Origin of the sequence: Eubacterium sp. MSJ-13, assembly GCF_018918235.1 — a bacterium.
In the GTDB taxonomy this organism is placed as follows: Bacteria; Bacillota; Clostridia; order Lachnospirales; family Lachnospiraceae; genus Butyribacter.
This window is the reverse complement of record NZ_JAHLQE010000106.1, coordinates 1-57671: the sequence shown is the minus strand read 5'-3', so window position 1 is coordinate 57671 and position 57671 is coordinate 1. Positions and strand designations below refer to the sequence as shown.

General features: G+C 36.6%; 47 protein-coding genes and 1 tRNA gene (1 of these 48 running past the window's edge). 47 read left to right on the top strand and 1 reads right to left on the bottom strand.

Annotated features, from left to right (window positions below):
* The 41 genes from rsmH to KQI69_RS06800 form a co-directional block, all read left to right on the top strand.
* Positions 1-560, top strand: the 3' portion of a protein-coding gene (gene rsmH / locus KQI69_RS07000; protein WP_216564636.1) for a 16S rRNA (cytosine(1402)-N(4))-methyltransferase RsmH. Its footprint begins 376 nt before the window's first position; the window shows 560 of its 936 coding nt (coding positions 377-936); the start codon falls outside the window, past its left edge; it ends in the stop codon at positions 558-560.
* A 21-nt stretch (positions 561-581) separates the two neighbouring features.
* A complete protein-coding gene (locus KQI69_RS06995; protein ID WP_216564628.1) occupies positions 582-1112 on the top strand; it encodes a hypothetical protein in 531 nt (176 codons plus the stop codon).
* A gap of 24 nt (positions 1113-1136) precedes the next feature.
* Positions 1137-3125: a penicillin-binding protein 2 gene (locus KQI69_RS06990; RefSeq protein WP_216564627.1), complete on the top strand. Its 1989-nt coding sequence runs from the start codon at positions 1137-1139 to the stop codon at positions 3123-3125.
* Between the two features lie 69 nt (positions 3126-3194).
* Positions 3195-4907 carry a penicillin-binding protein 2 gene (locus KQI69_RS06985; RefSeq protein WP_216564626.1) on the top strand — a complete coding sequence of 571 codons (1713 nt, stop codon included), beginning with the start codon at positions 3195-3197 and terminating at the stop codon, positions 4905-4907.
* Between the two features lie 39 nt (positions 4908-4946).
* Positions 4947-5924 carry a phospho-N-acetylmuramoyl-pentapeptide-transferase gene (gene mraY, locus KQI69_RS06980; RefSeq protein WP_216564625.1) on the top strand — a complete coding sequence of 326 codons (978 nt, stop codon included), beginning with the start codon at positions 4947-4949 and terminating at the stop codon, positions 5922-5924.
* 43 nt (positions 5925-5967) lie between these two features.
* Positions 5968-7326 carry a UDP-N-acetylmuramoyl-L-alanine--D-glutamate ligase gene (gene murD, locus KQI69_RS06975; RefSeq protein WP_216564624.1) on the top strand — a complete coding sequence of 453 codons (1359 nt, stop codon included), beginning with the start codon at positions 5968-5970 and terminating at the stop codon, positions 7324-7326.
* Positions 7307-8470 carry an FtsW/RodA/SpoVE family cell cycle protein gene (locus tag KQI69_RS06970; RefSeq protein ID WP_216564623.1) on the top strand — a complete coding sequence of 388 codons (1164 nt, stop codon included), beginning with the start codon at positions 7307-7309 and terminating at the stop codon, positions 8468-8470. Before murD ends, KQI69_RS06970 begins: the two co-directional genes overlap by 20 nt.
* The gene (locus tag KQI69_RS06965) at positions 8467-9174 is read left to right on the top strand and encodes a cell division protein FtsQ/DivIB (RefSeq protein WP_216564622.1); all 708 of its coding nucleotides are present in this window, start codon (positions 8467-8469) and stop codon (positions 9172-9174) included. Before KQI69_RS06970 ends, KQI69_RS06965 begins: the two co-directional genes overlap by 4 nt.
* Before the next feature lie 108 nt (positions 9175-9282).
* Entirely contained in the window at positions 9283-10503 is a 1221-nt protein-coding gene (gene ftsZ, locus KQI69_RS06960; protein ID WP_216564621.1) for a cell division protein FtsZ, read from the top strand.
* Positions 10504-10758: 255 nt separating this feature from the next.
* On the top strand, positions 10759-11613 hold the full coding sequence (locus tag KQI69_RS06955) for a CPBP family intramembrane glutamic endopeptidase (RefSeq protein WP_216564620.1): 855 nt from the start codon (positions 10759-10761) through the stop codon (positions 11611-11613).
* A gap of 53 nt (positions 11614-11666) precedes the next feature.
* Positions 11667-13025 (top strand): alpha-amylase family glycosyl hydrolase, encoded by a 1359-nt coding sequence (locus KQI69_RS06950; protein ID WP_216564619.1) that lies wholly within the window; start codon positions 11667-11669, stop codon positions 13023-13025.
* Positions 13026-13077: 52 nt separating this feature from the next.
* Entirely contained in the window at positions 13078-14544 is a 1467-nt protein-coding gene (gene miaB, locus KQI69_RS06945; protein ID WP_216564618.1) for a tRNA (N6-isopentenyl adenosine(37)-C2)-methylthiotransferase MiaB, read from the top strand.
* 161 nt (positions 14545-14705) lie between these two features.
* Complete coding sequence (gene dnaG / locus KQI69_RS06940; RefSeq protein WP_216564617.1) at positions 14706-16487, top strand: DNA primase; 1782 nt, start codon at positions 14706-14708, stop codon at positions 16485-16487.
* Between the two features lie 107 nt (positions 16488-16594).
* On the top strand, positions 16595-17797 hold the full coding sequence (gene rpoD / locus KQI69_RS06935; RefSeq protein WP_216564616.1) for an RNA polymerase sigma factor RpoD: 1203 nt from the start codon (positions 16595-16597) through the stop codon (positions 17795-17797).
* The gene (locus tag KQI69_RS06930; protein ID WP_216564615.1) at positions 17790-18563 is read left to right on the top strand and encodes a class I SAM-dependent methyltransferase; all 774 of its coding nucleotides are present in this window, start codon (positions 17790-17792) and stop codon (positions 18561-18563) included. The genes rpoD and KQI69_RS06930 overlap by 8 nt, the downstream gene beginning before the upstream one ends.
* Before the next feature lie 31 nt (positions 18564-18594).
* Positions 18595-20247 (top strand): nucleoside kinase, encoded by a 1653-nt coding sequence (locus KQI69_RS06925; protein WP_216564614.1) that lies wholly within the window; start codon positions 18595-18597, stop codon positions 20245-20247.
* An 84-nt stretch (positions 20248-20331) separates the two neighbouring features.
* Complete coding sequence (gene folD, locus KQI69_RS06920) at positions 20332-21171, top strand: bifunctional methylenetetrahydrofolate dehydrogenase/methenyltetrahydrofolate cyclohydrolase FolD (protein WP_216564613.1); 840 nt, start codon at positions 20332-20334, stop codon at positions 21169-21171.
* 20 nt (positions 21172-21191) lie between these two features.
* Complete coding sequence (rimO, locus tag KQI69_RS06915) at positions 21192-22517, top strand: 30S ribosomal protein S12 methylthiotransferase RimO (RefSeq protein ID WP_216564612.1); 1326 nt, start codon at positions 21192-21194, stop codon at positions 22515-22517.
* Between the two features lie 14 nt (positions 22518-22531).
* A complete protein-coding gene (gene pgsA, locus KQI69_RS06910; RefSeq protein WP_216564611.1) occupies positions 22532-23080 on the top strand; it encodes a CDP-diacylglycerol--glycerol-3-phosphate 3-phosphatidyltransferase in 549 nt (182 codons plus the stop codon).
* A 20-nt stretch (positions 23081-23100) separates the two neighbouring features.
* Positions 23101-24327, top strand: coding sequence for an NAD(P)/FAD-dependent oxidoreductase (locus KQI69_RS06905; RefSeq protein ID WP_216564610.1), 1227 nt, complete (start codon positions 23101-23103; stop codon positions 24325-24327).
* A gap of 30 nt (positions 24328-24357) precedes the next feature.
* On the top strand, positions 24358-25020 hold the full coding sequence (cmk, locus tag KQI69_RS06900; RefSeq protein ID WP_216564609.1) for a (d)CMP kinase: 663 nt from the start codon (positions 24358-24360) through the stop codon (positions 25018-25020).
* 51 nt (positions 25021-25071) lie between these two features.
* Entirely contained in the window at positions 25072-25920 is an 849-nt protein-coding gene (ispH, locus tag KQI69_RS06895) for a 4-hydroxy-3-methylbut-2-enyl diphosphate reductase (RefSeq protein WP_216564608.1), read from the top strand.
* Positions 25904-26998: a 30S ribosomal protein S1 gene (rpsA, locus tag KQI69_RS06890; protein ID WP_216564607.1), complete on the top strand. Its 1095-nt coding sequence runs from the start codon at positions 25904-25906 to the stop codon at positions 26996-26998. Before ispH ends, rpsA begins: the two co-directional genes overlap by 17 nt.
* 84 nt (positions 26999-27082) lie before the next feature.
* Positions 27083-27865, top strand: coding sequence for a protein-glutamate O-methyltransferase CheR (locus KQI69_RS06885; protein WP_216564606.1), 783 nt, complete (start codon positions 27083-27085; stop codon positions 27863-27865).
* Between the two features lie 132 nt (positions 27866-27997).
* A complete protein-coding gene (gene plsX, locus KQI69_RS06880) occupies positions 27998-29005 on the top strand; it encodes a phosphate acyltransferase PlsX (protein ID WP_216564605.1) in 1008 nt (335 codons plus the stop codon).
* Positions 29006-29015: 10 nt separating this feature from the next.
* Positions 29016-29234, top strand: a complete 219-nt coding sequence (locus tag KQI69_RS06875) for an acyl carrier protein (protein WP_216564604.1) — start codon at positions 29016-29018, stop codon at positions 29232-29234.
* Between the two features lie 47 nt (positions 29235-29281).
* Entirely contained in the window at positions 29282-29965 is a 684-nt protein-coding gene (gene rnc / locus KQI69_RS06870) for a ribonuclease III (protein ID WP_216564603.1), read from the top strand.
* A 19-nt stretch (positions 29966-29984) separates the two neighbouring features.
* Positions 29985-33548 carry a chromosome segregation protein SMC gene (gene smc / locus KQI69_RS06865; RefSeq protein WP_216564602.1) on the top strand — a complete coding sequence of 1188 codons (3564 nt, stop codon included), beginning with the start codon at positions 29985-29987 and terminating at the stop codon, positions 33546-33548.
* A 534-nt stretch (positions 33549-34082) separates the two neighbouring features.
* Entirely contained in the window at positions 34083-35027 is a 945-nt protein-coding gene (gene ftsY / locus KQI69_RS10475) for a signal recognition particle-docking protein FtsY (RefSeq protein WP_371818768.1), read from the top strand.
* A gap of 151 nt (positions 35028-35178) precedes the next feature.
* Positions 35179-36399, top strand: a complete 1221-nt coding sequence (gene ilvA / locus KQI69_RS06855; protein ID WP_216564600.1) for a threonine ammonia-lyase — start codon at positions 35179-35181, stop codon at positions 36397-36399.
* A gap of 173 nt (positions 36400-36572) precedes the next feature.
* A complete protein-coding gene (hisZ, locus tag KQI69_RS06850) occupies positions 36573-37823 on the top strand; it encodes an ATP phosphoribosyltransferase regulatory subunit (RefSeq protein ID WP_216564599.1) in 1251 nt (416 codons plus the stop codon).
* Between the two features lie 10 nt (positions 37824-37833).
* Positions 37834-38478, top strand: coding sequence for an ATP phosphoribosyltransferase (hisG, locus tag KQI69_RS06845; RefSeq protein WP_055943344.1), 645 nt, complete (start codon positions 37834-37836; stop codon positions 38476-38478).
* 14 nt (positions 38479-38492) lie between these two features.
* The gene (hisD, locus tag KQI69_RS06840; protein WP_216564598.1) at positions 38493-39782 is read left to right on the top strand and encodes a histidinol dehydrogenase; all 1290 of its coding nucleotides are present in this window, start codon (positions 38493-38495) and stop codon (positions 39780-39782) included.
* Between the two features lie 169 nt (positions 39783-39951).
* The gene (hisB, locus tag KQI69_RS06835; RefSeq protein WP_216564597.1) at positions 39952-40560 is read left to right on the top strand and encodes an imidazoleglycerol-phosphate dehydratase HisB; all 609 of its coding nucleotides are present in this window, start codon (positions 39952-39954) and stop codon (positions 40558-40560) included.
* A gap of 3 nt (positions 40561-40563) precedes the next feature.
* Positions 40564-41835 carry a bifunctional phosphoribosyl-AMP cyclohydrolase/phosphoribosyl-ATP diphosphatase HisIE gene (gene hisIE / locus KQI69_RS10600; RefSeq protein ID WP_216564596.1) on the top strand — a complete coding sequence of 424 codons (1272 nt, stop codon included), beginning with the start codon at positions 40564-40566 and terminating at the stop codon, positions 41833-41835.
* Between the two features lie 17 nt (positions 41836-41852).
* Complete coding sequence (locus tag KQI69_RS06825) at positions 41853-42029, top strand: hypothetical protein (RefSeq protein ID WP_216564595.1); 177 nt, start codon at positions 41853-41855, stop codon at positions 42027-42029.
* A 100-nt stretch (positions 42030-42129) separates the two neighbouring features.
* Positions 42130-42621, top strand: coding sequence for a CYTH domain-containing protein (locus KQI69_RS06820; protein WP_216564594.1), 492 nt, complete (start codon positions 42130-42132; stop codon positions 42619-42621).
* Positions 42622-42648: 27 nt separating this feature from the next.
* Entirely contained in the window at positions 42649-43530 is an 882-nt protein-coding gene (locus KQI69_RS06815) for a sulfide/dihydroorotate dehydrogenase-like FAD/NAD-binding protein (RefSeq protein ID WP_216564593.1), read from the top strand.
* A gap of 123 nt (positions 43531-43653) precedes the next feature.
* Positions 43654-45042 carry an NADPH-dependent glutamate synthase gene (gltA, locus tag KQI69_RS06810; protein WP_216564635.1) on the top strand — a complete coding sequence of 463 codons (1389 nt, stop codon included), beginning with the start codon at positions 43654-43656 and terminating at the stop codon, positions 45040-45042.
* A gap of 726 nt (positions 45043-45768) precedes the next feature.
* Complete coding sequence (locus tag KQI69_RS06805) at positions 45769-46677, top strand: DUF5688 family protein (RefSeq protein WP_216564592.1); 909 nt, start codon at positions 45769-45771, stop codon at positions 46675-46677.
* A 20-nt stretch (positions 46678-46697) separates the two neighbouring features.
* A complete protein-coding gene (locus KQI69_RS06800; protein WP_216564591.1) occupies positions 46698-51329 on the top strand; it encodes a leucine-rich repeat protein in 4632 nt (1543 codons plus the stop codon).
* An 18-nt stretch (positions 51330-51347) separates the two neighbouring features.
* On the opposite strand, the gene KQI69_RS06795 is transcribed toward KQI69_RS06800, so the two are convergent.
* Positions 51348-51420: transfer RNA gene (locus KQI69_RS06795), tRNA-Arg, on the bottom strand.
* 205 nt (positions 51421-51625) lie between these two features.
* Between KQI69_RS06795 and KQI69_RS06790 the strand changes: the two genes are divergently transcribed.
* The 6 genes from KQI69_RS06790 to KQI69_RS06765 all read left to right on the top strand — a co-directional run bounded on the left by KQI69_RS06790 (position 51626) and on the right by KQI69_RS06765 (position 57411).
* Positions 51626-52264 carry a hypothetical protein gene (locus KQI69_RS06790; protein WP_216564590.1) on the top strand — a complete coding sequence of 213 codons (639 nt, stop codon included), beginning with the start codon at positions 51626-51628 and terminating at the stop codon, positions 52262-52264.
* 85 nt (positions 52265-52349) lie between these two features.
* Positions 52350-53063 carry a pseudouridine synthase gene (locus KQI69_RS06785; RefSeq protein ID WP_216564589.1) on the top strand — a complete coding sequence of 238 codons (714 nt, stop codon included), beginning with the start codon at positions 52350-52352 and terminating at the stop codon, positions 53061-53063.
* Between the two features lie 32 nt (positions 53064-53095).
* The gene (ligA, locus tag KQI69_RS06780) at positions 53096-55051 is read left to right on the top strand and encodes an NAD-dependent DNA ligase LigA (RefSeq protein ID WP_216564588.1); all 1956 of its coding nucleotides are present in this window, start codon (positions 53096-53098) and stop codon (positions 55049-55051) included.
* A gap of 301 nt (positions 55052-55352) precedes the next feature.
* Positions 55353-56261 carry a homoserine O-succinyltransferase gene (metA, locus tag KQI69_RS06775; RefSeq protein WP_216564587.1) on the top strand — a complete coding sequence of 303 codons (909 nt, stop codon included), beginning with the start codon at positions 55353-55355 and terminating at the stop codon, positions 56259-56261.
* 448 nt (positions 56262-56709) lie between these two features.
* Positions 56710-57024, top strand: coding sequence for a cold-shock protein (locus tag KQI69_RS06770; RefSeq protein WP_216564586.1), 315 nt, complete (start codon positions 56710-56712; stop codon positions 57022-57024).
* Between the two features lie 114 nt (positions 57025-57138).
* Positions 57139-57411 carry a helix-turn-helix domain-containing protein gene (locus KQI69_RS06765; protein ID WP_253289041.1) on the top strand — a complete coding sequence of 91 codons (273 nt, stop codon included), beginning with the start codon at positions 57139-57141 and terminating at the stop codon, positions 57409-57411.
* Positions 57412-57671 lie beyond the last annotated feature (260 nt).

Sequence of the window (57671 nt, the reverse complement as noted above, 5' to 3'; positions counted from 1 at the left end):
TGCGCATGGATAACAGGCAGTCATTGTCAGCCGAAAATGTTGTAAACGAATATTCAGAAAATCAACTTTTTCATATTATTAAAAATTATGGCGAGGATAAATTTGCAAAAAATATAGCAAAACATATCGTTATTGAAAGACAAAAGAGTCCTATACTAACTACTAAAAGGCTGGCAGAGATAGTGGATCATGCTATCCCTATGAAGATGAAAAAACAGGGTGGACATCCTGCTAAGAGGACATTTCAGGCTATAAGGATAGAAGTGAATCATGAACTGGATGTTCTTGAAAAAAATCTAAATGATATGATAGATTTGCTGAATTCTGGTGGAAGATTTTGTATAATTACTTTTCATTCTCTTGAAGACAGGATTGTGAAGAATGCATTTAGAACAGCACAGAATCCATGTATTTGTCCGTCAGATTTTCCGGTTTGTGTATGTGGGAGAAAATCTAAAGGAAGAATAATTACGAGAAAACCTATACTTCCGACGGAAGAAGAAATGGAAGTTAATTCGCGTTCAAAAAGCGCAAAACTGAGAATATTTGAGCACAATTAATTTAGGAGCAGGAGGAGTATTATGTCAGTGGAGTCTAAAAATAATTATTCGTACGAAAGATATCAGAAAAGACATATTCCAAATTATAGAAAAAATACATTTGTAGATGGAAATACTGTCAGACAACTCAATGCCGTACCGAATAGGAGAGAAGAGGAACGGATTGAGCGTGAGAAGCGTAGAAAAAAGCAATTGGACCCAGGAAATATTGCTGTGCCTGGAGTTTCAATTGGAAATATAATTTTTATTGCATGTGTTTCAGTTATTCTTATTGCGGTAGCTGCATCATTTATCAGTACACAGAATAAGAGTGTTGCGTTGAAAAAACAAGTCGTTTCACTTCAGACTGAGATACAGGAACAGAAAACTTTAAATAATGAAAAGTATGAGGAAATATTAAATGGTGTAGATCTTGCACAGATATATAAAAGAGCTACAAGAAAACTTAATATGGTAAGGGCCGAAAATAATCAGGTATATAAATATAAGAATAAAAAAAGCGATATGGTAAAACAATATGCTGACATACCTGAGGTATCAAAAAATAAATAGAGTTTTTTATAGAGGTTCGACAGGATGGACAAGACATCAAAAAGAAATACAAAAAAAAATATTAGAAAGCAAAATATACGAAAGATAAGGCGACAATCAAGGTGGAGATTATATGCTGCCATGTTTATCGTCTTTATTCTTATTATATGTGCATCAGCAAGAATAATATATTTAAATGTCAGCAAGGGTACAGAGTATAAAAAAGAAGTTTTGTCACAGCAAAGTTATGTTAATAAAGTTATTCCGTATAAAAGAGGGGATATAGTTGACAGAAATGGCAATACACTTGCAAAAAGTACAAAAGTATACGATCTTATATTAGAACCAAAACAGATACTTGAAGCAGACAAAGAAAAAAAGAGCGATAAGTATAGAAAAGCAACTGCTGCTGCACTTGAAAAAGTTTTTGGAATAAAACAGAGTACTTTTTTTAAGATATTATCAGAGAAACCGGAGTCTATGTATTATCCGATGAAAAAGTATAAACAGTTAAGCAGAAAGATTGTTGAGCAGTTTAATAATATTTCACAGAAGGAGAACAGTAATATTATCGGGGTATGGTTTGAAGAAAGTTATCTTAGGACATATCCATATTCGCAGGTAGCAAGTACTGTTCTTGGTTTTTGTTCATCAGATGGACAGGGACTAGGCGGGATTGAGAGCTGGTATAATTCAAGCTTAAATGGTGTCAATGGCAAGAGTTTTGGATATTATGATTCTAATCTAAATCTTGTTGAGAAAGTCAAAGAGGCACAGGATGGAAATAAGGTTGTGTCTACTATTGATATAAATGTTCAGGGAGTACTTGAGAAAAAAATGGCAAAATTTCAGAAGGATACAGGTTCAGAAAACATGGGAGTTATACTGATGAATCCTCAGAATGGTGAAATTTATGCTATGGCAGATTATCCAAGTTATGACCTTAACAATCCAAGAGACTTATCAAAGTTCTATTCAAAGGCAAAACTTTCAAAAATGTCGTCAAAGGATAAGAGTGAACTGTTACAGAAATTATGGCGTAATTACTGTATTTCGGATGCATACGAGCCGGGCTCTACATTTAAGCCTATAACCGTTGCAGCAAGTCTTGATGAAGGCGTGACTTATGATGGAAAACATTATTTGTGTGATGGTGGTCAGAAGATAGGAACTACATATATTAAATGTGTGGCATATTCGGCCGGCGGTCATGGGGATATAGATCCGTGTAAGGCACTGATGAAATCATGTAATGATGTGATGATGCACATGGCGGCTGATCTTGGGGTAAGCAAGTTTGCAAAATATGTAAGAAGTTTTGGATTTGGAGCAAAGACAGGAATAGATCTGCCGGGGGAAGCTATTGGTGGAATATTCAGAAAACAGGACATGCATCAGGTTGAACTTGCAACTTCAAGTTTTGGTCAGGGACAGACTGTTACTATGATTCAGCTTGCATCAGCTTTTTGTGCTACGATAAATGGAGGAAACTATTATCAGCCACATGTGGTTAAAGAAATTGATTCTCAAAATGGAGCCGTTGTTTCTTCTAATGATAATATGCTTGTAAAAAGAGTTATTTCTGAAGATACAAGCAAACTTATCAGGAAATATCTTGAAAAGACTGTAGAGGATGATGAGGGTACAGCAAGTCCGGCAAGAGTAAAAGGCTATGTGATCGGTGGAAAAACAGGTACAGCAGAAAAACAGCCAAGAGAGGACAAAAACTATCTGGTTTCTTTTGCAGGATTTACGCCGGTTGATAAACCTGAACTTGCAATATATGTTGTTATAGATCAACCACATGTAGCAGATCAGGCACATAGCACATATGCTACAGAATTTGCAAGTGAGGTACTTAAAGATGTTCTTCCAATGTTAGGTATATATAAGGAATCAGGGAAATCAAGTGATGCCAAAGCGGTTACACTTCCATCTACAAAAAAAGGAAATTCAATTCTTGAAGTTCCTGCCGGTGGATATGCAACATCGGATTATGATGTTGCTGATGGCAAAAAAACAGGTAATAATTGAGATAACAGTGCATAAAAACAAATGAATGTAATAAAATACTTAATAGCCAGAACAAGGAAGAGGTTATTTATGAAGTATTGCAAAACTCCGCAGAAACAACGGGTGTTTTTTGTGTTTATCATGGTTTGCTTTTGTTTGTTTATGCTTATTGGGAGATTGGTATATCTTATGATATATCGTGCTGACTATTATGGAAAAAAGGCAAAAGCGGTTCAGCAGAGAGAAAGAAGTATCAAGGGAAGTAGAGGAAGGATTCTTGACAGGAACGGTGTTGTTCTTGCTGGAAATAAATCTGTTTCGACTATTTCTGTGATACATAATCAGATTAAACAGCCAGAGAGGGTGATAAAGAATTTATCAAGGCTTCTTGACATTGAAGAAGAAGAAATAAGAAAGAAGGTTAATAAAGTTTCATCGAGAGAAAAGATAAAATCCAATGTTGAAAAAACAGTATCTGACAAAATACGAAACCTTGAAATGGATGGTGTTATGATCGATGAGGATTATAAACGCACTTATCCGTTTAATTCACTTGCTTCAAAAGTAATTGGGTTTACTGGAGCAGATAATCAGGGGATTCTAGGACTTGAAGTAAAATATGAAAAATATTTGAAGGGTGAAGCCGGATATATTCTTACAACGACAAATGCCAGAGGAATTGAAGTTGACAAAAGAGCAGAGGAGAGAATCGAACCAAGACCAGGAAAGGATCTGTATACAAGTATTGATATAAATATTCAGAAATTTGCTACTCAGGCAGCAAAAAATGTCATGGAGGCAAAAGAAGCAAAAAATGTAAGGATTCTTGTTATGGATCCAAATGATGGAGAGATTTTTGCGATGGTAAATGTTCCTGAGTTTAATCTCAATAAGCCATATGAGATAAAGGGCAATAAAAATTTAAACCAGAAAGAATTGAATGAAAAATTAAATGATATGTGGAGAAATGGCTGTGTATGTGACACATACGAGCCAGGTTCTACATTTAAGGTTTTTACGGCTACGGCTGCTTATGAGCAGGGAGTTGTAAAGCTTACGGATACATTTAACTGTCCGGGATATAAAATAGTTGGGGATAGAAGGATAAGATGTCACAAAACGACAGGGCATGGTACAGAAACATTTGCACAAGGTGTTCAAAATTCATGTAATCCGGTTTTTATGGAAGTTGGTCAGAGACTTGGCGTTAGCAATATGTTTAAATATCTCAAAAAATTTTCTATTTTAGACAGAACAGGGATAGATGTTCCGGGCGAAGCTGTAACAATAATGCATAAACAGGAAAAAGTTGGTGAGGTGGAACTTGCAACAATGTCATTTGGACAGTCATTTCAGCTTTCGCCTATTCGGCTTATAACTACGATAAGTGCAGTTATAAATGGCGGAAAAATGGTCACTCCTCATTTTGGTGTGAATGTTGTAGACCAATATAAACATAAAAAGTATACAATAAAATACAAGACAGAAGAAAAAGTTATATCAAAAGATACATCTGAGGTTATGAAGAAAATATTGGAATCAGTAGTTACTGAGGGTGGTGGAAAAAAGGCGGCTGTCGAAGGGTATAAGGTTGGCGCAAAAACAGGAACATCGGAAAAACTCCCAAGAAGAAGTGGAAAATATATCGCTTCGTGTATGGGATTTGCACCGGCAGATAATCCTAAAGTGATAGCACTTGTACTTATTGATGAACCGACAGGTGTTTATTATGGAGGTACTATTGCAGCTCCTGTTATTTCTAAACTGCTCGATGATGTATTACCATATGTTGATGGAAAGTGATACTTTGTTTCGCTTTTTATAGGAACGGGAGGTTTGAGAATGACATATTCATCTGTATTTATTTCAATTATAGTAGCTTTTTTGACAAGTGCTTTTCTTTGTCCGATAATTATTCCAGTTCTAAAATCTTTTAATGTAAGTCAGTATGTCAGAAGTGATGGACCTGAGTCGCATTTAAAGAAAGCCGGAACGCCTACAATGGGGGGCATAGTTATACTTGTATGTTCAGTTGGGGTGAATCTGTTTGAAATAAATGGCAGTAAAGAAGAGTGTCTGCTGATTTTTACATTTCTTGGATTTGGGGCAATAGGTTTTTTGGATGATTATATAAAAGTCATTTTAAAGAGATCTCTTGGATTGACGGTTTTACAAAAGCTGATTCTCCAGAGTGTCGTTACATTATGGTTTTGCTATTATTATATTGTAAAAATGAAGGAAGAATGTGAAATGCTTGTGCCATTTACGGGAGGAGTAAAAAACGGAATATATTTGTCGATGTCTCCTGTTTTTTTTGTTGTGGTAGTTTATATTATTATGATCGGAACTGTTAATGGAGCAAATTTTACAGATGGACTTGACGGTCTGGCGTCAAGTGTTACACTATTGATAGTGGTGTTTTTCTCGATAAATGCGATCAGATTAAACAGTGACATGGCTTTATCTGGTGTATGTGTTGCAGGAGCTTTGATGGGTTTCTTACTTTTTAATGTTCATCCTGCTTCCGTGTTTATGGGTGATACAGGTTCGCTGGCATTAGGGGGATTTGTTGCTGCAATTGCTATAGAATTAAAGATGCCACTATATATAGCGTTGGTAGGTGTGGTGTATTTGGCTGAGGTTTTATCAGTGATAATACAAATAACATATTTTAGAATTAGCGGAGGCAAAAGATTTTTTAAAATGGCTCCGTTGCATCATCATTTTGAAAAATGTGGCTGGAAAGAGACAACTGTTGTTGCAGTTTTTTCTGTGATAACAACAATCATGTGTGTAGTTACAATTTTGGAAAGAAACTGATTTATAGTTTAATATAAAGTATTATAAGGAAAAGAGGATAAATATGAGATTTACAAACAAGAAAGTGTTGGTAGTTGGTACAGGAAAAAGTGGTGTTGCCGCTGTTAAGCTGTTAAACAAGGCAGGGGCAGATGTGATTGTGTTGGAAGGAAATACATCATTTTCAACAGATGAGATTATTTCAAGATTTCCGGAGAATACAGAGTTTGACCTTATAATAGGTGAACTTCCGGAACAAAAAATAGACAGTATTGATTTTGTTATATTAAGTCCAGGAGTACCAACAGATTTACCATTTGTTGTTAAACTTCAGGAAAAGAATATTCCTGTATGGGGGGAAATAGAGCTTGCATATCTTTGTGGAGCAGGAAAGCTTTTTGCTATTACGGGAACAAATGGAAAAACGACGACTACGGCTCTTACGGGAGAGATTATGAAAACATATTTTAATGATGTATATGTAGTTGGAAATATTGGTTATCCATATACTGAATATGCATCAGAGATGACAGATGACTCAGTAACAGTTGCAGAGGTAAGTAGTTTTCAGCTTGAGACAATAAATAAATTTCATCCACAGATAAGTGCTATTCTTAATATTACGCCTGATCACTTAAATAGACATCATACGATGGAATGTTATGTTGAGGCGAAAGCAAGAATTGCTAAAAATCAGAATGAAAATGAAATATGTGTTTTGAACTATGAAGATAAATATCTTAAAGAGATTGCTAAAGACATACCGGCAAAAGTATTCTGGTTTAGTAGTGAACATATACTTGAGCAGGGAATATGGCTTGACGGTGAAAAGATCATGTATTGTGATGGCGCAGAAACTATAATGATATGTACTATTCATGATATGAAACTTTTAGGCAAACATAATTATGAAAATGTTATGGCTGCTGTTGCAATTGCGATGCATGCGGGTGTTCCGCTTGAATGTATAAGAAAGGCAGTAAAAGAGTTTAATGCGGTTGAACATAGGATTGAATATGTAAAAGAAGTAAACGGTGTAAAATACTATAATGATTCAAAAGGAACAAATCCTGATGCTGCTATCAAAGCAGTAGAGGCTATGGTGAGACCTACAGTAGTAATTGGCGGAGGCTATGATAAGGATTCGTCATATGATGAGTGGATAGCTTCTTTTGGAAATAAAGTCAAAGCACTTGTGCTTCTTGGCCAGACAAAAGATAAGATTGCAGCAGCGGCAAAAAAGGCAGGATTTGAAAATGTTATCATGACAGAATCGCTTGAGGAGGCTGTAAGGGTGAGCAGTGAGCAGGCAGAGCCAGGGGATGCAGTTTTATTGTCGCCTGCGTGTGCAAGCTGGGGAATGTTTAAAAATTTTGAAGAGAGAGGTAATTTGTTTAAAGAGTATGTCAAGAACCTGGAGTAAGGATATAACCGGACCGAGGAAAGAAAAGATTTACTCTAAATATGATTATATGTTGATTGTCCTGACACTTGGAATCGCAATTTTCGGTGTTTGTATGATAAATAGTGCAGGAATATATAATGCACTGCTTTTAGGAGCTCCGCTCAGATTTGTTAAGTCACAGATAGCAGGACTTTTAGCGGGATGTGCTATGATGATTTTTGTTGCAGGATTTGATTACCATATATTTATGAAAAAAATTTTGTTTAAAAATAAAAATATAAGAGTAGTACATGTATTATATATTGCTGCACTTGTAATGCAGGTTGCAGTTTTGTTTATAGGTGTAGATTACAATGGTGCAAGGAGATGGCTTAGATTTGGGCCTGTCCAGTTTCAGCCATCTGAGATAACTAAGATTGTAGTTATAATTTTTATATCTTATGTAGCATACATAAACAGAAGTATTTTTGATACATTTAGTGGTTTTTTGAAGGTAATGTTATTTATTGCACCGCTTATTGCTGTTATAGCAAAAGAAAATTTAAGTTCGGCGATTGTTGTTGCGGGTATAAGTGTAGGAATGTGTTTTGTTGCAAGCAATAAAAACGGATATTTTGTTGTGTGTATAATCATTATGGCACTCGCTGCTTCATTGTATATAATTTTTGGAGACCCTTTCAGAATGGAAAGGATACAGATATGGCTTAATGTTGAGACTAATGAAAATGCTCATCAGATAAAACAGGGATTATATGCAATCGCTACGGGGGGATTGTTTGGCAATGGGATAGGAAACAGTGTACAAAAATTGGGGTATATACCTGAAGCATATAATGATATGATATTTTCTGTTATATGTGAGGAGCTTGGAGTGGTAGGTGCTGCATGTCTTATTATTGCTTTTATTGTATTATTCTGGAAAGTAATCCGTATCGGATATAATGCGGTTGATATATTTGGTACTATGCTCTGTACAGGGGTTATGCTGCAGCTTTCAATACAGGTTGTTATAAATGTTGCAGTTGTGACAAATTCAATACCATCGACAGGTATTCCTTTGCCATTTATAAGCTATGGAGGTACTTCAGCAATGATAATGATGGCTGAGATGGGAATTGTATTGGGAGTTTCAAAGAGAGAAAAGAGGTTAAACTGTTTATGAGGATACTGAAACGTTTCTTTATAGTGTTATGTGCTTTTGTTATCATGGTGTTAGGATTGTACTTTGGGTTTCATATAGATAATATTGAAATTGAAGGAGATAGTGCATACTCTGATGAGGAAATAGAGAAGAGTGTATTTAGCAGGAAATTTTCAGACAATGAACTGGTTTTCAGATTATACAATAAATTATATGGCATAAATAAGCTTCCTTTTATTGAGGATATAGATGTTAAATATGTAAACCGTAATTCGGTGCTGCTGCATGTTTATGAAAAAAAGATAAGTGGCTGTATAAAATATATGGGGCAGTATGTATATTTTGACAAGGATGGAATTGTGCTGCAGAGTCTGTCAGAGCATAGAAAAGGTGTTCCTATGGTCACGGGTATAAAATTTGGTGATTTTTCGATTGGAGAGGCATTTAGTGTCAAGGATGAAAAGCTCTTTTCAAAAATAATGAATATATCGCAGCTTATAGACCATTATAAAATTGATGTATCGAGAATTCATTCAAGTGCAGACGGTATTATATTATATTCTGGTAAGGTCAGAGTTTATCTCGGAAAGAAAAATATGTATGATGATCAGCTAGCTGCATTATCATCAGTATTAAAAACTACAAAAAGTAAAAATTTAAAAGGCAGTATTGATATGTCGGATTATCAATCAGGCGATAAGATAGTTTTAAAAACTAATAAATGATTTTTTTATAAAAAAAGTTAAAAGAACAAATTTTCTCTTGATTATTCAAAGGTTAATAGGTATTATATACTTTAGGGAAATTTGTGATCATATTAAGGAGGAGCAGCGTTGTTAGAGATAAAAACAAATGAATCAGAAAGTGCCGCTAAAATTATTATAGTTGGCGTTGGTGGAGGCGGAAATAATGCCGTAAATAGAATGATACAAGAGGGAATAAAAGGTGTTGAATTTATATGTATAAATACAGATAAGCAACAACTTAAGAACTGCAATTCTGCGACATGCCTGCAGATTGGCGAGAAGCTGACTAAGGGGCTTGGAGCAGGTGCGAATCCTGAGGTTGGAAAGGCTGCTGCTGATGAAAATCGTGAAGATATAACTGAAATGATAAAAGGTGCAGATATGGTTTTTGTAACTTGTGGAATGGGTGGCGGTACCGGTACAGGAGCAGCCCCGGCAGTTGCAGAGATATCAAGGCAGCTTGGTATTCTTACAGTAGGCATTGTTACAAAGCCATTTAAATTTGAAGCAAAGCGTCGTATGAACAATGCTCTTACAGGAATTGAAAATCTTAAAAAAAATGTTGATACGCTTATTGTAATACCGAATGATAAACTTCTTGAGATAGTTGACAGAAGAACATCTATACCAGAGGCGTTAAGTAAAGCTGATGAGGTGCTTCAGCAGGGTGTTCAGGGTATTACTGATCTTATCAATGTCCCTGGACTTATCAATCTTGACTTCGCAGATGTGCAGACGGTTATGAAGGATAAGGGAGTAGCGCATATAGGAATAGGAACAGGAACAGGCGATGATAAATGTCTTGAGGCAGTAAAAGAGGCGATATCAAGTCCACTTCTTGAAACAACTATCGAAGGTGCTTCGGATGTTATTATAAACATTGCCGGTGATGTAGGACTTCAGGAAGCAAGTGAAGCAGCATCTTACATAGAAGAACTTGCCGGTGAGAACAGTAATATTATTTTTGGTGTAAGCGACGGTGCAGGAGACGATTCTGTAAAGATTACGGTTATTGCAACAGGTCTTGATGAGGATGGTGCTGAGCAGCCGGTTGCAAAGTCACCTTCTTTTATAAGACAGTCAGCAGCTCCTAAGACAAACTTTTCGACGAAAGAAGGACAGATTCCATCTTCATCAGTAAAGAGTGTTAATGTTCACTCATCAGATTCTTCTGTTTTATCACAGCCGAATATTCAGCCGGTTACAGAAACGAGGCAGAATATTACGCATCAGACATCATCTTCTTATTCAAGAGGAAATGAAGACGGAGGGATTAAAATACCTGAATTTTTACAGAGAAAGAAATAAGGTATTATATCATACAGAAAAATCCGGGCAGAGAGATATGTTCGGATTTTTCGTTGTTTTAGACATAATAATATAAAATATACTCTCGGTATCTTCTCAAAACGAATCCTTTCGGCTGGATTTCCGATATATTGCTTCCATTTTTTAGTCGTACACATCGTGTACGCACTGCGAAAATGTCATTGCATATCAAAAATTCATCTCCAAATTCCTCGTTCAGAAGATTCCGAGAGCACATTAAAAGGAAAGGAAGAAATGATGCATAATGAAACAGACGGTTTGAAAAAACTGAGAGTTACAATGATGATAAAAGTGCTTCTGATATTCGGAGGTATTATCTTTATGCAGCTTTTGGCATATATGCTCTGTGTACTTGGATATGTTGTATTTGGAATAATATCAGGCAAGGGGTATGCCAGAGCATTGGCAGAAATGACGATACTCGTTCAGGCATCAGAAACAAATGTAATGCTTGCAATATCAGCCGTTAGTGCGATATTATCATTTATCTGGTGTGGGCTGCTTTATGTCAGATCAAGCTGGCGTGAAGAACATGTCAATTACAGGAATATATTTTCTGGAAAAAATGTATTATCAGTTTTTGGTATTGGAAGCGGCTTTTGCATATTATTGACTTTTTTGTTGAGTATGCTGACATCGTTGTTTCCGGAAATGTTTAAAAATTATACGGAATTGATGTCAAATTTTGAAAATGGCAATATAATACTGACAGTGCTGTATGCTGTTTTTATTGGACCGGTATCTGAAGAAATCATTTTTAGAGGTGCGATATTTGACAGAGTTTATACTGCATTTCCATTTTGGAAAGCCAATATAATTCAGGCGGCTCTGTTTGGAATATATCATATGAATATAGTTCAGGGATTGTATGCGTTTTGTCTTGGAATGGTCTTGGGACTTATAGTAAAGGCCACAGGAAGCATATTATGTTCTATATTCACACATATAGTGTTCAATGGGACGAGTTATCTGCTGCCGGTTTTGCTTGGCACAGGTTTGGTCTGGGTCAATGTAATAGTTATTATCGCAGCGTTGTTTTTGGTTATTGCAGGAATTTGTGGAATAAAATTTTTGATGCGTTCGATATGATAATGTGATACAATTGACTATAATTACAAATAGGAAGCATAGGAGGGAAAGTTATGAAATGGTATGACGAGGCAGTATTTTATCATGTATATCCGCTCGGACTCTGCGGATGTAAAAAGAAAAATGATGGGGAGAGCGAAAGTCACTTTGACAAGCTGGTGCAGTGGGCTGACCATGCAAAAAAGATTGGATGTACTGCGATATATATAGGTCCGTTGTTTGAGTCAGAGGGACATGGCTATGAGACAACAGATTACAGGAAAGTTGACTGCCGTCTTGGAACAAATCAAGATTTTAAGGATTATGTTGAGCATTGTCATAAGAATGGTATGCATGTTATTGTTGACGGTGTTTTCAATCATGTAGGAAGAACATTTTTTGCTTTTCAGGATTTGCTTAAAAATCGTGAAAATTCAGCATATAGGGACTGGTTCTGCAATGTGAATTTTGGTGGCAACAATGAATATAATGATGGTTTTTCTTATGATAACTGGGGTGGCTACAATCTGTTAGTCAAATTAAACCAGAAAAATCCAGAGGTTAGGTCATATCTGTTTGGGTCTGTAAAGTTCTGGGTTGATGAGTTTGATATAGATGGTATACGCCTTGATGCAGCCGATGTGCTTGATTTTGATTTTATGAAGGAACTCAGAAGTTTTACAAGAAATCTGAAGGAAGATTTCTGGCTTATGGGAGAGGTTATACACGGTGATTACAGCAGATGGGCTAACAGTGATATGCTTGACAGCGTGACAAATTATGAACTTCATAAGGGACTTTATTCAGGACATAATGACCATAATTATTTTGAGATAGCACATTCGGTAAAAAGACTTCTCGGAATATGTGGTGATACCAGATTATATACATTTGTCGATAACCACGATGTTGAGCGTATATATTCAAAGTTAAATAATAAAGAACATCTTTACAATATTTATATATTACTGTACACTCTTTACGGTATTCCTTCTATTTACTATGGTTCTGAATTCGCAATCGAGGGAAAGAAAGAGAAAGGTTCAGATTGGAATCTTCGTCCATGCCTTGAACTTGATGATTTTAAAGATGCGTATGAGAACAATGAGATTACTAAGTTATGCGGTATGCTTGGTGAGCTTAAAAAGGAATATACGGAGCTTAGTGCCGGAAAGTATGAGGAACTGATGCTCACGAACAGACAGTTTGCTTATTCAAGAAGATATGAGGAACAGACAGTTGTAGTTGCGTTGAATAATGATGACAGTGAAGCGGTTCTTACGATAAATCCTCGTGTAGCCTTTTCTAAAGCAGATATCATTCTTGATGGAAGTAATGAAGACAAGAATGAGAAAGTCAGTGTAAAAGCAGAAAATGGAAATGTGGTCGTTACACTTCCTGCAAATTATGGAACGATAATCAAACTGTCATAAAAAATAAAAATCATATGGATAAATCAAAAATGAAAGCTGAGGTAAACGACAGATGAATTATGATACAATAAAAGAAGAAATAAAAAATATTGATATTACATTGCCGCCGCCACAGGAAGAACCGGAAAGACAGTATTATTTTATCAAAAAGATGCAGCACTGGATGGATGAAAAAAAGATTGAAAAAGGCAGGGAACTTACATGCTGCGTAAATACATTTGGCTGTCAGATGAATGCGAGGGATTCTGAAAAGATCATAGGAATCCTGATGACGATAGGATATAAAGTTGTGGAGGATGAAGATGCGGATCTTGTCATCTTTAACACATGCACTGTAAGAGAGAATGCAAATCTCAAAGTATATGGACGACTTGGCCAGTTAAAGAAATATAAAAATAAGAATCCTGAGATGATAACTATGCTCTGCGGCTGTATGATGCAGGAGGAGAGCGTTGTTGAGAAGATAAAGAAGAGTTACAGAAATGTTGATATTATATTTGGAACACACAATATATTTAAATTTGCTGAACTTCTTTCAATGAAAGTGCTTGACAGGGCAGGATCAAAGAAAATGATAATAGATGTATGGAAAGATACGACAGAGATAGTCGAGGAACTTCCGGTTGAGAGAAAATATCATTTTAAGAGCGGCGTAAATATAATGTTTGGCTGCAACAATTTCTGTAGTTACTGTATAGTGCCTTATGTGAGAGGAAGAGAAAGGAGCAGAGAGCCTGAGGATATAATAGCCGAGATAGAATGTCTTGTAAAAGACGGCGTTGTCGAGGTTATGCTTTTGGGACAGAATGTTAATTCATATGGAAAGAATCTTGAAAATCCTATTTCTTTCACTGAACTTTTAAGAAGGGTTGAGAAAATAGATGGTCTTGAGAGGATAAGATTTATGACTTCCCACCCGAAAGATCTTTCTGATGAGCTTATCGAATATCTTGGCGAATCAAAGAAAGTCTGCAAACAGATGCATCTTCCACTTCAGTCGGGAAGTGACAGGCTTTTGCAGAAGATGAACAGACATTATACTAAGGAAGGATATCTTAAACTTGTTGAGAAGATAAGAAAGGCCGTTCCTGATATTGCTCTTTCAACTGATATAATAGTGGGATTTCCGGGTGAAACAGAAGAAGATTTTGAGGAAACTATGGATGTTGTTCAGAAGGTTCAGTACGACAGTGCATTTACATTTATATACAGCAAGAGAACAGGTACTCCGGCAGCGGCTATGGAAGAACAGATAGATGAGGCTCAGGTGAAGGAGAGATTTGACAGGCTTCTCACAAAAGTTCAGGAGATAGCGGCAAAGAAGGCATCTGAGGATGTTGGAAAAGTTCAGGATGTTCTTGTGGAGGAGATAAATGACCATGATGCTTCACTTGTGACAGGAAGGACAAGCAAGAATTATCTTATTCACTTTAAAGGGGATAGTTCTCTTATCGGAAGTATCGTACCTGTAAAACTTTGTGAGAGCAAAGGCTTCTATTATATAGGGGAAATGGTCTGAGTTTTTAACCAGAGTTTATGGATTTAACGGTTGAAAAAATTATTAAAATAAAAAAGGAAATAGAAATTTTGTGTCGAATAACTAACATAGAGGGTTTTTAAGTGTTTAAAATGCTTGATACTTATATGTTAGTTATTTATTTGATGGGAGGTTTGAAGGCTATGTATTACACAGAAGAACAAATCGAAGAAGTACGTTCCAGAAGTGATATCGTCCAGATAATAGGCCGCTATGTCAATTTAAAGCGTACCGGAAGCAGTTATGTTGGACTGTGTCCGTTTCATAGCGAAAAATCGCCGTCATTTAATGTTAATCCGGCAAGACAGATGTACAAATGCTTTGGCTGTGGAGTTGCCGGCAGTGTTATAACATTTATCATGGAATATGAGAATTATACATTTCCTGAAGCTATGGAGTTTCTTGCCGAACAGGCGGGTATAACTCTTTCAAAAAGTGAATTGTCACCTGAGATGAAAAGAGAAAAAAATCTTAGGACAGAACTTGTTCAGATAAATGCTAAAGCCGCATCGTATTATTATGCGAAACTTAAATCACCGGCAGGAAAAAGCGGATATGAATATTTTTTGTCAAGAGGGTTGTCAGAGGAAACGATAAGACACTTTGGGCTTGGTTATGCAGGACAGGGAGGCAGTGAACTTTATCAGTATTTGAAAAGTCAGGGGTATTCTGACCAGATACTTAAAGAGACAGGGCTTTTTAAGATGGACGAGCGTGGTGTTTACGATAAATTCTGGAACAGGGTTATGTTTCCGATAATGGATGTGAATAACAGAGTCATAGGTTTTGGTGGCAGAGTTATGGGTGATGCGAAGCCTAAATATCTTAATTCTCCAGAAACAAAGCTGTTTAATAAAAGCAGGAATCTTTTTGGGTTGAATTATGCCAAACTTGGAAAAAAGAAGAACATAATACTGTGTGAAGGCTACATGGATGTTATAGCGATGCATCAGGCGGGATTTACAAATGCGGTCGCATCACTTGGAACTGCATTTACATCAGAGCAGGCTGTTATTCTTAAGAGATATACAGATGAAGTGCTTCTTACATACGACAGCGATGAGGCTGGAGTGAAAGCGGCATTAAGGGCTATTCCTATGCTAAGGGAAGCGGGGATAAATGCCAGGGTAATACATATGGAGCCGTATAAAGATCCTGATGAATTTATAAAAGGACTTGGAAGTGATGAATTTGAGAAGAGGATGGATGAAGCCCAGAATGCTTTTTTATTTGAGATAGAGGTGCTTAGAAAAAGTTATGATATAAGTGACCCTGAACAGAAAACAAGATTTGATCATGAGATGGCAAGAAAGCTGCTTGTTTTTGAAGATAAAGTTCAAAGAGACAATTATATAGAAACTTTATCGGCAAAGTATTCGATCAAAAAAGATGACCTTCGTGGACTTGTTATAAAGAATGCAAATAAAATATCAGGTATGAGTGCAGGTTCAAATATCAAAAATAATGCCTATAGAAACAACACTGATAAAACCAGAGAGAAAGGTATAGAACATTCTTACAAATTACTGCTTTCATGGCTCATAGATGCTCCTGAACTGTTTAAGGATATAAGTAAAGTGATAAGTAAAGATGATTTTGAGGAAGAACCCTATAAGAAGGCGGCAGCTTTATTGTATGAGCAGTTTGAAAATGGTGAGGTTATTCCGGCGAGGATAATAAATCATTTTGAGGAAGCAGATGATCAGAAGGTAGTGGCTGATATTTTTCAGACGACTTTTAAAGTTAAGATGAATATAACTGATAAAGAAAAAGCGTTGAATGAGCTTGTATATAAAATTAAGGAATACAGCATTGACAAAAAGTTAAAAAATATGACAGATATAAACAATCTTCAAACACTGATGATTGAAAAAAATAAACTTCAGAACAGAGAAAAAATGCATATTTCTCTAAAAGATGGTTAGAGTATAAACGAAGTCATTAAGTTACTGATTACACTTATGGTATGTCTGGTAACATTACTATACAAAAAATGATGAGGTTTGTTACATAAAAGAAAGGATGGAACGATATGGCTACAGAGAAGAAACCGGCTAAGAGTACAGGAAAAAGATCTGCATCAAAGAAAGCAGAAGAAAGAAATATCGAGGAAGAAAAAAAGAAATTTCATGAAAGACTTATTGCTCTTAAAGAACTTGCAAAAAGCAAAAAGAATGTTCTTGAGCTTGGCGAGATCAACAACTTTCTTGCGGACATTCAATTAGATGAGGAAAAGACAGAAAAGGTTATAGATCTGCTCGAGGCAAGTGGTGTTGATGTACTGAGGATTTCAGATGATAAGGATGATGCTGATGATGATGCACTTATTCTTGAACTTGAGGAGAGTGGAGAAGTTCCTGACGAGGATGAAATTGAAAATATCGACCTTTCAGTGCCTGATGGTGTAAGTATTGATGATCCTGTCCGTATGTATTTAAAGGAAATAGGAAAAGTTCCTCTTCTTTCAGCGGATGAAGAGGTTGAACTTGCACAGCGTATGGAAAATGGTGATATTGAGGCGAAGAAGAAGCTCGCAGAGGCAAATTTAAGACTTGTTGTAAGCATTGCGAAGCGTTATGTCGGAAGAGGTATGTTATTCCTTGATCTTATTCAGGAGGGTAACCTCGGACTTATAAAGGCAGTTGAAAAATTTGATTATAAAAAAGGATATAAGTTCAGCACTTATGCTACATGGTGGATACGCCAAGCTATAACAAGGGCTATCGCAGATCAGGCCAGAACAATCCGTATTCCGGTTCACATGGTTGAGACGATAAACAAATATGTAAGAGTTCAGAGACAGCTTTTACAGGAACTTGGAAGAGAGCCACAGCCAGAGGAGATTGCAAAGCAGATGAACATGCCTGTTGACAGAGTAAGAGAAATCCAGAAAATATCGCTTGAACCTGTTTCACTTGAGACACCTATAGGTGAGGAGGAGGACAGCCACCTTGGTGACTTTATCCAGGATGACAATGTGCCTGTACCGGCGGAGGCAGCAGCCTTTACACTTTTAAGGGAACAGCTTGATGAGGTTCTTGGAACTCTTACTGAGAGAGAGCAGAAAGTTCTCAAACTTCGTTTTGGTCTTGAAGATGGCAGGGCGAGAACACTTGAGGAAGTAGGAAAAGAATTTAAGGTAACAAGAGAACGTATACGCCAGATAGAAGCAAAAGCACTTAGAAAATTAAGACATCCAAGCCGCAGCCGTAAATTAAAGGATTATCTTGAGTAAGATAAAGCTTTCAAAAAGACTTGAAACAGTGGCGTCGTGTGTCGGTTCGGGCGGAACTGTTGCCGACATAGGATGTGATCATGGTTTTACTTCTATATGGCTGGTTGAAAATGAAATGGCAAAATGCGGGATTGCCATGGATATAAATAAAGGACCTTTAGAAAAAGCTAAAATTCACATAAAAGAGGCCGGATTTGAGGACAAGATAGAAACAAGATTGTCAAATGGCCTTGATAAACTTGAAACAGGTGAGGCTGATACTGTACTTATAAGTGGTATTGGTGGCGCACTGATGAGAGATATTCTGGTAAGAGAAAAGGAAAAGACATGCAGTGTAAGTGAACTTGTTTTATCTCCACAGTCTGAGATATATCTTGTAAGAAAATGTCTGCATGAACTTGGATTTTTTATTGATATTGAGAAAATGGTTTATGACATGGGAAAATATTATGTCGTCATAAGAGCAGTCAGAAAAGACATACCAGATTCTCTTAAGCAGGAAGATAAAGGTGAAAAGAGCAGGTTAAAAGACAGAAATATTAAAGTATACAATGAGATATATGATGAAGCAGATTATGTTTATGGCAAATATCTTATAGATAAAAAAGATGCTGTTCTTTCTGAGTTTTTGGATAAAGAGAAAAAGCGCATGGAGAAAGTAGTTGCCTCACTTAAAAAAAGTGGTATGTCAGAAGAAGAAATAAGTAAACAAAAGATATCTGCTGAATATGATTTATTGAGAAAGACAATATTGAGGATGCAGTAAAATAACATTTATCGTAAGCGGGGTGATCAGAATGATTAAGCTGACAGTGTGTGGCGAAGTAAAAGAATATCAGAATGGAACTACATATAGAGAGGTGGCAAAGGATTTTAAGGATAGTTATAAATATGACATAATTCTTGCAAAAGAAGGTGCAAAACTTATTGAATTAAATAAGAGGATAAAATCTGACGGTGAGATTGAATTTGTGGATGTTTCTGCTCCAAGTGGTCATAAAACATATGTCAGAGGTGTAAATCTTCTAATGTTAAATGCTTTTTATTCGGTATGTGAAGGGATGCCACTTAAAAATGTTTTTATAAAATATATGATAGGCGACAGTTGTTACTGTGAAGCAGAGGGTATTGATATAACGGATGAGCTTCTTGAAAAAGTCGAAGAAAAAATGCATGAGCTTGTCAATAAGGACATTCTTTTTGAAAAACGTATAGTCAGCACGCAGGAGGCAAAGGAGCTTTTTGAAAAGCATAAGATGTATGACAAAAAGAAACTTTTTGAATACAGGAGAGTGTCAACGGCAAATATATATTCTCTTGACGGATTTGAGGATTACTATTATGGCTATATGCCTTCAAGCACCGGAATACTTAAATATTTTACCATAGAAAAATATGACAAAGGATTTATGGTAAATATGCCAAACAAAAATACACCTACAGAAGTGAAGAACCATGTTCCGAGTCCTAAATTGTTTAAAACGCTTCAGGAAGCTGGAAACTGGGGAAAGATGGTGAATGTAAGCACTGTCGGGGCATTAAATGAGGTTATCGCAAACGGCGGAGCATCAAATCTCATACTTGTGCAGGAAGCGTTACAGGAAAAGAAGATTGCACAGATAGCAGAAAAGATAGCTGAGGATGCCAGCAAAAAATTTGTTATGATAGCAGGACCGTCATCATCGGGAAAGACTTCATTCTCACACAGATTATCCATTCAGCTTAGGACATTTGGCATAACGCCGCATCCTATATCACTTGACAATTATTTCAAGAACAGGGAAGATACGCCGATAGATGAGAATGGAAATTATGATTTTGAATGTCTTGAAGCTATAGATGTGGAGCAGTTTAATAAGGACATGACAGGGCTTTTATCCGGAGAAACTGTTCAGATGCCTGTGTTTAACTTCCTTACGGGACAGAGGGAATACAAAGGTGACTTCTTAAAACTTGGAAAAGATGATATCCTTGTGCTTGAGGGTATTCATGGTTTAAATGATAAACTTTCTTATTCACTGCCAAAGGAAAGTAAGTTTAAGATATATATAAGTGCACTCACACAGTTAAATATTGATGAGCACAACAGAATCTCGACAACAGATGGAAGGCTTATAAGACGAATGGTAAGAGATGCGAGAACAAGAGGTTCATCGGCGGCAAAGACTATCTCGATGTGGCCTTCGGTAAGGAGAGGCGAGGATAAGTATATATTCCCATTTCAGGAAGAAGCAGATGTTATGTTTAACTCAGCTCTTATATATGAACTTGCAGTATTAAAACCGTATGCCGAGGCGATACTGTTTGGAATACCAAAGGATGCTCCTGAATATATAGAAGCAAAAAGACTGCTTAAATTCCTCGATTACTTCCTTACGATAAGCAGCGAGGGAATACCTAAAAATTCGCTTATGCGTGAATTTGTGGGTGGAAGTGTATTTAATGTTTAACACTATCAGACAGGTAGCAGAGCGGATTGAAAATATCCGCCTGACATCATGTAAAGATAAATGACAGAAAGGAAACGACATAATATGGCAAAGATAATTGATGGTAAGAAGATTTCACAGGAAATTAAGGATGAACTTAAGGAGAGAGTGGCTGCTCTTAAAGAAAAGGGTGTTGAGGTCACTCTTGCGGTTATTCAGGTTGGAAATAATCCGGCTTCAACTGTTTATGTTGGAAATAAGAAAAAGGCTTGTGCCTATGTTGGTATAAGATCGCTTGCGTACGAACTTCCTGAGGAGACTACGGAAGCTGAACTTCTTGAGCTTGTTGAAAAATTAAATAAAGATGATTCGGTAAACGGGATTTTGGTACAGCTTCCGCTGCCTAAACATATTGATGAGGATAAGGTTATCAAGACTATTGCCCCTGAAAAGGATGTTGACGGTTTCCATCCTGAGAGTGTCGGAAGACTGAGTATAGGGCAGAAAGGTTTTGTGTCATGTACTCCTGCCGGTATCATCCAGCTCTTGAAGCGTTCTGATATAGAGATTGACGGTAAAGAGTGTGTTATAATAGGAAGAAGTAATATCGTAGGAAAGCCTATGGCTATGCTTTTACTCAGGGAGAATGGAACTGTTACTATCTGCCATTCACATACAAAAGATTTAAAAGAAGTTACAAGGCGTGCGGATATACTTATCGTTGCGATAGGTAAGACAAAATTCGTAACTGCTGATTATATCAAAGAGGGTGCTGTTGTTATTGATGTCGGAATGGATAGAGATGAGAATGGAAAACTCTGTGGTGATGTTGATTATGCAGATGTAGAGTCAAAGGCAGGTGCGATAACACCTGTTCCAGGCGGAGTAGGTCCGATGACTATCGCAATGCTTATGCATAACTGTGTAAGTTCAGTTGAAAAATAACTATAGAAAAGAGGAAGATTGTGAATATATATTTTGTGTCGCTTGGCTGTGATAAGAACCTTGTGGACAGTGAGATGATGATTACATCTCTTAGAAAAAACGGATTTGTTCTTACGGATGATATAGAAGATGCGGATGTTATAGTTGTAAATACCTGTTGCTTTATAGGTGATGCAAAGGAGGAGAGCATCAATACACTTATCGAGATGGGTGGTTATAAGGAGGGCAGATGCAAACTTCTGGTTGCGGCAGGCTGCCTTGCACAGAGATACCACAATGAGATTAAGGAGGATATTCCTGAGGTCGATCTTATTGTCGGCACGATGGGATATGAGGACTTATCGGAAAAGATAAATGAGGCTCTGGGTGGAAAGGGAGTCTTAGAATCTTTAAAGGATATTGATTACCTTCCGACACCGCTTACTGACAGGGACAGTATGTCGGGAGGCTACTATGCGTACTTAAAGATTGCGGAGGGATGTGACAAGTGTTGTACTTACTGTGTGATCCCAAAGGTCAGAGGTCATTACAGAAGTGTTCCTATGGATAATCTTATCGCACAGGCTAAACATTTGGTGGCAAACGGAGCGAAGGAACTTATACTTGTCGCACAGGAAACTACCCTTTACGGTAAGGACATATACGGCGAAAAGAGTTTGCCAAAGCTTCTTGAGGAGTTGTCAAAGATAGAGGAACTTAAATGGATAAGAATATTGTACTGCTATCCTGAGGAGATCACCGATGAGCTTATAGCTGCGATAAAAAATCTTCCAAAAGTATGCCACTATCTTGATATGCCTATACAGCATGGATCGGATGATGTGCTTAGAAGAATGGGAAGATGGACGAACAGAGAACAGATAGAGCAGACTGTTTCAAAACTTAGAAAAGAGATTCCTGATATTGCACTTAGGACAACTCTTATAACGGGATTTCCGGGTGAGACAGCGGAGGACTTTGAACAGGTAAAAGAGTTTGTTAAAAAAATGGAGTTTGACAGACTCGGTGTATTTACTTATTCGAGAGAGGAAGACACGCCGGCGGCTGAGATGGAAGATCAGATAGATGAAGAAATCAAAGAGGCAAGACGTGATGAGATAATGCAGATTCAGCAGGATATTGCCTTTGATAAGAGCAATTCAAGAGTGGGAGAAATATACGAAGTAATGATAGAGGGAAGGCTTCCGGACGAAGGAGTGTATATTGCTAGAACATACATGGATGCTCCAGATGTTGACGGATATGTTTTCATTCAATCAGATTACAATCTTGATTCGGGTGATTTTGTTAAGGTTGAGATAACAAGGTCAGACGAATATGATCTTATAGGTGAAATTTTAGATTGAGAGGTTGAGTTAGTATGAATCTACCAAATAAAATAACAATGTTGAGAGTTATAATGATACCGTTCTTTGCGTTTTTTATGCTTACTGATATGGTTGAAGGCTCTAAGTATATAGCTGCTGCGATTTTTATAATAGCATCGCTTACCGATACACTTGACGGATTTATTGCAAGAAAGTATAATCTTGTATCCAATTTTGGAAAGTTTATGGATCCACTTGCGGATAAGCTGCTTGTCAGTACAGCACTTATATGTTTTGTGTCAATACCTGACAATCCTATGCCTGTCTGGGGCGTTATCGTTATCATAAGCAGAGAGTTTATCATAAGCGGTTTCAGACTTGTCGCCGCAAATGAGGGTATCGTGCTTGCCGCAAGCTGGTGGGGCAAGGTTAAGACTACTGTCCAGATGGTAATGTCTGTACTTCTTATCGTGAATTTTGACGGTGAGGTCATAGATGTTATTGAAAATATATTTATCTATGCAGCTATTGCACTGACAGTGATATCGCTTATAGATTATCTTGTAAAGAACTGGAAAGTTCTTGATGACGGAAAAATGTGATAGAGAAAGGCTGACAAAAGATGGTTAGAGTAATAGTTGTCGGAGGCGGGGCAGCGGGAATGATGGCTGCCATATCTGCCGCGGATTCGGGAGCAGATGTTGTCCTTATCGAGAAGAACGAAAAACTTGGAAAAAAAATTTATATCACAGGCAAGGGAAGATGCAATATAACAAATGAAAGTGATGTAGAAGACCTACTAAAAAATGTAAGGTCAAATCCAAAGTTTTTGTATAGTGCTTTTTATACATTTGACAGTTACCGCATGATGGACTTCTTAGAGAGTGAAGGTCTTAAGATAAAGACCGAGAGGGGAAACAGGGTTTTCCCTGAATCAGACAAGTCCTCTGATGTGATAAGGACACTAAAAAAGGCACTTGAAAAAAGAGGAGTAAAAATCCTGTTAAATACAAAGGTAAATAATATAGAGATTGAAAATGGTGTATGTAGGGGAGTTGTCACACAGTCAGGAAACAGAAGCGATAGATATGCGGCAGATAAAGTTATCGTTGCAACAGGAGGATGTTCCTATCAGTCAACAGGTTCAACGGGGGATGGTTACAGGTTTGCAAAAGAGGCAGACATAAAGGTGACTAAATGTTATCCTTCGCTTGTGCCGTTTAACATTGACTCTGACATACCAAAGAGATTACAGGGACTTTCACTTAGGAATGTAAAAATGACGCTTACTGATAAAGGTAAGGTGATATATGAGGAACTTGGTGAGATGTTGTTTACCCATTTTGGTGTGAGTGGTCCTCTTGTTTTAAGTGCGAGTACACTTGTTGCCGGTAAGGATATGTCTGATGTCCGGATAAGCATTGACTTAAAACCTGCACTGTCAAATGAACAGCTTGACGAGAGGATATTGAGAGATTTTTCTGAAAACAAAAACAGTTATTTTAAGAATAGTCTGTCAAGGCTTCTGCCATCAAAAATGATACCGGTAATAGTTGAGATGTCAGGCATTGATGAGCAGAAACAGGTAAATAATATAACAAAAGAAGAAAGACATGAACTTGTCGGTCTTTTAAAGGGACTTACATTTAAGATAGACAGTCTGCGTGGATTTAACGAAGCTATAATAACAAAAGGCGGTGTATCAGTTAAGGAGATAAATCCCGGAACGATGGAATCAAAGAAAGTTAAAGGGCTTTTCTTTGCGGGAGAAGTTCTTGATCTTGATGCGGTCACGGGAGGCTACAATCTTCAGATAGCATGGTCAACAGGGTATCTTGCAGGAATGTAGTAATAATAAAACAGGACAACGGAGGAAAATATGTATAATATAGCGATAGATGGACCGGCAGGTGCCGGAAAGAGTACGATAGCCAAAAAGGCAGCAAAGAAACTTGACTTTATCTATGTTGATACAGGGGCTATGTACAGAGCGATAGCACTGTACTTTATAAGAGAAGGTGTGAAAGCTGAGGATGAAAATACTATCAGTGAAAAATGTGGAGATATTGATGTATCGATAGATTATGTTGACGGTGCACAGCAGGTTATCTTAAACGGAGAGAATGTAAATGATCTTATAAGAACCGAGCAGGTGAGCATGATGACTTCAAATATCTCAAAATATCCGGCTGTAAGGGAGAAACTCTTAAATCTCCAGAGACAGTTAGCTGCACAGAAAAATGTTATAATGGATGGCAGGGATATAGGGACATGCGTACTTCCTGACGCAAAGACAAAGATATTCCTTACTGCGAGTGCAAGGGAGAGAGCGAGAAGAAGATATAAAGAGCAGGTTGAGAGAGGAATAGAGTGTGACATCGACCAGATAGAAAAAGACATAATCGCAAGGGATGAGCAGGATATGAACAGAGAGATAGCACCGTTAAAGCAGGCGGAGGATGCTGTACTTATCGACTCATCTGATATGAGTATCGAGCAGGTTGTAGATGCTATCATTGATGCTTTTGAGAAAACAAAGTAGCGTTTTTTTGAAGTTCAGATGCTTGCATGAGTTTATGGTATAAGGAGTAATATGAGAGAAGTTATAACTGCAAAAAGTGCAGGATTTTGTTTTGGAGTTAAGCGTGCCGTTGATATGGTTTATGATGAGGCAGGGAAGGATAACAGGGTTTTTACGCTTGGACCTATCATTCACAATGAGCAGGTGGTAAAAGATTTAGAAAAAAAAGGTGTAAAAGTGCTCCATTCTGTTAATGATATAGATGAGGGTGCAAATACAACTGTCATAATACGTTCACATGGAGTATCCGAGGAGATTGTAAAAAAACTTGAGGAAAAAAATGTAAATATTATAGATGCAACATGTCCATTTGTGTCAAAAATACACAAAATAGTAAAAAAAGAATCCCAGGAAGGGCGTACTGTTGTGATAGTAGGAAGTGATAACCATCCGGAAGTAGAGGGAATAAAGGGGTGGTGTGTAAATAAGCCAGTTGTGTTAGAAAGTATTGAAGAAGCCGAAAAATTTACCCCTGACAGTGAAAAAAAGCTGTGCGTTGTATCACAAACGACATTTAATTACAAGAAATTCAAAGATATAGTTGATATTTTATCCAAAAAGAGTTATGATATAGATGTTATGAATACAATTTGCAACGCTACTGAAGAGCGTCAGACAGAAGCGGGTACTATTGCGAGGCAATCCGACGCGATGTTAGTAATAGGTGGAAAACATAGTTCAAACACCCAGAAACTTTATGAAATTTGTAGAAAAGAGTGTGAGAACACATATTTTATACAGACACTTGATGACCTGGATTTGAAGCAATTTCAATCTTTTCGTAGCGTGGGTATTACTGCCGGGGCTTCAACCCCAAATAATATTATTAAGGAGGTTCAATCATATGTCAGAAATGAATAATGAATTTGAACAGTTATTGGAAGAATCATTAGTAACAATCCACAATGGAGAGATTGTAGAAGGGACAGTTATCAGCGTTAAGGAAGATGAGATCATCTTAAACATCGGTTACAAGGCTGACGGTATTATCACGAGAAATGAATACAGTAATCAGTCAGGCATCGACCTTAGGGAAGTTGTAAAAGAAGGCGACAAGATGAAAGCTAAAGTTCTTAAGGTAAATGATGGTGAGGGACAGGTTCTTCTCACATACAAGCGTTTAGCTATGGAACAGAGCAATGAGCATATCAAAGAAGCCTTTGAAAACCATACAGTATTAAAGGCAACTGTAACAGATGTCTTAACAGGTGGATTAAGTGTTGTTGTTGAAGAGACAAAGGTATTTATTCCTGCAAGCCTTGTATCAGACACATACGAGAAAGATCTTTCAAAGTATGCAGGACAGGAAATAGAGTTTGTTATCAGTGAGTTCAATCCTAAGAAGAGAAGAATCATCGGTGACAGAAAGCAGCTTTTAGTAGCAGAGAAGAAGAAACTTCAGGAAGAGTTATTCGCAAGAATACATGTTGGAGATGTTGTAGAGGGTACTGTTAAGAATCTTACAGATTTTGGTGCATTTATTGATTTAGGTGGAGCAGATGGTCTTCTTCATATTTCTGAAATGTCATGGGGACGTGTTGAGAATCCTAGAAAAGTATTTAATGTGGGAGATAAGACAAAAGTCCTTATTAAAGATATCAAAGATGATAAGATTGCACTCAGCCTTAAGTTTGAGGATCAGAATCCTTGGTTAAATGCAGCCGACAAGTATAGTGTTGGTTCAGTGGTTAAAGGTAAGGTTGCAAGAATGGCAGACTTTGGTGCATTTATCGAGCTTGAGCCTGGTGTTGATGCATTACTTCATGTTTCTCAGATTTCAAAAGAGCATGTTGACAAGCCATCAGATGCATTAAAGGTTGGACAGGAAATTGAGGCAAAGGTTGTTGATTTTAACCCTGATGATCACAAGATAAGCTTAAGTATTAAGGCTCTTTTAAATGACAATGAGTCAGAAGAAGAGGAAGAGGTTACAGAGTAATTTTTGTTGATTAGGACGCAGGATGTTCTTTAATACGCCAATCCGGTTGTTCGGATTGGCGTATTTTAATAAGGAGGGATGAATATGGGTGATTATGAAAAGTTTAAAGAAAAAGTGTATCAGCTCACAAAGATAGATCTGAGCAGTTACAAAGAAAGACAAATGAAAAGACGTATAGATTCATTGATAACGAAAAACAAGATTAAAAGTTATGATGAATATATAGAGGCAATAAAGAGCGACAAGAAAATGCTCGATGATTTTGTAACATACCTTACAATAAATGTATCTGAATTTTATCGTAATCCTGAGCAATGGAAACTTTTAGAAAACGAAATTCTTCCATATCTTTTTGAACGTTTTGGAAACGATCTTAAAATATGGAGTGCAGCATGCTCGACAGGAGATGAACCATATACACTTGTAATGTTATTGTCAAAATTTATTCCTTTAAATAAGATTAAAGTTATAGCAACAGATTTGGACAGAGTTGTATTGGAAAAAGCACAGGCAGGACTTTATGACGAAAAAAGTCTAAAAGGACTTCCGAAGGAGTACATAACAAAGTATTTTACAAAAGTAGGTACGAGAAGTTATCAGATTTCAGATGAGATAAAGAAACGTGTCGAATTTAAACAGCATAATCTTCTTAAAGATACATATCCTACAGGCTGCAATATGATCGTCTGCAGGAATGTAATGATATATTTTACAGAGGAAGCAAAGGCAGAGATATATAAGAAATTTAATACATCTCTTAAAAATGATGGTATTTTATTTGTTGGAAGTACTGAGCAGATAATAGCACCCGGAGAATCCGGATTTTCAACATATAAATCATTTTTCTATAAGAAGGCAGCTCATTAATGGGCTGCTTTTTTCACTTCAAAATTCAATTAGCTTGCACTATTGTGTTTTTTTTAGTAAAATGAGGATTGTGTATAAAAGTATGGAAGAAAACAGATATTTTATGTAAATTAATGAAATATGAGGTGAAATATGAGTGATATGATTAAAGTTGTTGTTGATGCCATGGGTGGAGACAATGCACCGGAGGCACCGATTAAAGGTGCGGTTGATGCAGTCAATGAAAATGAAAAGATACATGTTGTATTGGTTGGAAGAACAGATGACATCAAAACAGAACTTGCAAAATATACTTATGATAAGGAACGCATGTCGATAGTACATGCAGACGATGTTATAGGATTTGATGAGCCTCCTGTAATGGCTATAAGAAAAAAGAAAAATTCTTCGATTGTTGTTGGAATGAATCTTGTAAAACATGGAGAGGCAGATGCATTTGTATCGGCTGGAAGTACAGGGGCAATACTTGTTGGTGGCCAGTTTGTTGTGGGTAGAATCAAAGGCGTAGAGCGTTCGCCTCTCGCACCGCTTATTCCTACAGCAAAAGGACCAGCACTATTGATAGATTGTGGTGCGAATGTAGATGCAAGAGCGTCACATCTTGTCCAGTTTGCAAAGATGGGTTCAATATACATGGAAAGAATTGTCGGCATAAAGAATCCGCGTGTGGCTATTGTAAATATAGGTGCTGAAGAAGAAAAAGGAAATATGCTTGTAAAGGAGACTTATCCTCTTTTGAAAGAATGTAAGGATATCAATTTTATCGGAAGTATCGAGGCAAGGGACATACCGAAGGGGGATGCTGATGTTATAGTATGTGAAGCGTTCGTAGGTAATGTAATACTTAAATTATACGAGGGCCTTGCAGCAACACTTCTCGGAAAAGTAAAAGAGGGACTTATGTCAAGCCTTAGAAGTAAGATAGGGGCACTTCTTATTAAACCTGCACTTAAATCAACACTTAAACAGTTTGATACATCAGATCAGGGTGGAGCACCTTTACTTGGTTTAAACGGGCTTGTTGTAAAAGCACATGGAAGTTCAACAAGTGTGGAGATTACACAGGCTATAAGACAATGCATACAGTTCAATGAAGAAAAGATAAATGAAAAGATAAAAGAAAATCTTATTATTGAATAGGTGGTGCTATATGGAATTCAAAAAACTTCAAAAAATAATTGCAGAGGTTTTGAACATTGATGATACGGATATAGTTCAGGAAATGAGCTTTGTTAATGATCTTGGTGCGGATTCTCTTGAACTTTTTCAGATACTTATGGGAGTTGAAAAAGAGTTTGACATATCAGTAGATGAAGAAAAATTAAAAAGTGTGATTACTGTTGGTGATCTGCTTGAACTTATCTGTTAAGAGATAAAAGCATCATATATGATTGTGGAATGTTAGGAGTGTGCCTGATGAAACAGGAAAAATTATTAGAGTTTCAGAAAAAAATAGGATATGAATTTAAAAATACGGACTTACTTATAACAGCGCTTACGCATAGTTCATATTCAAATGAAAACAGATTGAAAAAATATATGTGCAATGAGAGGCTTGAGTTTCTAGGTGACGCTGTATTAGAATTGGTATCAAGTGAGCAGATTTATAAAGAGAATCCGACAAAGCCGGAGGGTGATATGACAAGAATCAGGGCAAGCTGGGTATGTGAGCCTACACTTGCACTGTGTGCAAGAGATATAAACCTTGGTGAATATGTAATGCTTGGAAGAGGTGAAGACCTTACAGGAGGAAGAGAGAGAGATTCTATATTGTCAGATACTCTTGAAGCTACTATCGGAGCAGTATATCTTGATGGTGGATTTGAAAAAGCAAGGGATTATATTGACAGGCATATATTAAAGGATATAGAAAAGAAAAAACTTTTTTATGACAGCAAGACGATATTGCAGGAAATAGTTCAGGGGAAACACCTTGACATGGGATATGAACTTATTAATGAAGAGGGACCGGATCATAATAAATCTTTCACTGTTGCGGTGACCATAAATGGTGAGAGATTTACAACAGCTACCGGCAGAACAAAGAAGAAAGCAGAGCAGTCAGCCGCATATCAGGCTATACTTAAACTTCACAAATAATTGGTCAGGAGAACATTGGATGTATTTAAAAAGCTTAGAAGTACATGGTTTTAAGTCATTTGCTAACAAATTAATATTTGAATTTCATGACGGCATAACTGCAATCGTAGGACCAAATGGCAGTGGCAAAAGTAACGTTGCAGACGCTGTCAGATGGGTGCTTGGAGAACAGAGTGCAAAACAGCTTCGTGGTGCAAAGATGGAAGATGTGATTTTTGCGGGAACGCAGATGAGAAAACCACTTGGATTTGCATATGTAGCTATTACGATAAGCAATGAGGATCATAAATTAAATGTTCCATATGAAGAAGTTAAGATAGCAAGAAGAGTTTACAGATCAGGTGAGAGTGAGTATCTTTTAAATGGTGCGGCATGCAGACTTAAAGACGTCCAGGAATTATTGTTTGACACAGGAATAGGAAAGGAAGGTTATTCAATAATTGGGCAGGGACAGATAGATAAAATTCTTAGCGGAAAGCCTGAGGAAAGGCGTGAACTCTTTGATGAGGCGGCAGGTATTGTCAAATACAAGAGAAGAAAGGCTGCTGCACAGAAAAATCTTGAGGAAGAGAGACATAATTTAGAGAGAATAGAAGATATACTGTCAGAGATAGAAAAACAGGTAGGACCTTTAGAAAAGCAGGCCGGGAAAGCAAAGCAGTATCTTACATTTCGTGATGAATTAAGAACGCATGATGTAAATATGTTTCTTATAGAGTATGATCGTATACACGATGAAGTAAAAGCATTTGAAGAAAAGCAGGCTATTGCAGAGCATGATCTTCAAGATGCAAGTAGTGAGTATGAGAAGAGCAAGGCTGAATATGAAAAATTGCAGGCTGAACTTGATGAAAAGATAAAAAGCATAGAAGTTCATAGAGAAAATTTAAATTCGTCAAGGGTAATGCTGAATAACTATGAAGGCGATATAAGACTTTTAAATGAGAAGATACATGGCATAAAGCAGAGTGAAAATCACTATAAGGAAGCGATAGATGATTATCAGCTTAGAATAAAAAAGTATGATCGTGAGTACAAGCAGTATCAGCAGCAGAAAAAAGACAATAATAACAAAATAGAGGAAATAAATTTTTTATCTGAAGAAAATAGAGGACATATTGAACAACAGAAGCGTGATGTTACTGAAATCGAGAAGTGTATAAAAGATATACAGGAACAAAAACTTGCAGGAATAAATGCAACAGCGGATGTAAAGAGTGAAGAGTTAAAGTATAAGACTCTGTTAGAACAAAATAGTATAAAGAGGGCAGAACTTAATAAAAGAATACTTCAGAATAAATCAGAGACATCTGTTCTGACTGAAAACATTACTGCTCACAAAAGAGCTTATGATGAAGTGACTGAGAAGATAAATGCAATAGATGATGCAGGGATTTCTATGCAGGATGCACTTGATGAAGCTGTTGTGGAAAATCAGAATGTTAACAGGGAACATAGTGATATTCAGCAGAAATTTCACATGGAAAATTCAAGATTGAACTCTCTTAAAAACATGACTGAGAGATATGAGGGATTTGGCCAGAGTATAAAGCGTGTCATGGAAAGAAAAAAGGATACTGCGGGAATAATTGGTGTAGTTGCTGATATCATAAGAGTTAAAAAGGAATATGAAGTTGCCGTTGAGACCGCACTTGGAGGAAGTATACAGAATATTGTAACTGACAATGAGCAGACTGCAAAAAAAATGATAGAGTATCTGAAAAAGAACAAGTATGGACGAGCTACATTTTTACCGCTTACAAATATTCATAAAAGAGCTGCAAATAATGCTGTAAATATTATGTCTGAAAAAGGTGTTATTGGAATGGCATCGGAGCTTGTTGTTGCAGAAGACAGATACAGTGAACTTGTAAATTATCTGCTTGGCAGATTTATAGTTGTTGATAATATAGACAACGCTATTGTGCTTGCAGCTAAATATCATCATACGTTGAGAATTGTTACTACTGAGGGGGAACTTCTTAATCCGGGCGGTTCAATGTCAGGTGGTGCATTTAAAAATAATAATAATCTTCTTGGCAGGCGCAGACAGATAAGTCAGCTTGAAGATGAAGTTTCAGATTTGAAGGCTCAGTTAAAAAAATTATCAGAATCCATAGGAGCTGGGGAAAACAAGATTGCCCAACTGAGGGAAAAGATAAGTGCAAACAGCAAAGTAAAACAGGAGTTTATTGTTAAGCAGAATACAGCTAAGATAGGATATGAACGTGCTGTTGCTGATCTGAAAAAAAATGAAGAACAGCTTGAACTTATCAGAATTGAAGGGATGAGAATAGAGGAAGATAGGGACAAGCTTAAAAATGTTATGAATGGCATTGCGGAAGCTTTGGTAAGAAACGAAGATGAATCAAAAGTTTTTGATGAAAAGATAGATAAATACCAAGCGGAACTTTCTGATATTAGAAAACAGCTTGAAATGTCAGAGGAAAAAGAGGCAGGATTTGCACTTGAACTTACATCACTTACACAGGGCATAGGATTTATCAGTGAGAATATAGTTCGTATTGAGCAGGGCAGAGCTTTAGTTATGGAACAATTGAACCAGACGATAGAAAACAGTAAAAATATCGATGGTCAGATTAAAGAAAAAAAAGATGAGATTTTAAGAACTCAAAATTTTATAAAAGATAAGAAGAAAGAAGCAGAAAGATTAGAAAAGCAGATTGAAGAGGAAAATCAGGAGAGGGAGGAACTTTCAGAAAAAACAAAGACTTTTCTTGACAAAAGAGAAGAATTGTCAAAAAATATAAATGATCTCAAAATGGAATGTTTCAGACTTTCAGGCAGAAAAGAGAAACTGACAGAGAGCATTGATAATTATACTAATTATATGTGGGAACAGTATGAGCTTACATATCACAGTGCACTTTCACTTAAGACGCAGACGGGGCTTACGATTCCGGGTATGAAAGCAAAAATCAGTGAAATAAAGAAACAGATAAAATCGCTTGGTTCTGTAAATGTCAATGCAATCGAACAATATAAGGAGATTTCAGAAAGGTATGAACTTCTCACAACTCAGCATGATGATTTGATAGAAGCAGCACAGGTGCTTGAAAAGATCATAGAAGATCTTGATGTGGAAATGAGAAAACAGTTTGAGGAACAATTTTCGGAGATAAAGAGCAGATTTGACAATGTATTTAAAGAATTGTTTGGTGGTGGAAGAGGCACACTTGAACTTATACAAGGTGAAGATATTCTTACAGCGGGAATTAAGATAATCGCTCAGCCACCTGGAAAGAAACTTCAAAATATGATGCAGCTTTCAGGTGGTGAAAAGGCGCTTACCGCCATTGCACTTTTATTTGCGATACAAAGTTTAAAACCATCTCCTTTCTGTCTTCTTGACGAGATAGAGGCAGCACTTGATGATTCAAATGTAGGCAGGTATGCGGACTATCTTCATAAACTTACGAAGGATACACAGTTTATAGTTATCACACATAGAAGAGGCACGATGAACGCAGCAGACATTCTTTATGGAATTACAATGCAGGAAAAAGGAATCTCAACGCTTGTATCAGTCAGCTTGCTTGATGATAAAGATATAGCGAACTGATATAAAATTAAATTTAGTATAATATGGGTTGTAGATTATTATAATAAAGTGAAATATGGAGGAATTATGTGGGAAAGTATAAAGAACAAATTTAGAAGAAAAAAACATGTTGAAGAAGAGAAAATTGAAGAGTCTGTTGTAAGTAATGAAGAAGAACAGAGCACTGATTCTGGGAAAATATTGGATGAGGAGTATTTACAGCCAGAAAGTGGTACAGATGAGTTGGGTTATCATGAAAAAACAACTGAAAATACAATTGAAGTTGAAAAATCTGATGTGGCACCGACAGAGAATGATGAAATTGATGATACCGGATATGAGGATTCTGAAACACTGGATGTTAAGTCAGAAAATGGTATTGACGAAGAGAAATCAGAAGATGAAGAAAAACTGGAAGAAACGGATAATCAAATACAAAATAATCTTTCATCAGAAGAAACAGAAAATGAAATTGAATTAAAACAGATTGATGATGAGCCGATAGATAGACAAATTGAAGACAGGACTGAGATTTCTGAGAATAAAGAGGAAGAAATAAAACCTGAAAAACCTAAAAAGAGAGGATTTTTCGGAAAACTTATAGATGGTCTGACTAAGACAAGGGACAGCTTTGTTTCAGGTCTTGAAAATGTTTTCAGCGGTTTTTCTGAGATTGATGACGATTTTTACGAGGAACTTGAGGAAGTTCTTATAATGGCAGATATAGGTGTTGCCACAACTGAGAAGATAATTGAAAATCTTCAGGCTAAGGTTAAGGAAAACAAGATTAAAGAGGTTGCGGTATGCAGACAGCTCCTTATCGATTCGATAAAGGAGCAGATGCGTGTACACGATGATGCGTATGATTTTGAAAATAAGAAATCAGTTGTTATGCTTATCGGAGTAAACGGTGTCGGAAAGACAACTTCTGTCGGAAAACTTGCGTCACAGTTTAAGGCAGACGGAAAGAAGGTTATCCTTGCGGCAGCAGATACTTTCAGAGCAGCAGCCATTGAACAGCTTACCGAGTGGTCAAACAGGGCAGGCGTTGAGCTTATCGCAGGTCAGGAGGGCGGAGACCCGGCGGCAGTCGTGTTTGATGCGGTTAATGCGGCGAAAGCGAGAAATGCTGATATACTTATATGTGACACAGCAGGACGACTTCACAATAAGAAAAATCTTATGGAGGAGTTAAAAAAGATAAACAGGATAGTTGAGAGAGAATATCCTGACGCATACAGAGAGACATTTGTCGTACTTGACGGAACGACAGGTCAGAATGCACTTGCACAGGCAAAACAGTTCAGTCAGGTTGCCGATATCACAGGAATAATCCTCACAAAACTTGATGGAACGGCTAAAGGTGGTATAGCGATAGCGATTCAGTCGGAAATGAACATTCCGGTTAAATATATAGGTATCGGTGAGCACATCGAGGATTTACAGAAATTTGATGCAGATGCGTTTGTAGATGCATTATTTGAGACAAAAGCAGAGTAGTGTGAAAAATCCATATATGCAATTTTTCACACACAAGATTTGTGTCTGCGTATACTTGACACAAATCTTATATGTGAAATATATCATATTTTACATTATGCACAAAAAACATGTGCGGAAATTAAGGATAATTTGAAAGGAGCATATAAAAATGTTGACATTAGAGAAATTTGAAGAAGCCTCAGAAAAGGTGAAGGAGGTCGTACTTCCTACAAACCTTATCTACAGTGAGTATTTTTCAGAGCAGACAGGAAATAAGGTTTATTTTAAGCCTGAAAATATGCAGTACACGGGAGCTTACAAAGTAAGAGGAGCTTATTATAAGATAAGCACGCTCTCAGAGGAAGAAAGAGAGAAAGGTCTTGTAACGGCATCGGCAGGAAACCATGCACAGGGAGTTGCCTATGCAGCAAAACTTTACGGTGTGCCTGCGACGGTAGTCATGCCTACGACTACTCCGCTTATCAAGGTAAACAGAACAAAAGGTTACGGAGCAAAAGTAGTTCTTCATGGTTCTGTATATGATGAGGCCTGCCAGTACGCACTTGAGCTTGCAAAAAAAGAGGGGGCAACATTTGTTCATCCTTTCAATGATGAAGTCGTAGCAACCGGACAGGGTACTATTGCAATGGAGATATTTAAGGAACTTCCTACGGTTGACATAATCCTTGTACCTATAGGAGGAGGCGGACTTGCAGCAGGAGTTTCAACACTTGCAAAACTCTTAAATCCTAACATAAAAGTAATAGGTGTCGAGCCGGCAGGGGCAAGCTGTATGAAAGCATCATTGGATGCAGGAAAGGTAGTTACGCTTCCAAATGTTGATACAATAGCAGACGGTACGGCGGTAAAGACACCGGGAGATATTGTATTCCCATATATCCAGAAAAACATTGATGATATAATAGCAGTAGAAGATCAGGAGCTTATCGTAAACTTCCTTGATATGATGGAAAATCATAAGATGCTCGTTGAAAACTCAGGTTTACTTACTGTTGCGGCACTTAAGCATCTTGACTGCAAGGGCAAAAAGATAGTTTCTATCTTAAGCGGTGGAAATATGGATGTAATAACACTCTCATCTGTCGTACAGCATGGTCTTATCGAGAGAGGACGAGTATTTACGGTATCAGTACAGCTTCCTGACAGACCGGGTGAACTTGTAAATGTGGCAAATGTTATCGCAAAACTTAAGGGTAATGTAATCAGGCTTGAGCATAACCAGTTTGTAAGCATAAACAGAAATTCAGCCGTTGAGCTCAGGATAACTCTTGAGGCATTTGGACATGACCATAAGAAAGAGATTATCGAAGCATTGAAAAAGCATGGATATGATCCGAAAGAGGAAAGTCCGACAGGATTATATCAGTAAAAATTTAACACTATCAAGCAAATAGCAGAGTGGACTGTGAATATCTGCTTGACTGTGCAGGAACGATTAAACATTAAAATTACAAAATAAAATATTCTACAAAAAAACATTTTGTAAAAGGGTTAGTGTGTTTTTTCGATTGAAAAAAATAAAATAAGAAGCGGAGGTTTAGCATGAGTCAGTTTAAAAATACAGCAGATTATATAGGTAGTGAGTTGCTCCATACACCGGGCGGTGTTAGAGATACTTACGGTGTAGAGTGTGAAAATAAATTGGATGTGGCCGGAAAGGTTCATAATGTTATGAAATCTTATGGTTTTGATGACATTCAGACTCCTACATTTGAATATTTTGACATATTCAGCAAAGAGAGAGGAACAGCTTCTTCAAAAGAGATGTTTAAGTTCTTTGACAGGGGAAACAATACACTTGTATTAAGACCGGATATGACACCTCCGATAGCAAGATGTGTTGCAAAGTATTACAGAGAGGAGCAGATGCAGATTCGTCTCTGCTATACGGCAAATACATTTGTAAATACAGATCCTTATAAGGGAAAACTTCAGGAAGTGACACAGGTAGGTGCGGAGCTTTTTGGCGATGCAAGTTCAGATGCGGACGCAGAGATGATAGCACTTACAGTCGAGAGTCTTTTAAGCAGTGGGCTTAAGAGATTTCAGCTTGAAGTAGGTCATGCTGATCTGTTCAGGGGAATAGTTGAAGAAGCAGGTTTTACACCTGAGGAAACAGAAAAATTACATGAGCTTATTGAGAGTAAAAATTTCTTTGGTGTTGAGGATCTTCTCGACAATCTGACAGTATCAGAGGGACTTAAGGAGGTAATATTAAAACTTCCTGACCTTTTAGATGATTTTGACGAGGCTGCCAAGTTTGTAAAAGAACGTTGCAAAAATGACAGGTTTTTAAAGGCTCTTGACAGACTTGCCAAACTTGATAATATATTAAAAATATACGGATTTACAGATTATGTTACGATAGACCTCAGTATGTTAAGCCATTACAGTTATTATACGGGAGTTATATTCAGGGCATATACATACGGCACTGGAGAGGCAGTTGCAACAGGCGGCCGTTATGATGGACTTGTAGGGCAGTTTGGAAAAGATACTCCTGCCATTGGTCTTGCTATCGTTTTAGACCAGCTTATGCTTGCACTTACAAGACAGGATATCCTAGATGAGAAACTTGTATCAGGATGTATTCTTCTCTATCCCAAAGAGCTCAGGGAAGAAGCATTAAACAAGGCTGCAGCACTCAGAAAATCGGGTGAGAATGTGCAGCTTGTGCGCAAATCTTCGCAGAAAGATATTGATATGTATAAAGATTATGCAAAGAGAATGAATAAGGAAAAACTCTTGTATTTAAAAGATAAGACTGTAGTTGAAGAAATAACATTCAAGTAGGAGGGACATAATGGAATATATAACATTTGCACTGGCAAAAGGAAGACTTGCGAAACACACATTAAGTCTTTTGGAAAAGATAGGAATCACCTGTGAGGAAATGAAAGATGAAAAGACAAGAAAACTCATATTTGTAAATGAGGAACTTGGATTTAAGTTTTTCCTTTCAAAAGCATCGGATGTCCCTACATATGTTGAACTTGGAGCAGCAGATATAGGAGTTGTCGGCAAAGATACGATACTTGAGGCTGGCAGAAAACTCTACGAAGTGTTAGACTTAAACTGTGGAAAATGCCGTATGTGTGTGGCAGGACCGGCGAGTGCGAGAGAAAAGTTAAACGATGGTTCGCTTATAAGAGTTGCAAGCAAATATCCGGGAATAGCAAAAGATTATTTTTACAATAAAAAACACCAGACAGTAGAGATAATCAAACTTAACGGCTCGGTAGAACTTGCACCTATCGTAGGACTTTCAGAAGTTATCGTTGATATTGTAGAAACAGGTTCTACATTAAGAGAAAACGGCCTTGAGGTCTTGGAGGAGATATGTCCTTTATCGGCGAGAGTAGTAGTGAACGAGGTGAGCATGAAAATGCAGCATGAAAGGATAACAAAACTTATCCGTGACCTAAAAAAAGTTATACCTGATGATTAAAAAGGGAGGCAGCCATGAGAATAGTTAAACTTACAGAGAATGAAAAAAATAATATACTGGAAAACCTTTTAAAGAGAAGTCCGAACCAGTACAGCAAATTTGAAGATACTGTAAATGACATTATAGAGAATGTCAGAGCAAACAAGGACAAGGCATTATTTGAATACACTGAAAAATTTGACGGTGTAAAGATTACCGAGGAGACATTCAAGGTAACAGATGAGGAGATAGAAGAAGCCTATACTAAGGTGGATGAGCGTCTTATCGAGATAATAAGAAAAGCTCTTGTAAATATCAGGGATTATCACCAGAAACAGGTTCGTTACAGTTGGTTTGACAGTAAGACCGACGGAACACTTCTCGGACAAAAGATAACACCACTTGCAAGAGTAGGTGTTTATGTGCCGGGCGGAAAAGCGGTATATCCGTCATCAGTGCTTATGAACATCGTACCGGCAAAGGTTGCAGGTGTTGAGAAAATAGTAATGACAACACCACCCGGAAAAGACGGAAAGGTATATCCTATAACACTCGTGGCAGCACATGAAGCAGGCGTAGATGAGATCTACAAGGTCGGTGGAGCACAGGCTATTGCGGCACTTGCATTTGGAACAGAGAGCATTAAGAAAGTTGACAAGATAGTAGGACCTGGAAATATTTTTGTTGCACTTGCAAAGAAAGCTGTTTACGGTCATGTAAGCATTGATTCTATCGCAGGACCAAGTGAGATACTTGTACTTGCAGATGAGACTGCAAATCCAAGATATGTGGCAGCAGACCTTTTATCACAGGCAGAGCATGACGAGATGGCATCGGCTATCCTTGTTACGACAAGTGAAGAACTTGCAAAGAAAGTATCAGAGGAAGTTGACGGATTTGTAAAAGTCCTTTCAAGAAAAGAGATAATACAGAAGTCGCTTGATTCCTACGGATATATACTTGTCGCAAATGATATGAAAGAAGCGATAGACACGGCAAACGAGATAGCATCAGAGCATCTTGAGATAGTGACAAAAAATCCGTTTGACACTATGACAAGAATAAAAAATGCAGGAGCGATATTCCTCGGAGAGTACAGCAGTGAGCCGCTCGGTGATTATTTTGCAGGACCAAACCATGTACTTCCTACAAATGGAACAGCAAAGTTTTTCTCGCCTCTTTCAGTTGACGATTTCATTAAGAAATCAAGCATAATATCATATTCTGAGGAAGCCCTTGAACTTATACATACGGATATTGAGGACTTTGCAAAGGCTGAAAAACTTACGGCACACGCAAACTCAATAGCTGTGAGATTTGAGTAAAAATAAGTATTTCAAAGCTTATGGTGTGTAGAGCACTAAGCAGTGGATAAGTGGGATGCTTATGTCAGTGGAAGAAAGCTTTTACTGACAGGTCGCAAAAGCGGAGCGTGAATGTCCGCTTTACTAAAAAACGGGCAGGAAACTGCATTGGAAAGGGTTGGTTTTTATTATGAGTGAAAATATAAATACAAGAACAGCCGAGGTTTCAAGAGTGACCGGAGAAACTGATATTTTAGTTAAGTTAAATCTTGATGGCAGCGGCAAGGCAGATATAGATACAGGCATTGGTTTTTTCGACCATATGCTGAACAGTTTTGCAAGACATGGTCTTTTTGACCTTACTGTTAAGGTTAAGGGAGATTTAGAGGTTGACTGCCATCATTCCATCGAAGATACAGGTATCGTTCTCGGTCAGGCGATAAAAGAAGCTGTCGGAGACAAGAAAGGTATTAAGAGATTTGGTGAGTGTATTCTTCCGATGGATGAGACTCTTATGCTCTGTGCACTTGACCTTTCGGGCAGACCTTATCTTGTCGAGAATATGGAGTTTAGCGTACCGAAAGTAGGAGAGTTTGACACAGAGATGGTACATGAATTTTTCTATGCCGTAAGTTATTCGGCAGGAATGAACCTTCACTTAAAAATGCTTGACGGTTCAAATAATCATCATATAATAGAAGCAGCGTTTAAATCATTTGCAAAGGCACTTGACAAGGCGGTAATGTATGACGAGAGGATAAGTGATGTACTGTCAACAAAAGGAAGTTTAGGAGAATAGGGTATGAAAAAGAAAAAAATAATCCCATTTATAAATGCTGAGAATGAATATCAGGAAAATATAATAAAACTTGCAGATGAATATGCGTGCAAGGGTGCAGATGAATTGTTTATCTACAATTATACTGGAGACGAGGCATCAAGAGAAGAATTTTTAAGCACAGCAAGAGCTATTGAAAAACAGATAGACATTCCGTTTATGATAGGAATGTATGTTGAGCGTTTTGAAGATGCAAAAAAGGCTCTCTACACCGGAGCGTACAGACTTGTGCTTAGAAATGCACTTATGCCGGAACAGAAAGTGATAGACGAGATAACAGCGAGATTTGACAAGGACAAACTTATGCTTGAGGTAGACATGAAAGCTGCTTTCATGGACGCAGAAGCACTTGATAAATATCATGATATGGGTATCGGCTCTGCAATGCTTAAACATATCGACTGCACAAAGAGTTTTACTGATGCCATAAATAACACAAAAATGGATATTATGATAAGAGACGGTCTTATAAGAAATGACCTCGCAGAGCTTTTATCATTTGAAAAAACGGATGCGGTATCGACAAATTATTTTGAGGATACTGAGGACAGGGATATATACAGGGCAAAAAGAGCCTTAAAAGAAAAGGGAATAGATGTAGAAGTGTTTGAAAGCCTTATTGATTTTTCTGATTTCAAACTTATGGATAATGGTCTTATCCCGGTAGTAGTTCAGGATTACCGCACAAATGAAGTTCTCATGGTTGCTTACATGAATGAGGAGTCATATGGAAAGACTATAGAGTGTGGCAGAATGACTTACTACAGCAGAAGCAGACAGGAGTTGTGGCTTAAAGGTGACACATCAGGTCATTACCAGTATGTAAAGAAGCTCATGCTCGACTGTGACAATGATACGATTCTTGCAAAGGTCCGTCAGGTTGGAGCTGCCTGCCATACAGGAAGCAGAAGCTGTTTCTTTAAGGAACTTGCCAAAAAAGAATATATTGAAACAAATCCATTGACAGTATTGCTTGAAGACTATAAAATTATCATGGACAGAAAAATAAATCCAAAGGAAGGTTCTTATACAAACTATCTTTTTGATAAGGGAATAGATAAGATTTTGAAAAAATGCGGCGAGGAGGCAACGGAGATCGTTATTGCTGCAAAAAATCCCGATTCGGAAGAACTTAAGTATGAGATAGCCGATTTCCTTTATCACATGATGGTTCTTATGGCAGAATGTGATCTGGATTGGAATGATATAACAAAGGAACTTGTCAACCGCAGATAGAAAGGTATGGTGAAAATATGACAGGAGCATTATTGTTAAAAGGTCTTGCGGACCTTACATTTGGAGGAGCGTTTTTATGGTATCTCGTTAAATTCCTTGTAAGCGTTGGACTTGCTTATGGTGCGATACTGCTTGGAATCAAGTGGCGTAAGTCAAAGAATGAAAAAACAGATAGTATTGTGGAAACAAAATAAAAACTGGCTTGGTTTAAAGAGGGTAACACTTTTAGGCTGAAAGTCAAGAAGTGGACTAATCAATCAGGTGGACAGTCTGAATATCAAAAAAGGCATATAAATGGAAATAGAAAAAAAATTCAAGATTAAAAAACTTCCTGACAATCTGGAACAATATGAACAGAAGCATATTGAGCAGGGGTATCTCTGCGTAAATCCGGTTGTCAGGATAAGAAAAAGTAATGACAGATATATTCTTACTTACAAGTCACTTGTAAGTGGCAGCGAAGATAAGAACACGGATGTCAGGATAAACAATGAAGTTGAAGTTTTCCTGACAAAGGAAGGGTATGAACATCTGAGAGAAAAGGTAGATGATAATCTTATCAAAAAGACAAGATATATAATACCGCTTGAAGATGGACATACAGGAGAACTTGATGTTTTTGGCGGAGTGCTTGATGGACTTTATTTTATTGAGGTCGAGTTTGAGAGTGAAAAAGATGCCAAAAACTTTGTACCGCCAGTATGGTTTGGCGAAAATGTAAGTGATGATAAACGATACGCAAATAGTTATTTATCAAAATGTAACGACCTAAGCGTATTTTTATAAAAAACGATTAAGAGATGGAGGCTCATTATGTTTAAGATTTTAAAGAAAGAGTATCTTGCCAACAACATCTGGCTTATGGATGTTGAGGCACCGAGAGTAGCAAAGTCATGTCAGCCCGGACAGTTTGTTATTGTAAAGACAGATGAAGAAGGAGAGAGAATCCCTCTTACAGTATGTGATTATGATAGAGAAAAGGGAACAGTTACGATAGTATTCCAGACAGTAGGAGCATCTACAACAGAGATGTCACGCTATGAAGTCGGAGAGAGCTTTATGGACTTCGTAGGACCTTTAGGATGTGCATCTGAACTTATCGAGATGCCTATAGAGGAGTTAAAGAAAGAAAAACTTTTATTCGTATGCGGTGGTGTTGGTACAGCTCCTGTATATCCACAGGTTAAATGGATGAAAGAACATGGTATTGATGTTGATGTTATCATCGGAGCACGTACAAAAGACATCATGATACTTGAAAATGAGATGCGTGAAGTTGCAGGAAATCTTTACATTGCAACAGATGACGGTTCTTATGGTTTCAAGGGAAATGCATGTGACCAGATAAATGAACTTGTAAAGAACTTAAACAAGACATATACAAGGGTTATAGCAATCGGACCTATGATAATGATGAAATTTGTTACTATACTTACAAAAGAACTTAATATACCTACAATAGTAAGTATGAACCCTATCATGGTCGATGGAACAGGTATGTGTGGTGCCTGTCGTCTTAAAGTAGGCGATGAGATTAAGTTTGCCTGCGTAGACGGACCTGAGTTTGACGGTCATCTTGTAGACTTTGACCAGGCTATGCGCCGCCAGAGAATGTATAAAACAGAAGAAGGCAGAGCAATGCTTAAACTCGAAGAGGGAGATACACATCACGGTGGATGTGGTAACTGCCAGTAGAAGAAAAAATACAGTAATGCGGGAATACTCCGTGATGGAGTTGCGTCAGATAATATTTAAAAATAAACATATGCCCGCAAATATCTGTCAGAGAACATAGATTTGCAGAGAAAGGAAAATATCATGGAAGTTGATGTAATGAAAAGAATTCCTGTTCGTGAGCAGGAGCCAAAAGTTCGTGCAACGAATTTTAAGGAAGTTTGTTTAGGATATGATAAAGAAGAGGCAACAGCGGAAGCAACACGTTGTCTTCAGTGTAAAAATCCACAGTGTGTAAAGGGATGTCCCGTAAATATAAATATACCTGGATTTATCAGTGAACTTGTAAAGGGGAATGTTGAGGGTGCTTATCATGTGATAAGTGAGTATTCTGCACTTCCGGCCGTATGCGGTCGTGTATGTCCACAGGAGAGCCAGTGTGAGTCAAAATGTATCCGTGGAATCAAGGGTGATGCCGTATCTATCGGTAAACTTGAGAGATATGTCGCTGATACTGCAAGAGAAGAAGGAATCAAACCTGCTAAAGCTGAGAGCTTAAACGGAAAGAAAGTTGCGGTTATCGGTTCAGGTCCTGCCGGACTTACATGTGCAGGTGACCTTGCAAAACTCGGCTACGATGTAACTATATTTGAAGCACTTCACAAAGCAGGCGGTGTATTATCTTACGGTATTCCTGAGTTCCGTCTTCCAAAGAGCAAAGTCGTAGACAAGGAAGTTGAGAATGTAAAATCACTCGGAGTTAAGATTGAGACTGATGTTGTAGTAGGAAAAGCCGTTACTATAGATGAACTTTTAAATGAAGAGGGCTTTGATGCCGTATTCGTAGGTTCAGGAGCAGGACTTCCTAGATTTATGGGAATCCCTGGTGAAGATGCAAACGGCGTATTTTCAGCAAATGAGTACCTTACAAGAAGCAATCTTATGAAAGCGTTTGATGAAAATTATGATACACCTATCATCCCTGGAAAGAAAGTAGCCGTAGTCGGTGGTGGAAATGTTGCGATGGATGCCGCAAGAACAGCACTCCGTCTCGGTGCAGATGTTCATATCGTATATCGCCGCAGCGAGGCAGAACTTCCTGCACGAGTTGAGGAAGTACATCATGCAAAAGAGGAGGGAATCCAGTTTGACCTTCTCACAAATCCTGTAGAAATCCTTGAAGATGAAGAGGGAAATGTTTCAGGAATGAAATGCATCCGTATGGAACTTGGCGAGCCTGACGAATCAGGAAGAAGAAGACCTGTTGAAATTGAGGGTTCTGAGTTCGTACTCGATGTAGATACTGTTATCATGTCACTTGGAACAAGTCCTAACCCACTTATCTCATCAACAACAGAGGGACTTGACATCAACAAGAGAAAATGTATCGTTGCTGAGGAGGAGACAGGAAAGACTTCTAAGGCAGCAGTATATGCAGGTGGAGATGCCGTAACAGGTGCTGCAACCGTTATCCTTGCAATGGGTGCAGGTAAGGCAGCAGCTAAGGGAATTGATGAGTTCTTAAGCAAATAAAAAATAAATATAAAAATGAAATTTTATAAAAAACAATAATATTTATAAAATATCGTAAAACTTAAAGGTGGACTTTGAAATCGTTTCAATGTCTGCCTTTTTTGAGCTGTTTTTGAAGAAAAATGTTGTGACGAAAATACAAAAGTTTGCAAACAGCGATAAATAGAGGAGTTAGAGCAAATCATGCCCAAAAAATATGTGCATTATTCATAAAAAAATTGTACTGAATAATACAATATGTACAAAAATAAAAAATCTATAAAATCCAAAAATATCGGATTGTTCAAAAAGTGTCTGTGATATTTATATATTCTTAATATTGTTCTAAATGTAAAGCTTTGTTACCATATAGTCAGAAAATCTCTTTGTTCTGATACAAATTTAACACTATAAAAGAAGTTCCCCATTTCTATTGCATAGAGCAATAAGTGGTGGGTGGTGGCTTGTTTGTATCAGGAGTGGTATAAAACCATTCTGATATGCTGAGATAGCAGCTAATAGTGTTATGAGCAAGATTCTATATCAAAAATTCAATTCAATTTAACAGTAGATCACCCGTAAATCATAGAAGTTTTCATTGCAGATAGTTCCACGATAGTTATGAAAAATTAGTAATAAAAAATTAAATAGAAAGGAGGGGCTGTTTGAACTAAAGTTTAAAGTGAAAACAAAATCAGAATTTAGCCAGGAACAAGAGATTTTCAATAAAATAAATGGAGGAAGATGATGAAATATTTTGAGTTTATTAACGAAATGGCTAAGAAAGTAAAATTGTGTTTTGATAAGAGTGTGTCTGTAGAAATTCACAAGGTAATGAAGAATAATTCGATGGAGTATGATTCGTTGGCTATTATAGAACCGGGAAGAAATGTCACTCCAAATTTTTATCTGCAAAGCATGTATCGCAGATATGTAGATGGAATAGGGATAGACAGCCTTGTGGCAGAAATAGTACAGAATTATGAGAATGAAAATAGTACCGGGAAATACGAGAATCTGTCACTAGAATATGACGAATGTAAGGATAAGATAGTAATGAGACTTGTATCATTGGAAAGGAATAAGAAAATGCTTGAAGAAATGCCGTATATACCATTTCTTGATATGGCAGTTATATTTTATTTTCTTGTTGATAATGATGAACAGGGAATTGCTTCTATAAGGATAACAAATACAGTTATGATTAACTGGGGGACAGATATTAAAGAATTATACACATTAGCTTCAATCAATTCAAAAAGGATTTTTGAAGAAAAAGTTATGCCGGTCAGTACCATGCTTGAGGGACATGATATTAGTCTTAAAGAAATGGGGTTTGGAGATATTAAATGTGATTGTGGGGAAATATATGAGCCGTATATTGTAACAAACAATGTGGGGATAAATGGAGCAACAGTAATCCTATATCCGGATATGCTGCGGGAGATAGCAGCGAAAGTGGGAGGAGATTTTTATATGCTTCCTAGCAGTATACATGAAGTGCTTGTTATATCTGCTATTGCGGATATTTCTGAGGAAGAACTAAAGAGTATGGTTAAGGAGGTTAATCAGAATTATCTTTTGCCTGACGAGTATTTGTCAGACAATGTTTATAAATACAGCTTAGCATATAATTCATTGGAAATGATAGCATGATAAAGAAAAAGGAGAAAAATATGGAGAGACTAAAGAAGGTAATTAAAAAGTTGGGGTTAGTTATAATGTTTATGTCGCTGATAATATCAGACAGTTCATTTATGAATTTGAAAAAAGCCAAAGCCGTCATATATTATCAGTATCTTATACAGATAGCAAAACCGTATACTATGCAGGGAGAATTAAAAAATGTAGTTGAAGGAACTACTAATAATATAAGTTTTGTAAATAAGACCGACACTAATATATACATGCAGATAGATATAGGTAATGCATCTGATGTATCGTCATTATATAAGACAATTGTTGAAAAAATAAATGCTTCGACATTATATAGGAATGGATATCATATGAGAGTTATGGTTGGCTGTGGGAGCAGTGTTTCAGATACACCAAAAAATGCAACACTTGAACTGGCAAAGAGTATGATAGCAGGTGATCCAAATAATCACAGATCTTTGTATATTTATTGGGATTGTGATCATTTAAACGATTCATCAAAATGGAAACTGACATCAGGAGCAACATGTCAACATGCTAATCAATATACATGTTCAAGTTGTGGAGCGACAAGAAGTGAGGGAAGCAAATTGGCACATAATTATTCTGTTAAACTTGCGTCGGCAACATGTCAACATTTAGATGTATATAAATGTGCAACATGCAGTGATACAAGATTTTCAGGAAATTACACCGAGCATGATTGGGCAGAGAAAACGGCTGCAACATGTACAGGAAGACGGGTATTATATTGTAGGGTTTGCGGAAAAACAAAAGAAGAGGGGGAAGTGACATCTCATAAATATTCTGCAAAAAATGTTGTTGCACCTAGCGCATCTTCAAAAGGTTATACAAGATATACCTGTAGTTGTGGAGTATATTATGATGATACATTTACCTATAAAATTGAATATGATGCAAATGGCGGAGTTGGAAATATGGGAAGCCAGATAGTAAATTATGATTCAAATGAGATTTTAAAATCAAATACTTTTGCTAAACAAGGATATAACTTTACAGGCTGGAATACAAAAGAAAACGGAAGAGGGGTAAACTATAAAAATGGGCAGATAGTAAAAAATATTTCGACATCCACAATAAGATTATATGCTCAGTGGGCAAAAAACAAATATAGAGTTACATGTGTTGACTGTTATGAAGACGGGCGTGTGATTGACAGTATCAATAATAACAGATCTATTGAAGTTGATAGTGGAGAAATGGTATCAGGAAAAAATTTTGGTACGGACAGTGCATTAGGAGCGTATTATTCTGGAATGTCATATGTATCTAGTGATGCTCCAGTAAAGGTATGGGGAAACATAACTGTAAAAAGATATTTTAAAAGTTTTAAGGAAAACGGTCTGAATGATGCAGTTATCTCAGGTGATACATTGGTAAAAGTATCAGGAAAATCTGAAAAGATTATAATTCCTGATGATATAAAGAAAATTGGAAAAAGTGCATTTAGCGGAAACAAAGATATTACATATGTAGAAATAAAAAATGGAACAGTAACACAAATAGAAGATATGGCATTTGAGAATTGCAGCGGCTTAAAAAAAATAATATTACCTTATTCAGTAAAGAAAATCGGGAAAAATGCTTTTAAGGGATGTACTTCTTTAGAAGTTATTGAAATAAAAAATCCAGAGTGTGAAATAGATGACTCATATGATACGATTCCAGAAAGAACAGAGATAAGTGGATTTTCAGATTCTTCATCACAGACATATTCAAAGAAAAATCACAGAGAATTTAATAATATAACAGTGCTTTATGATGATTTCTTTTGCGGAGAGACTTCTATGGAAAGTTTTTTGATGCCGGCTGATGTAACGGTCATAGGAGATAATGCATTTAAAAAATGTGGAAACTTAAAAAAGATACAGCTTGGAAATGTAATTTCTATTGGAAAAAGTGCATTTGAAGACTGCGTATCGCTGGAATATGAAAAAGACTTTTCAAAAGAACAGATGAATGCATTGATAATTCCGGCTTCAGTAAAGAAAATTGGAAAAGGGGCATTTGCAGGAACAAAAAAGATCGCACAGATGAAATTTGAGGGAAAAGATACTGTACTAGAAGATAAAACATCAATAAATGAACATACGATGATTGGTTGTTATGTCGGAAGTGCGCAGTATCATTTTGCAAAAGAAAATAAATTTGAGATGGTTATGCTTGTTGGATTTGGAGATGATCCCGAAGATAAGGAGAATATTGATTATAAGAGCAATAATGAAATAAAAGCTGTGATAATCGGAAGCAAAGTAAATGAAATAAACAAGTTTGCGTTTGCGGGATGCAGCAATCTTGAATATGTGCAACTGTATGCTGATAAAAATGTTAAAAGGGAAATAACGATAGGCGATTCAGCGTTTTTTAACTGTGGGATGTTAAACAAATTTGAATGTAACGAAAGGGTAGAAATAAAGAGAATTGACGATAATGCTTTTATGGGATGTAAACAGTTAAAAGAGCTTGTTATCAATAATCCTAACTGTATTATATCAGACAAAGAAGAAACTATTGATGGTAATACGGTAGTAAAAAGCTGGAGCAGATCATCAGCACATGACTTCTGTGAAAAAAATAATAAAAAATTTGAGCAGACAGGAATATCATTTGTTATATATTTTGATAAAAATGGTGGGGAGGACGGTACAGAAAAAATATATGTTTATCCGCATATGAATATGCCGTCAGTGGATAGTCCTAAGAAGCAGGGATATGCTTTTATGGGATATTATTTGGAAGACAGACAGTATTACAACAGTCTTGGCCGTTTTGTTTTTGGAGAAGAATTAAATATAGATAGGGATATGATAGGTGATGGCTCGCTTAAAGCTGTATGGGGCACTGAAAAGTATAATATAGAATTTGATGCCAATGATGCAGAAGGGCAGATGGAAATATTAAGAGATATAGAATATGATAAAGAGTTTGCGGCACCTGACTGTGAATTTGTTAAAAAAGGATATCATTTTGTAGGCTGGAGTATATCTGAAAATGGTCAGTCTGGAATATATAAAACCGGAGATAAGCTTAAAAATCTGGGACAGAATAATGGACAGACTGTAAAGCTTTATGCACAGTGGGAAGAAAATAGCTATAAAATAGAATATAATTTAAATGGAGGAACAGGAAAGATACCTGATAGTGCTTCTGTTTTATTTAATACAGATTATGTAGTAGCAGATAACACAGGTACAAAAGAATATTATTTATTTAATGGATGGAATACCAGATATGATGGAAAAGGCGAGAATTATATAGTAGGACAGCACATAAGTCAGGTTTCAAGTACGCAGGATGAGCTAATAACATTGTATGCACAATGGAAACCGGTATTATATAATATTCATTTAAATCTCAATGGAGGAGAACAGTCAGGAAATACGAATCCATTACAGTATAATTGTGAAACGGAGGATTTTGAAATAACAGAGCCTAGTAAGTACGGACATGTATTTACAGGCTGGAATGAGGACAATAGTGATAAGATAACTAAAAAAGTGATTATAAAAAAAGGTTCACATGGTGATATAAGATTAAATGCAAATTATAAACTTGCAGAATACAGTGTGAAATTTGAAACAAATGGAGGAAAATTTAAAGATGATTCAAGTATTGTGAAGTCATATAAGTTTGGAGATAACATAAATCTTCCAATGGATGTTGCAAAACAGAATTATATATTCCTGGGATGGAGCACAAATAAAAATTCAGTCAGGTCAGATATCAGTAAGATTATATCCACAGATACAGGAGATAAGATTTTTTATGCTGTATGGGGAGCAGCAAGTTACAAAATTACTTATGTGATGGATGGTGGAAGTATAGCAGTTGGAGAAAATGCAACAGAATATTTATATGGAATAGGAATAAAACTGCCAGAAAATGTGACAAAGAGTGGATATAGTTTTGCCGGATGGTATTTGGATGAAAAATGTACAGGAAAAATGATTACAAAGATATTGGAAACTGATACGGGAGATAAAAAGTTTTTTGCAAAATGGATACCTGCTGGAAAAAATAATCAGGCTACTTCTACACCGGGAGAAGGTGATAAGCCGACCACAAGTACAGAACCTGTTAGCAGCACAAAACCAGATGTCAGCAGCGAACCGTCAGAAACAACAAAATCACCAGTTGAAATGATAACATCAAAACCGCATCAGCCGCAAGGGGCAGGCAAAGAAAATGACGACATCAATAAGAACAGTGGTCAGAATAAAACTAAAAAGACATTTAAATATTGTGGCTACAATAAGAAAAAAAAGATGGTTACACTTAAAAAAGTTTATGGCAAGAAACTTAAAAAGGCAGTTATACCAGATAATGTAAAATATAAAGGGGTGGTATATAAAATTACATCAATAGCATCAGATGCATTTAAAAATTGTAAACAGCTTAATGAGGTGACAGTAGGAAAAAATGTGACTTCAATAGGAAAGAACTGCTTTAAAAACTGCGTAAAACTTAAAAAGATAAATGTAAAGACAAATAATTTACGAAAAGTGGGAAAAAACATACTGAAAGAAACCAACAGGAAACTTTATATAACATGTAACAGGAAAAAAATAAAAATATACAGAAGACTATTTAGAAATAAGGGAAATAAAACATATAAAGTCATAAACAGATAGGAATATATCTGTAAAAAACGCACTCGAAGAGATTCGAACCCTCGACACACAGCTCCGGAGGCTGTTGCTCTATCCACTGAGCTACGAGTGCGTATGAAAATGCCACTATACACATCTATAATGTGTTTGGCGACATAAAAATATGTATGGCTACATACAATTTATTATTTTAACATATCATAAAGTTATTGTAAAGATTTTAGAGTGATTTTGTCAACTTTACAATAACTTTTTGTTGTGTTAAACTTATACTTTATGGGATATAAGTTGTTTATAAGGAAGAAAGGTTAATCTATATGTTTAAATATAAAAAAATAGTTGCCTTTTTTATCATAGGAGTGCTTTTGATCGGCAGTGGAGTAATATATACTCTCTCATTTAGTACAGAAACAAAATTCAAGGTTGAAAAGTCACAGACTGCTAAAAGTCACATAAAAAAAGTGCAGAAGAACGATATGCAGACTGAGGAATTAAATGAGCAGATCGATGAACTTATAAGCGGATATCTAAATGCGAAGCTTGTAGATGATATTTCAGCAATGGGAACTTATGTAAGCGATACAAAATATATCGATGAGAATAAGCTTTTGGTGCAGAATCAGTATATTGAATCGTATAACAATATAAAATGTACTATAAAAAAGTGCTCTAAAAAGGATACATACAGGGTGTATGCATATTATGATATAAAGGCATTTGGAGTTGAACAGATGCTGCCTTCATTATCAGCGTATTATGTTATTAAAGAAAAAGATGGAAAATATAAGATTTATTTTGGAAAAATTGACAGTAATATTCAGAAACAGATTGAGATGATTGATAAAAGCAGTGAGATAACTGCATTGAAGGATTCAGTTCAGAAAAGAATGGCTGAACTTATAAGTACGGATGAAGAAGTGAGAACACTTTTTGACGGATTAAAAAATGGCGAATAAATGTAATATCTGTATCTTGTTGCAGTAGTTTTTGTTACCGTAATACAGGGGGATATTATCATGTGTAAAGGCATGGAGGATCATTATGAATGAAAACGGAGTGAGAATAAATAAATATCTGAGTGAAGCAGGGGTATGCTCAAGGCGTGAGGCGGACAAGCTGGTAGAGGCAGGCAGTGTCTGTATTGATGGCATTACTGCTGTGTCGGGTGCAAAGGTATGTGATGGGCAGAAAGTTACTCTGAATGGAAAAAGCATAAAAAAAGAGGAAGAGGAGATTTTTCTTGCTTTTTATAAGCCTAAAGGAATTGTGTGTACTACTGCATCGGAAGAAAACGGTGAAAAGATAAAAAATGTTGTTGAATATATAAATTATGATAAAAGGATATATCCTGTAGGAAGGCTTGACCAGGCATCGGAGGGACTTTTACTTATGACAAATCAGGGAGATGTTATGGAAAAGATCCTGCGCAGCAGATATGAACATGAAAAAGAATATTTTGTCAAGGTCGACCATAAGGTTACTGATGAATTTTTAAAGAAGATGGGCGATGGAGTACCGATACTTGATACAGTTACTAAACCATGTAAAGTATGGAAAGAAGATGATTACAGTTTTCATATCATACTTACGCAGGGCTTAAACAGACAGATAAGGCGAATGTGTGAATATTTTGGGTACAGAGTTGTACATCTTAGGAGAGACCGGATAATGAACATAACTCTTGACGGACTAAAAAAGGGAAGGTACCGCAGGCTCACACTGCGCGAGGTATCAGAACTTAAAAAGATGCTTTAAAATATTGGTGTGTTTTATGTATGGAGGAGATAATGGCAGAAACAGATAGAATGAAAGAACTTATTGACATATTGAATAAGGCAGCAGCAGTTTATTATCAGGGCAAGGATGAGATAATGAGCAACTTTGAATATGACAGGTTGTATGATGAACTTTCAGCCCTTGAAAAACAAAGTGGTCTTGTAATTGCAGGAAGTCCGACACAGAAAGTAGGTTATGAAGTTTTAAGTGAACTTCCAAAACAGACACATCCGTCACCGATGCTTTCTCTTGACAAGACAAAGCAGGTTGATGAACTTGCAGACTGGCTTGGCGATAAAGAAGGTATTTTGTCATGGAAGATGGATGGTCTTACAGTTGTGCTCACATATGAAAAAGGAAAACTTTTAAATGCAGTCACAAGAGGAAATGGTGTGGTGGGTGAGGTAATAACAAACAATGCAAAAGTATTTAAAAATCTCCCTGTTAATATACCATTTAAAGGTCATATGGTACTCAGAGGTGAAGCCATAATAACATATTCTGAATTTAAGAAGATAAATGAATCACTGTCGGAGGAAGAACAGTATAAAAATCCCAGAAATCTGTGCAGCGGTTCAGTAAGACAGCTTAACAATGAGATAACAGCAAAAAGAAATGTAGAACTTTATGCATTCACGCTTGTTGAGGCAGAGGGAGTTGACTTTAAAAATTCCCAGAGAAATAAAATGGAATTTATGAGGGAACAGGGATTTCAGACAGTTGAATATAAGGTTGTAACATCAGAAAATATACATGAGACAGTTGAGTGGTTTTCGGAAAAAGTTAAGACAAACGACTTTCCGTCAGATGGACTTGTTCTATTGTATGACGATATAGATTATGGTGATTCACTTGGCTCGACGGCGAAGTTCCCGAGAAATGCAATTGCATTTAAGTGGGCAGACGAAACAGCAAAAACAAAGCTTATTGAAGTGGAATGGAGCGCATCAAGAACAGGACTTATAAATCCGGTTGCGATATTTGAACCGGTAGAGCTTGAGGGAACGACAGTGAGCAGGGCGAGTGTACACAATATAAGCATCGTAAGGGAGTTAAAACTTGGGATCGGTGACACTATCGAGGTGTATAAAGCAAATATGATAATACCTCAGATAGCCAAAAACCTCACAGAGAGCGATTCACTTGAAATACCTGACAAATGTCCTGTCTGTGGAGAAAAGACATCCATTCATAGAGAAAATGATGTTGAAGTTTTATTCTGTGAAAATCCTGAATGTCTAGCCAAAAAGATAAAATCAATATCACTTTTTGTAAGCCGCGATGCGATGAATATTGATGGAATGTCGGAGACAACGATTGAAAAATTCATATCAAAGGGATTTTTACATGAACTTGCCGACCTTTTTAAACTTGACAGATATAAGGATGAAATCATATCAATGGATGGTTTTGGAAAAAAATCATATGAAAAACTTGTAAAAGCTGCCGAAACAGCGAAAACGACAACGACAGCCAGATTTATATACAGTCTGGGCATTGCCAATATAGGTCTTTCAAATGCAAAAATGGTATGTAAGGCATTTTCAAATGATCTTGAAAAGATAAGACATGCTTCAAGGGATGAACTGGTTGAGATTGATGGTGTCGGAGAGATAATAGCAGATTCATTTGTAAAGTATTTTGAAAAAGAAAACAATAATCATATAGTTGACGATCTGCTCGATATTATCACACTTGAAGATGAAGAAAATGATACTCAAAATGATATGGATGGCATGAACTTTGTTATAACAGGTTCAGTTAATCACTTTTCAAACAGGAGTGAAGTAAAAGAACTGATAGAGAGCAGAGGTGGCAAAGTCACCGGAAGTGTCACATCAAAGACAAAATACCTTATAAATAATGACAGCACAAGTAATTCATCCAAAAATAAAAAAGCAAAAGAGCTTGGAGTACACATAATAACAGAAGATGAATTTATTGAGATGTTTTCGATAAAAATGTGATGAATAATAAAGCTTGCGAGATAAATGTATAGACTTAACGCTATCAAGGAAGTCCCTCACTTCTATTGTGTAGAGCAAATAAGTGGTGTGTGTGGGACTTGCTTGTATCAGGAGGGGCACAAGCCACTTCTGATATGCTGCGATAGCAGCTAATAGTGTTATGAGCAAGTAGCAGAGCGGATTGCGAATATCCGCTTGACTTTATTGTTTTTGGATTTTGGATGAACGGTAAATAAGTAATTTAAAAATATTTTATACAAAGTAAAAAGACTACAATAGATAATAGAAAGGGGCGTTAAATATGCCAATTAAAGTTCAAAATAATCTTCCAGCAAAGAAGATAATGGAAAAAGAAAATATATTTATGATGGACGAAACAAGAGCGGTGTCCCAGGATATAAGACCTTTGTATATCGCAGTTTTGAATTTAATGCCGCTAAAGGAGGAAACAGAAGTCCAGCTTCTTAGAAGTCTTTCAAATACACCACTTCAGGTAGAGATAACATTTCTGACAACAGCGACATATATAGGAACAAATACACCTGCAAGTCATCTTAATGAGTTTTATAAAACATTTGAGGATGTAAAAGATAAAAAATTTGATGGACTTATAATAACAGGAGCACCTATTGAGCATATGGAATATGAAGAGGTTCAATATTGGGATGAACTCACAAAGATAATGGAGTGGTCAAACACAAATGTAACATCAACACTTCATATATGCTGGGGGGCACAAGCGGGACTTTATTATCATTATGGAATACACAAATATATGCTGCCAAAAAAGAAATTTGGAATCTATGAACATATTGTACATCACAGAAAAGAACCACTTTTAAGAGGATTTGATGATGTATTTTATGCACCACATTCAAGACATACAGGGGTAAGTCATGATGAGATAGCTGCATGTGATGAACTAACAGTGCTTGCTGAGTCAGATGAAGCAGGAGAACTTATTTTGGTGTCACATGACGGCAGGAAGATATTTGTTCTAGGGCATCTTGAATATGACAGAATGACACTTGATTCGGAATATAAGAGAGATAAAGCTAAGGGGCTTGATATAGAAGTACCTGAAAACTATTATCCGGATGATGATCCTGAACAGAGACCTAAACTTCGCTGGAGGGGAGCGGCGAATGCTTTGTTTAGTAATTGGTTGAATTATTATGTTTATCAGAATACACCGTATTCGTGGGACTAGAAATGCCGGAAATACGGTGATTTGGGCGGTTTGAGCTTGTCTTTAGGGCATTTGTAAAAAATACAGAAAATTTGAATAAGTCGATATATTTTGTTATAAATTGATATATTTTGGTGTAATTTTGGGTTTGAATTGGTGGTATGCCAAAAATAATTGGTGGTAAAAAATGTGTTAATTTGGTGGGTAAAAGAATGCAGTGGTAAAAACACCAGTACAAATTAAAAAGTATTAAAAGTTTAATATTAGGACATCTGCATAAGCCTATATACTTGTAAAAATATGAGTATATGGGCTTATTTTAGTGTCTTAATTTCAAAGATAAAGAAATAGACATAAAGGGTAATACAAGCTGGATTTAAGCTGTATAAGTGAATTTAAGCCACTATATAGCACAGTATTTGAAATCATGGTTTCATTTGAAGAATTTTAACGAATAGGAGGATTTTTGATGTTTGGAACAGTAACAAGATATTTTAATAATAAAGGATATGGATTTATCCGTGGAGAAGATGGTAATTCATATTTCATCCATAAATCTAAATTGGATGGAGAACATATTGAAAAAGGATATTATGTATTCTTTAGAACATTTGTAAATGATAGAAGTAGTTATAATGCAAAAGATGTAACTGTAATAGATGCAATAGAGAGGAAAAGACAGCATGGCAAGGAGAATTGCTTTAATTCCACTTCCAGAATTATTGCTATTCACAATCATCTCCCCTTTTTTAGTGTACCTTTTTTCTATATGTTTAAATTATAGCACTTATTATCAACTATTTTAACAAATTTTTCTGTATTTAAGAAATTTATTTCACCAATATGGAAATACTAATTGATACACTATCAGTGAAAGTAGGTGATACAGTTGGTGAATATGGGAGAAAAATTACGATCTCTCAGAACTGAGAAGAAATTAACTCAAAAGCAAATAGCAGATAGAATAGGATTAGCCATAAGTGCTGTATCTTCCTATGAATCAGGCAGTCGTTATCCTTCATATGAAGCGTTGATAAAATTGGCTCGTATATTCCATGTATCTACAGATTATCTCTTAGGAATTACTGATAAGAGGAATGTGGATGTTACTGGTCTTGATGATGAATCCGTGGAACTGGTTTCACAGTTAGTAGATAAGTTGAGAAAGTAAGGTGTTCTGATATGGGGTATCTTATTTTACTTTGGACTTACACTAAATTTGGTGTAAGTGCATTGTGTAAATGAGAATTTATATATATATTTAATGTTTAATGTCTTAGGTGGAGTCTGCATCATAAAATCCGGAGATAAATTTATTAGTATTATTTTGTGCCAATCTTCCATTTATCGACAGAATATGATATAATCAATTAATCAGGTTAGAATGTGATAGGGATAGTCTGGTGGTTGAACCTTTTCGGAAACGGAAAG

Coding starts and splice junctions, on each gene's coding strand:
- KQI69_RS06995 (WP_216564628.1), top strand. CDS start 582: ATGTCAGTGGAGTCTAAAAATAATTATTCGTACGAAAGATATCAGAAA.
- KQI69_RS06990 (WP_216564627.1), top strand. CDS start 1,137: ATGGACAAGACATCAAAAAGAAATACAAAAAAAAATATTAGAAAGCAA.
- KQI69_RS06985 (WP_216564626.1), top strand. CDS start 3,195: ATGAAGTATTGCAAAACTCCGCAGAAACAACGGGTGTTTTTTGTGTTT.
- mraY (WP_216564625.1), top strand. CDS start 4,947: ATGACATATTCATCTGTATTTATTTCAATTATAGTAGCTTTTTTGACA.
- murD (WP_216564624.1), top strand. CDS start 5,968: ATGAGATTTACAAACAAGAAAGTGTTGGTAGTTGGTACAGGAAAAAGT.
- KQI69_RS06970 (WP_216564623.1), top strand. CDS start 7,307: ATGTCAAGAACCTGGAGTAAGGATATAACCGGACCGAGGAAAGAAAAG.
- KQI69_RS06965 (WP_216564622.1), top strand. CDS start 8,467: ATGAGGATACTGAAACGTTTCTTTATAGTGTTATGTGCTTTTGTTATC.
- KQI69_RS06955 (WP_216564620.1), top strand. CDS start 10,759: ATGATGCATAATGAAACAGACGGTTTGAAAAAACTGAGAGTTACAATG.
- KQI69_RS06950 (WP_216564619.1), top strand. CDS start 11,667: ATGAAATGGTATGACGAGGCAGTATTTTATCATGTATATCCGCTCGGA.
- miaB (WP_216564618.1), top strand. CDS start 13,078: ATGAATTATGATACAATAAAAGAAGAAATAAAAAATATTGATATTACA.
- dnaG (WP_216564617.1), top strand. CDS start 14,706: ATGTATTACACAGAAGAACAAATCGAAGAAGTACGTTCCAGAAGTGAT.
- rpoD (WP_216564616.1), top strand. CDS start 16,595: ATGGCTACAGAGAAGAAACCGGCTAAGAGTACAGGAAAAAGATCTGCA.
- KQI69_RS06925 (WP_216564614.1), top strand. CDS start 18,595: ATGATTAAGCTGACAGTGTGTGGCGAAGTAAAAGAATATCAGAATGGA.
- folD (WP_216564613.1), top strand. CDS start 20,332: ATGGCAAAGATAATTGATGGTAAGAAGATTTCACAGGAAATTAAGGAT.
- pgsA (WP_216564611.1), top strand. CDS start 22,532: ATGAATCTACCAAATAAAATAACAATGTTGAGAGTTATAATGATACCG.
- KQI69_RS06905 (WP_216564610.1), top strand. CDS start 23,101: ATGGTTAGAGTAATAGTTGTCGGAGGCGGGGCAGCGGGAATGATGGCT.
- cmk (WP_216564609.1), top strand. CDS start 24,358: ATGTATAATATAGCGATAGATGGACCGGCAGGTGCCGGAAAGAGTACG.
- ispH (WP_216564608.1), top strand. CDS start 25,072: ATGAGAGAAGTTATAACTGCAAAAAGTGCAGGATTTTGTTTTGGAGTT.
- rpsA (WP_216564607.1), top strand. CDS start 25,904: ATGTCAGAAATGAATAATGAATTTGAACAGTTATTGGAAGAATCATTA.
- KQI69_RS06885 (WP_216564606.1), top strand. CDS start 27,083: ATGGGTGATTATGAAAAGTTTAAAGAAAAAGTGTATCAGCTCACAAAG.
- plsX (WP_216564605.1), top strand. CDS start 27,998: ATGAGTGATATGATTAAAGTTGTTGTTGATGCCATGGGTGGAGACAAT.
- KQI69_RS06875 (WP_216564604.1), top strand. CDS start 29,016: ATGGAATTCAAAAAACTTCAAAAAATAATTGCAGAGGTTTTGAACATT.
- rnc (WP_216564603.1), top strand. CDS start 29,282: ATGAAACAGGAAAAATTATTAGAGTTTCAGAAAAAAATAGGATATGAA.
- smc (WP_216564602.1), top strand. CDS start 29,985: ATGTATTTAAAAAGCTTAGAAGTACATGGTTTTAAGTCATTTGCTAAC.
- ilvA (WP_216564600.1), top strand. CDS start 35,179: ATGTTGACATTAGAGAAATTTGAAGAAGCCTCAGAAAAGGTGAAGGAG.
- hisZ (WP_216564599.1), top strand. CDS start 36,573: ATGAGTCAGTTTAAAAATACAGCAGATTATATAGGTAGTGAGTTGCTC.
- hisG (WP_055943344.1), top strand. CDS start 37,834: ATGGAATATATAACATTTGCACTGGCAAAAGGAAGACTTGCGAAACAC.
- hisD (WP_216564598.1), top strand. CDS start 38,493: ATGAGAATAGTTAAACTTACAGAGAATGAAAAAAATAATATACTGGAA.
- hisB (WP_216564597.1), top strand. CDS start 39,952: ATGAGTGAAAATATAAATACAAGAACAGCCGAGGTTTCAAGAGTGACC.
- hisIE (WP_216564596.1), top strand. CDS start 40,564: ATGAAAAAGAAAAAAATAATCCCATTTATAAATGCTGAGAATGAATAT.
- KQI69_RS06825 (WP_216564595.1), top strand. CDS start 41,853: ATGACAGGAGCATTATTGTTAAAAGGTCTTGCGGACCTTACATTTGGA.
- KQI69_RS06820 (WP_216564594.1), top strand. CDS start 42,130: ATGGAAATAGAAAAAAAATTCAAGATTAAAAAACTTCCTGACAATCTG.
- KQI69_RS06815 (WP_216564593.1), top strand. CDS start 42,649: ATGTTTAAGATTTTAAAGAAAGAGTATCTTGCCAACAACATCTGGCTT.
- gltA (WP_216564635.1), top strand. CDS start 43,654: ATGGAAGTTGATGTAATGAAAAGAATTCCTGTTCGTGAGCAGGAGCCA.
- KQI69_RS06805 (WP_216564592.1), top strand. CDS start 45,769: ATGAAATATTTTGAGTTTATTAACGAAATGGCTAAGAAAGTAAAATTG.
- KQI69_RS06800 (WP_216564591.1), top strand. CDS start 46,698: ATGGAGAGACTAAAGAAGGTAATTAAAAAGTTGGGGTTAGTTATAATG.
- KQI69_RS06790 (WP_216564590.1), top strand. CDS start 51,626: ATGTTTAAATATAAAAAAATAGTTGCCTTTTTTATCATAGGAGTGCTT.
- KQI69_RS06785 (WP_216564589.1), top strand. CDS start 52,350: ATGAATGAAAACGGAGTGAGAATAAATAAATATCTGAGTGAAGCAGGG.
- ligA (WP_216564588.1), top strand. CDS start 53,096: ATGGCAGAAACAGATAGAATGAAAGAACTTATTGACATATTGAATAAG.
- metA (WP_216564587.1), top strand. CDS start 55,353: ATGCCAATTAAAGTTCAAAATAATCTTCCAGCAAAGAAGATAATGGAA.
- KQI69_RS06770 (WP_216564586.1), top strand. CDS start 56,710: ATGTTTGGAACAGTAACAAGATATTTTAATAATAAAGGATATGGATTT.
- KQI69_RS06765 (WP_253289041.1), top strand. CDS start 57,139: ATGGGAGAAAAATTACGATCTCTCAGAACTGAGAAGAAATTAACTCAA.